Here is a 57,671-nt window from a genome sequence, read left to right as displayed (position 1 = left end):
TGTAGTTGATGAAAACCTCATCGCCGCCAAGATAAAGCTGAAACACGGCGTTCTGGGGAGGATTGAGCAAGGTTTTGTACAGAATATACGCGGCGCAATCCACATTTTTGAGGGCGATTTCCCATTCATTGAACAGCATCTGCAAGGCGTCCAGATAGGCCCGTTCCACCAGCAGTAAGAGAACCCTGGAAGAGCCATCCGGCATGGGCTGGATGGAATAGGTATAATGCATTTCCGAGGGATCGCCCAAAATTTCATTTTCAATTTCAAAAGGAATGACCTGTTTGATTTTCCGTTTGTCGTGAAACGGCATGGTCAGCACCCGGCAAGTGACTTTCTCCATCGGAATGATCAGGGTGACATGGTACTCATGCCATTGGTTGGCTTCCAGAAAAGCCGCCAGCGGAATGGTCATGACCGAATTTTTCATGTCAGGCAGACCATATTCCTGCAAGAGTTCAAAATGATTATTATCCTGTTTGAGGATTTTGACGCCTTCAATACAACTCGGATGAGCGGTCAACGAATAAAAAATATTTTCCATTCAACCTTTTTTGCTTCATTAAGAATAGACAAATACTGGATATCTTTAACTCTTTCTCAGTCGGTAGAGACGTGCGATAGCGCGTCTCTACGGTGCCTTGCAGAAAATATTATTCAAAATCTGATTTCGAATTCGAGTTTTCGCTGAATGATATCGGCCCGTACCAGCAGTGCCTGAATCCGGTCTCCGGATTTCACGACGCGTTTTGTTCTGGAACCACGCAAGCACAAACGGTCCCGATCAAAGATATACGCGTCATCTGTCATGGCTTCAGACGGAATAAACCACTCAAAATTTTCAGGTTCCAGTTCAATGGTGATTCCGCCATTGTCCACAGAATTGACCGTAGCCACAAACGTATCGCCCACCCGTTTGGAGAGGAAAATCACTTTCATGAGGTCAATGCTTTGATGTTCAACGGTTTCAGCCGTGCGCTCCCGTTGAGACAGCAATTCAGCCAAGTCAGCCGAAACAGGTTCGTTTTTCAGCGCTTTTCCCTGTCGTTTGGCTTTCATTTCACGTTTCAGCGCACGATGAACCACCAGGTCAGGATAACGCCGGATCGGTGAGGTGAAGTGACAGTAAAACTCCGCGGCCAAACCATAGTGTCCTTCATTTTTCGGACTGTAAACCGCGAGTGACATACAGCGTAACAACAGAATCTGAAGCTGGTCCTTGTTGGGGAGATCCTTGATCTTGTCAAACAGATCATTGAATTTTCCAGGCTCATCCAGATCAGATAGCGTCACGGAAATATTGTTGTTCCAGAAAATAGCCTGAAGTTTGGAAAGTTTGACTTCATCCGGGGCTTTATGAACCCGGTACAGCGCAGGGAGTTTGTTGTGGATGCAATGCCGTGCGACGGTTTCGTTGGCTTCCAGCATGAATTGCTCAATGAGTTTCATGGCTCCGGTCTGATAATGCTTTCTAATGCCGGTCATGTGGTTGTTGGCATCAAACAGCACGGTATAGTCCGGAAAGGAAAAACCGATAGCACCACGCCGGGTCCGTTTGGCATCCATGATTTGTGAGAGTTCCCGCATTAGAAACAACAAATCGCAGATTTCCTGTTTCTTGATGACACTGTTGCCGCCTTCAAACAGCACATCCACATCTTCATACACCAGACGGGCCTGACTTTTGATGATGCTTTCATAGATTTCATACGACGCGACTTCACCCTCAGGCGTGATCAACATTTCACAAGTCAGAGTGAGACGATTGACCCTGGGTTTGAGACTGCATAAATTGTTGGAAAGTGATTCGGGAAGCATGGGAATGGCATGGGTTGGAAGATAGACGCTGGTTCCTCTCAGCAGGGCTTCCTCATCCACCGGATCATTGGGACGGACATAATTGGCGACATCGGCAATAGCGACATACAACCGGTAATGGCCATCCTCCTGTTTTTGCACAAAAACCGCGTCATCAAAATCTCTGGCGGTGCGTCCGTCAATGGTCACATATCCCAGATTCCGCTGATCCACCCTCGACGATTCAGGATTATGCACCACCCGGTCAGGAAATTTTGCGGCATGCGCTTCGATTTCTTCAGGCATGGTGAAGCGTACCTGATTTTCCGTAAGAATCATCTGGAAGCCTATTTCCTCCAGGGATTCTTCCAGCAGGATTCGTTTGATTTTCCCTTCAAACGGAGCCGATTTTCTACCTTCACTGTCAGGAACATGAATCAGTTCCAGTTCAACCAGTTCTCCTGACGGAATTTCCGGCATGTCATTTTCGGGTTGCACCACCACCGCTTTGAGTCCATGTGCCTGATTCAAGGGAATAGCCAGTGTGGTTTTCTGTCCACGGATGAGTTTGGCGACAATCAGGGACAGTCTCCGTTTGAGAACTTTGACAATCACACCCCGGGTGCGATCACTGCCCCGTTTCTGGAACACCCTGACCTCAACCATGTCGCCGTTCATGGCGCCATTCTGATTTTCTTCTGGAACAAAAATATCTTTTTCTCCGCTCCCGGTATTCACAAACCCGTAACCTCGCGGATTTTTCACAAAGTTGCCCACTCTCGCGTCCGGAGAGGAGGGTTTCTGTGCCGTGGTTTTGGGTGACGCTGTTTTTTCGTGAGTCCTGGCTGTCGTTGTTTTCTTTGAAACAGGATTGGCCAGCATGAAGGCCCCGTTTTCCACTTTGAGATGACCTGAATGAACCAGTTTATAAAGTTCCGCAACCAGTTTGGCTTTCTGGCTTTTCTTGATTCCCAGATGTTTTCTGATCTGCTTGGCAGTCAGGGGGGATGTGGAGCGTTCCAGCATACGCAGTACAGAGCGTGTTTTAATTCCCATAAATCCTTGAATGATAATTCTTGTGAAATGTGTCCGATTCAGTTGGACACAAGGTGTGTCTGTTGTTTATGCGGAAACCCTCATGGATTGTCAATGCGACAATACATATTACCGGCATAAAGAACGTGTCATCACCAAAGCCGGGCACCGGGAATTTTCTTTATTTGTCTGAAGGCGGGAGCATTTGTTTTCATAATGAAATAATTGGAAAATCCTCTGAGATATATTCTTGTCCTTTGGACGTGATTCAGTTAACGGATACTTAGGCATGAAAAGTAAATAAGATCAGAAACTAAGGAGCTCACCAGCCATAAATATATCCTGTCTTATGTCTGTCTCCGTGTCGTTCTCGCGAAGCTGGATAAATTTTTTCCCGGCGTTCGCCTAAACTGGCCAAAGCCTTTAAGGTGCGAAGATTGCAAGATTGGATTTCGGAATTTTGAATAAAAAAACAATTGAAATCAATATCCAATATGGCTGGAGTGCGTTATGTTAAAAAATATGAAAATTGCCAACAAATTATCCCTGATTGTTGCATCATTTGTAATTCCGATTCTGATCCTTCTGTTTTTACTGATTGAAACCCACCAATGGCGGATTGATTTTGCTCAAAAAGAAATCACAGGCGATCTCTATCTTCGACACCTGAGACAACTCCAGGAAAACATCCAGAAATACCATCTGGGTCTTGTCACACAGACTCGGGGGAGCAACCCTCCCGCCGCGATTGAAGACACCCTGGAACGATTGAAAAAGGAAGGTAAAACCCAGTCGGAGATCCTGAACATTGACAACCAGATTCAAGCTCTGACTGCGCAATGGGATTCGCTTAAATCTCAAACCAGCGCAACAACAACTTTAGAACTTTTGCAGACTTTTGCAGCAACCCTCAAGGGAGTCATCACCGTGGTAGGCGATGAATCCAATCTGATTCTCGATCCGGATCTGGACACGTATTACCTCATGGATGCCACACTTCTCAAACTTCCCAAACTTGAGGATCTGATGACTCAGACAATGTTGTTCTCACAACAAATTTTGAGCAATCCACATGCACTATCCATGGATGAAAAAATTCATATCATTGTTTTGCTGGGAAATGTGGAGTCCACATTACAGGAAATGTCTGATGGCTTGCAACTGGCAATCACCCATAACACTGACAAGTATGACAGGACACGATTGATAGCTGATGTTATGCGACAACCCTTGCAAAACACTCATGAAACAACCCGGGAGTTTCTGAAAATAATCCAGGAAAACGTTGTGCAAACGAGTTCCATAAACATCACCTATGATAAGATTCAATCCGCTGGACTGCGGGCCCTTTCTGCTCAATTTGGTTTATGGGACACGGCTATCGTTGAACTGGATGGACTTCTGAATGAGCGTATCAGCGGTTTGAACAGCACAAAATACACTCAATTGGTTGCGGTTGCGCTGGTACTGATGCTTTCACTTTGTTTCTGTGTCGTGATTGTTCGTGCCATCACCCATTCCTTGTTGAATGCACAAAACCTGATGACTGAATTAGCAACCGGCAATCTGGAATTGAAAGTGGAGGTCACATCCACAGATGAGACCGGCAAGGTTTTGTCTGTCATCAATTTTGTGCTGGATAGTTTGAAAAGTATTGTGACTCAAATTCTGATTGCCACCAACAAACTCATAGGCACCTTCAATGAAATGAAAAACCGTTCGGAATCCATGCTGGCTGAAAGTGAGCAGATCCATTCTGACACGTTGCTCATTGTCAAAGAAGCCGGCAACCTCAATCAGGGTGTGAATGCCAATGTGCAGGATTTAAAGAACATTTCAGGGGAAATCTCTTCTTTGGCCGCGGCTATTGAAGAATTGAGTTCCAACCTGAGTACCATTTCTAATAACGCTCAGGACTCCTCCAGCAACATGGCGGGTGTTTCAAAAAATATTGAACAGTTCTCAAACAACATCCAAACCTTGTCGGCATCTGCACAACAAATGTCGGTAGCGCTTTCTTCCATGTCTGACAGTGCCAGAGAAACCAATCAAATTTCATCCGAGGCGAAACAGGATGCGAATGAAATGGTTTCCGTCATGAATGAATTGCATGAAAGTTCAACCCGGATTGGCAAGATTGTGAAATTGATTGACAACATCGCGGGACAAACGAGTATGCTGGCACTCAATGCGACCATTGAGGCCGCAAGTGCCGGGGATGCAGGAAGAGGATTTGCTGTCGTGGCGTCTGAAGTCAAAAATCTCGCTCAGCAAACAGCAACCGCAAACAATGAAATTGCGGAACAAATTAGTCAGGTACAGACCCATATCCGTAAAGCCATGGAAAATACTCAAACAGTCACCGGGGTGATCTCCAGAGTTGTGGAAATAAATCAGAAGGTAGGATCTTCCATTGATGAACAACATCAATCGGCCAATGAAATCGCACAGTCTATTTATTTACTGGCCGATGCCGGAAAAAACGCATCGCTCAATACACATCAAGCAGAAAAAGGACTCAAAGAAATCAGTCGGGCTGTGAGTGAGGCGTTTCTGGCATCCAAAGAAGTTTCCATCAATGTTGCTGAAGGAAATCAGGAACTTCATTCTGTGACTGCACGGAATGTCGCATCTTTAGATCAACTGAAAAATGTGAATCTACATATTGCCAATATCCAGAAATCCGTAGAGAGCATCCATAATGGAAATCAGCACATGTATGATGTGAGCAACCAGATTTCCACACAGGTGGATGCCTTAAAAAATTCTGTTTCGATTTTTCGCCTGAATAACCCCGGTAAGGAAGAATCTTTGGTCATTAACTCCCTATAGCAATAGTTGCGGAACCACTTGCTTACCGATAGGATATTCTTCACTTTATGTTCCGGGGTTGGTCAAATTTTATGCCATAAAACAGAGGGGCGAATCTGTATGTTCGCACTACTCACGAGACACAACAGTCTGCCCCTGAAATATCAAACCAGAATCGGAAAAAAATCAAAGACACGGTTTGGGATACATGACTGAAAATGTGATCAAACCCATCATTTAAAATAGAATGTATTTTATCACTGAAACAGCAACGACAGAACCATGAAACGACTGATCCTCCTTTGCCTTATGGCCGCCTTATACCTGTGTGGTTGCAAATCCTTCCATGAAAAAAATTATGAGGAGTGTCTTTCAAAAATGGAAGATGCCCGGATGATGGCCCGGAAAAAAGAAGCCTACAGTTATTCCCACGATGAATTCAATCAATGCCGACGACCGGCAAGAATCATGGAAGATCCTGACGAACAGGATTGATGGCTCATGAATCAGAATATCAGTGTTTGCGTCATTTCAGACTCACTCAGCCTGCTGATCAAAAACCATGAACAGAAAATCGTCGGCCTGTGCTCCGGCCTGGAGCCTGTTTTGCTGAGCATAAACCTGTGCCACCAGAGCGTTGGACGAGAGGTTCGCGTTTTCGCTGATAAAACCGATGAGGTTGTCCATTCCATCATTTTTGCCTGAATTTTCAAAAACCTCACAGACTCCATCCGTGAACAGAATCAAACGGTCTCCCGGTTCCAACGGAAAAAATTCCTCACTGAAACACGCAATATCGCTGGGGGTGATCCCCAGTGCCAATCCCGGGGTCGGGTCCAGCGGAATTATATCGGCACCGCGCAGCACCAGCGCCGGTTGTTTGCCGGCATGTGTATAGAGCAATTCCTGATTCTGGGCATCATAAATCAAATACAGGCAGACGACAAAACGCTCATGCGGCATAATCGCTTCTGAGAGATTGTTGATATAGTCCATCACCCGTTTGCTGGAGGAAACTGCCCGTGAAAACAATTGAAAGAGATTCAGGGTGTTGACAGCCAGCAGCGATGCCGCGATTCCATGCCCTGACACATCACCGATCACAATGCCATACATATCGCGTTGAACATAAAACACCCCATAAAAATCTCCGCCGAGAATATCCGCGAACTCACATTTCATGGACAGTGGAAAATTGGGGATTGTTTCCAGTCTGGCTGAGAACAGATCATGTTGAAAGGCTTTGGCGTTATCCACATTCTGTTTGAACTCCCGGTTCATGATCTCAAACAATTTGGCCTTTTGAGTGGTTATCTTGAGTCTTTCTGAAAGGATGCGGGACATCCAGTGATAAAATGTTCCATGGAGGTTGTGATTCATGTCTTCATGGATGCTGATCAGATTTGGCGTAGCGATTGAAATTGTTTCCACATCTTCAAACGCTTCCACCGTCGCGCTACATGGTTCGCCGGTGATGACACTCATTTCTCCGAAAATATCGCCTGTTCGTGACATGACATACACAATTTCATCATCCACCTTGATCGCCAGTTTTCCAGAGATCAGGAAATGCACTACTTCATTTATTTCATTTTGTTTAAGAATGATTTGGCCTTTTTGAAAGATTTGGATATGGGCTAATTCAAGGATCTCCAGTATCTGTTCAGCCGAAACATTTTCAAAATAGCGGGATTCGCGTAAAAAATTATAAACACGCTGTTTGACAGGCGACATACGTAAAATCTTTTTTTGAGTTGGAAATTATCAGGTTGATTTTTGTATAGTGAATAGAATCCAAATCTGCAATGAATTTGTCCTGCAATCTTTTTTACTGCATGAAGGATTCAGAAATTTTGACGCATTTACTTTTATGGAAGGAAATATGAGAAAAACCAAAATAATCTGTACGATTGGTCCGGCAACGAATTCTTATGAGATGCTTAAAAAACTGCAACAGTCGGGAATGAATATTGCCAGGGTTAATATGTCTCATGGGGATCATGCCTCCCACAAAATCGTCCTGGATCATATCAAAAAAATCAATCAGGAATCAAAGTTTCCGGTCGCGACATTGCTCGATACAAAAGGACCAGAGATACGCACCGGAGATTTGAAGGAACCAATGACGCTGACCCAGGGAATGCTGGTTGCGGTCAGTGTCGATGACAGTCTGCGTACGGAATATCCCCTGATTTATGTGACGTATCAGGATATGGTCAAGTCCATGAATATTGGAAACACTGTGATTCTTGACAGCGGACTGATCAATCTGAAGGTGTTGGAAAAATATGAAAAACACCTCATTTGCGAAGTCACCGATGGTGGGATCCTCAAAGGCCGGCGGCACGTCAATTTGCCGGGAACCCGGGTGAATCTGCCGTCTGTCACAGACAAGGACAAGGAAGATATCAGGTTTGGTTTGCAAAATGATGTGGATTTTATCGCAATGTCGTTTGTACGCTCCGCTGAAGATATCTGGGAACTCAAGGGATTTTTGGGGGAAGACAGGCACCGGGTCAAGATCATCGCGAAAATTGAGGAGCAGGAAGGGTTGAAGAACGCCTATGAAATTGCTAGAGCCGCTGATGGAATCATGGTCGCTCGAGGAGATCTCGGCATTGAAATTGAAATTGAGGATATCCCCAATGTACAGCGGCAACTGGTTGAAATGTGTGCGAAACTTGGAAAACGGGTAATCATTGCGACTCAGCTTCTGGAGACGATGATTGATAATCCGATTCCGACCCGCGCTGAAGTGACCGATGTGTCCAATGCCATCACCCAGGAAGTCGATGCAGTCATGCTTTCAGGCGAAACCGGGGTGGGAAAATATCCCATCAAGGCACTGGAACAATTAGGGAAAATCGCTAAAAAAACCGAACAACTGCCAGGCATGCACCTTTGGGCCAGTCTGGAAAAACTGGAAGACCGGCATCACATGGCCGCCGCCGCAGTGAAACTGGCAACGGATCTGCAATTGAAAGGCATTGTCGTACTGACCGAGTTTGGTAAAAGCGCGGAGCGTATTATCAATAACAGACCTCGACATTCCAATATTTACGCCTTCACGTATCTTCAAAAAACTTATCGAACGCTGTCTTTGTATTGGGGGGTGGTTCCCTTCCTGACGACCTATTTTGATTCGCCACAGGATGCCTTGTCTAATGCGTTTGAGATACTTAAAAAGTCAGAAGGCTTCAAAGCAGGCGACCGTGTCGTTGTATTTACTGATATTTTTGTAAAAGATCGCACTGTTCACAGCGTTCAACTCTATACACTTGGTTGAGGTTGCCGTGTTCGCTTGATCCTTGAGGTCGGGAAGGTCTTTACCAGAACAAAAACAGGTTTTTTGACCGCATTATCCGTGGCGAAAATGAACTGAACAGGATTCGGCAATACATCATCAATAACCCGTTAAACTGGGAAACCGATGAAAACTACACATAACAAAAATATGAACAGCGGAATTGCCGATTCGCGTTATGTTTACTATCCCATGCTCTCATTTGATTCATGTGACAGCAGGGACTTTCTAATGATTTTGAACGAAGAAACACCATGAAAAATTTTCTGAAAAAAGATGGAATCAGACTCAATCAAAAAATCATGGCCAATGCGGAACATTACCAGACATGGCATGACGCGGCCAGGCAACTGGATAAACTGGAAGGCAATGAGAACTGGAAACATGTTGAGGCCACTGAAGAATATGATTGGCAGTTTATCAAAAATCAGGTGCATGTGATCCGGAATTTACGGGAATCCAGACAGTTTCTGGATTTGATATACCATTTGCGAGGTGCGCTGCATCAAAATATTGGCAATATCTCAAATCCTAAACTTTATACGCACACCCGAACTGGTACCAAATACCTCATTGATGAATATATCACGGAAGTCGTGACGAGTCTGAACGCATTGCTGAATGAAGAAATTGATGGATTTTCTGTTCATGACAAACTGGAATTTTTTGAGGAAACCTCAACCAGTTATGGCCGGGCCGCCCTGCTGTTGAGTGGCGGTGCGGGGTTGGGATTTTTTCATCTGGGTCTGGTCAAAACTTTACTGGAACACAGCCTGCTGCCCCGTGTGATTTCAGGTTCCAGTGCGGGTTCTATCATTGCCTCCATTGTCGGATGCTATTCTGACAAAGGACTTCATTCCACCTTTGATCCGGATAACTATGAAATCAGGATCTGGAAGTGGCTCTCGTTGAAAGATATCTGGCGGGAAAAACATCTCATCAACAGCCAGTTACTTTGGGACACCATCCGGCAATTTGTCGGCGAGAAAACATTTGAAGAGGCCTATGACAAGACCGGTCGAAGCATCAACATCACGATCTCACCGGAAAAGGAAAATCAGATTCCCCGTCTGCTCAACCACCTGACCACGCCACATTTGTATATCTGGAATTCGGTGCTGGCCTCCTGTGCGGTTCCCGGATTATTTCCCCCGGTGCCCTTGACCAGTAAAGACCGCCTCGGGTCGTCAGTGGCCTATATGCCCTCCCAGCTCTGGGTGGATGGTTCCCTCAAGGGAGATCTTCCGATGAGGCGCTTGAGCCGGTTGTATAACGTCAACCGCTTTATCACCAGTCAGGCCAATCCGTATGTGTTGCCCTTCCTGACGGATCGGGCGAAGTGGAACAAATGGGGGAATGATACGATTTCGCTGGTTAATTCCGAGTTGAAGTTGATGGGACGTTATGCGCTGGACTGGGTGGGCTCTCACAGCAAAAGCGGACTCCTGCACATGACGATGGATAATGCCATTTATCTGCTGACCCAAAGTTACTGGGGAGACATCACGATTCATCCCTCTTCTTCCCTGGCAAATTATCGGCGGGCGTTGACCGATCCTTCCAAAGATGACATCCGGGCCATGATTCTTGAAGGGGAACAGGCGACATGGCCCAAACTTTCGATCATGCGCAATCAGACGCTGATTGGTCATACTCTGGATTATTGTGTCCTGAAGGCTAAAAAACTTCAGGACCATCAGAAAAAAGAGCAGGCACAATCCCCGGAATGACTACAGTCGTTTTGCCAGATCCCGCAGGGTTTGCTCATATTCCTGTTTCAACCGGGCACACAACTCTGCGGTGGTTGGTATATCGTGTATGGAACCAACGCCCTGTCCTGCCGACCAGACTTGTTTCCAGGCTTTGGCGCCTTCTTTGGGTACCGTCATTTCCTGACCGAAATCAATGTCTTTTTTGGGTTGCAGGTTTTCAGGGTCAAGACCGGCATTGACGATGCTCTGTCGCAGGAAACTGGCATGAACACCGGAAATCGCGGGTGTGTAAATAATATCCTGCGCTCTGGAATCCACAATCATCTGTTTGTATTCATCAGCAACTCCGCTTTCCTTCGTGTTGATGAATCGGGTCCCCATATAGGCCATATCTGCGCCCATGGCCAAGGCCGACACAATCTGCCCGCCTGTCGAAATACAACCTGAAAGCAGGATCGTTTTGTCAAAAAACTGACGAATTTCTGAAATCAATGCAAAGGGATGAAGGGTTCCCGCATGACCTCCGGCTCCAGCGCATACAGCGATGAGGCCATCCACACCTGCACTCGCGGCTTTATTTGCATGCCTGATGGAAATGATGTCATGAAACACAATTCCGCCATAAGCATGAATGCTATTCACCACCTCCGCAACCGCCCCCAACGATGTGATGATCAAGGGTACCTTGTATTTCGCGCACATGGCGAGATCCGCTTCCAACCGTGGATTGGTTCCGTGAACGATCAGGTTCACACCAAACGGAGCCGCTTTTTTTCCAGATTCCTGCTCATACGTCCGCAATGCCGAAGTGATCTGTTTCAACCATTCTTCAAAACCTTCTGTGGTTCGCTGGTTGAGCGCCGGAAATGTCCCGACCACTCCTGCCTTACAGGTCTCGATCACCAACTCAGGATTAGAAACGAGAAACATTGGTGCCGCAATTGCCGGAATTGAAAGTCTGCCTTGAAAAATCTCAGGGATTGCCATGATTCCTCCATAGGGAAAGAGTTGAGTAATTACTCAGGGCATGATCAAAATTTGTGGCGGAGTGTCAAGATTTTTTGCATCGGTGAAAAAATAGAAATGATTTCTTGTTGTAAACTTTCTGGTGACGGCAACCGATTCAAGCCATCGCACGGTGTCATTCCGTGCTTGACACGGAATCCATCGGCGCACTCCTGGATCCCCGTTTTCACGGGGATGACATCGTGGCAGGCCACAGGATTTCATCACCAAATTATTTACAGCAGGAATGATTTTACATGACATTTCAAAAAAAAGAGATGAGTTGTCTTCGGGCAAGCTTGTTGTTTGAAGTACGCGGAAGTTGTTCGATGAACCGGATCTCCCGGGGGCATTTGTAATGTGCCAGATGTGTTTGACTCCACTGGATTATCTGGTCCGCAGTCGCATGATCCGGATGGCGCAGAACCAGAAATGCCACAATGATAGAAATTCCGGTATCAAGATGAATCTCTGTGACACCAGCATCCGCCACATCCGGGTGCTGTAACAGAACACGTTCAATTTCAAGAGGCGAAACACGGTATCCCATGGGATTCATCAGTTCGTTATTGCGTCCATGGTACCAGATGTAGCCCTCTTCATCCATGACACCCAGATCACCGCCGACAAACCATTCCCCCCGAAACACGGACGATTCTTCTTCGGGCATATTCCAGTAGCCCAGCATCAGACCGGGATCAGACCGATGCACCGCAATCAAACCTTCTTCGCCTGCGGGGAGTGGCGATTCGCCCTTGTCTGCCGGTAATATGACCACAGTTCGTCCTGCCTGGGGTTTTCCCGGACTTCCCGGTTTCACCTCAACATGGGGGCCATTGCTGATATAAGTGGAAATTTCACTCATTCCCAGAGCTTCATACATGGGCACACCTGTGGTTTGGGTCCATTGTTCCAGCAATGCGACAGACAAGGCTTCACCTGCCACCATGACATGCCGGAGATGCGCCAGGTGTTCAGGGCGCAAATGATGGTGCCTGAGTAACTGGCGGTAGATTCCCGGTACTGAAGCGAACAGGGTCACCTGATGTTTTTCCATCAGAGCCGGCCATATTTCAATATTTTTGGCTCCGCCATACAATACCGTGGTGGCTCCTGTGGCCCACGGGTCCATCAAGCCGATGCCCAGGGTGTAACTCCAGTTGAGTTGCCCGGTATGAAGCAAAACGTCCTGTTCAGAAACACCCATCCAGTCCGTTCTGATGGGCTGACGTCCGAGAATACTACGGTGAGCATGCAATACGCCTTTGGGATATCCTGAAGTGCCTGAAGTATAGATGATATAGGCGGGATCTTCGGCCTGCGTTGAAGGTGCCAGAACAGGATCCTGAAAATTAAGGAATTCCCGGAATTGTTCATGAAGGATTTTTGTGCAGGTTCCGGCAATTTTTGCTGGATGAGGCAACTGCGCGGAAACAATCAGCAACGCGGCCTGCGCATTGGTGATCAGATAGTCGACTTCTTCAGCCTGAAGTTGAGTGGAACACGGAACGGGAATCAACCCGGCATAGATGGCACCAAAGAAGGCCAGGGCAAAGTCGGGACTGTTGGGCAGTCGTATGACAACGCGTTCGCCTTTGGAAAGGCCAAGGGATCGGAAGGCACCAGCCACTCGTTGGGTCGTTTGAAAAAACCGGAAAAATGACCAGACTTCTTCCTGTTCCGCATGATGAACAAAAATCAATCCGGATTTTTCAGGAAACCGACGGGCATTGTTGCCAAGAACAAATTCCGTCAGATTGAATGCGGGGTTTGGTCGTATCATGGATCCGACGGGATCAGTCTTCCACAAGTGCTTTTGCTTTGATGGGTTTGATCACTTCACGGGTTGGGCGGATGACATCATTGTTGGCTTCAAGGATTGCCCGGTAAGTGGGTTTATAAAGCATGAATGACCGGGCTGATTCTTCCAGTTCATAAAATTCTTTGGCCCGTTTGGCCGTCATGAGGACTTTTTCAAAGCGGGTGTAATCACGGTCATCTTGTTCAATCAGGTCAATATAATTTTTATCCATAGTAGTTCCTTATCCATTTTTAGAAAACATCAATAACATTTCAGCATCATCAGCAGCTTCGGGAATGTTTTTCATTTCGTCCCATTGTTGCCGGGCCTGTTCACGGTTGCCCATTTTCCAGAAAATCCGGCCCAGGGTTCTCGCACGGAGTTCTTTCCATGTTTCCGCATTCAGGGATTCAGCCATTTTTTGAGCATCGTCCCATTTTTGGAGGTTCTCATACACATGCACCAGACCAATTCTGGCTTTATCTTTCATAAAGGCATCTGCACCCCTATGTTCCAGAACCTGTCTGAAAATTTTTTCAGCTTTTTCGAGTTGTCCTGTCTCAGCCTGCTGTTGCGCAACACGCATGAGTGCGACACTTCCCAGATAACTGCCGGATTGTTCTTTGGCATAATCCTCAAGGACTGCCGCTCCCAGTGCCTGGCTTTCGGCATTCTGCGTATTTTTGCTGATGTCGTATAAATGATCCAGTTGGGAAAGTTGTTGGGAGTGGCGATATTCAAAAAGTCCCCACACGCCCAGAATCAATCCGATAACCATGGTCGCTCCGATCAGGAACAGGTTCCGGTGTTTATACGCATAGTCCACAAACGCAAACAACCGTTTCTGAATTTCATCGGGTTCGCGGAGTTCCTTGATATCAATTCGTTCGTCTTGTGCCATAAAAATCTGTAAGTGTTCAGGATGGATAAAAAAGTGTTGGAAAACAAGCAGATCGTCCACTTGCTATTTAAACGTGCGGATAGTACCAAGCTTGTTTTTTGAACTCAAGTTTTTCTTCTGTTCCACTTACTGTGAAAATATAGGCAATGAGGACAGAGTTCCACTGTGCGAGTCAGAAGGCTCACTATCCAAGGTATAGATGGACCATTATTGAGTGGTTTAGTTCTGCAGTTTTATCTTTGGCAAATAGCCATATTTATCCAAAGCCTTGATCCATCTGGCAGAGTTTCGTTTAACCACGAGTTCCTCGTAATCAATCTGAGGATCTCGGTACGGCTCATGCTTCTTTAACATAACGTAAATGGTTTGAAGCAATTTATGAGCAATGGCGACAATACTACGCTTGTGTCCCCGGCGGATCACAAGTCCCTGGTATCGTCCTTTAAACTGCGATTTGGATTTGATCGCAGCGTTAGCGCATTCACACAATAGGGCACGGATATGCGCATTCCCTTTACGAGTTTTGCCATGTTTGCGTTTTCCCGCGCTTTCGTTGTTTCCCGGAGCCAGACCCGCCCAGGAACAAAGATGTTGTTGGTTGGGGAAAACGCTCATGTCAGTGCCAAGTTCGGCCAGTAACATCGTGGCAGCAATGAGGTCTATTCCAGGAATGGTTTGCAATAATTGACAAAATTCCTGATACGGGACCATCGCCGTGACGAGCTGCTCATCGATTTGCTCGATTCTGGCTTCAAGCCACAGGAGATGGGCCTGAATTTGTTTGAGCAAAAACCGTTGGCGCTCATTGAGAGTCGTTGACAACGATTGTTGAATCATCATCAACTTGGGAAGTAGACTGCCATGCAACAGAACGGCAATCTGATCCGGCTGAATCGTCTCATCGATCAACGATGAAATAATTCTTCGTGCCGAAACGCCATCGATGTCACTGAGCACGATACCTAATTTGATACCACAACTTTCCAGAATTTTGTGCAATCGATTTTTTTCGCTGCTTAAAACGCCGGAAAGTTTTCTACGATAACGCGTCAACAAACGAAGTTGACGAAAATCTTTGGGTGGAATAAAACTGGCTCTGAGCAAACCACAACGGGCAAGCTCCGCTAACCATTCTGAGTCCTGAACATCGGTTTTTCGGCCCGGGACTCGTTTGATATGGTACGCGTTGACGACCCAGGGAATCATTCCCGCGGTTTCCAGAGCCTCATAAACTTGCATCCAGTAAACTCCCGTGGATTCCATCACCACGATTTCTGGATTCAAGCTCGTTAACCATCGCGCCAGTTCTTCCAGATTCCGGGAGAACGTCGCGAATTCTTTGACCGTTTTGTTCACCGTTCCATCAGGTTGTTCTTGAAGCACTGTGGCAACAATGATTTCCCGATGGACATCTAAACCAGCACTACTTTTAGACAGGGGCTGAATCATTTGCTCCTCCTTGTTTGATAAAGTGACTGGCTAACTCATAAAGGAGGCTGAAACAGCGCTTTCCTGGATAACCTGACTCCATGAAACGAATTTCGTTCCCTGACGTCGGTCCTCTTACTGTGCATTCTGTAGCTGACGCTACGAAATAACCGGGGGTGCGAACCAATGAAAGCTACACTCAGCTTAACTTTCAGGATTGAATCGCTAAAGAGTAGAACGAGTGCTTTCAGCCTCAAGAACGATTATATCATTTTCATCACCCGGGGTGAAATTATTATTTTCATGATCGATTAAAGCAGGGAAAACTGTTTGAGGATTTCCGCAACCTGAACATCTTTTTTAGCTAAAGCCCGAAAGGCTTCCAGCAGACTGTGGATTTTCTGACGGTTTTGGGCAAGTTCTTCTTCAACACGGGGAATTTTCTCCAGGGTGGTTTCCAGTTGTTTCACCTTGGTTTCAAAAGGACGTATCATGGTTCGACGATCCCATATGGCAAAACCGATGGTGGCCGCAACAATTCCCGCAAATGCGGTCACAATGGCAATCATGATGTTTGCCAGTTGATCCATGCGTTTATCCATTTGATTGAACATCTGGGTTTGATGATCTTCCATTTCCTGAAACTGCTCTCTTAGGCTTTGAAACTGATTATTCATGCTCTGAAATTTGATGTCCGTATATTCCCGCATCGCTCGCATTTCAGCTTTCAATGAGGCCAAAGATTCGATGATTTCACGATCCGAGATCCGCTCAGCGGTTTCCACCGCGCCAATCGGAGAGGACAGGCCGCATAACAGAATGAAGAACACGACGACACTTTTCATGGCTAAATGTTTCATAGTTTTCCTTTGCTCAATTTGCGTAGAACAGGTTGTCTCCTGTTTTTGTTTATAAATTACATTTTCCAGAAGCACAATCTTGTTTTGTACAAAGACTTGATCATGAAAAAAATCCTGCTTTTTTTCAGTAAGTTCACAAGGGGGTTGGTCACAAGGTAAACCCACTTGAATATTTTTCGAGAGCAAGATGAATTTCATGGCGAACTGTGGAAACTTCCTCGCACTGAATTGCCAATTTTAAAATTGTTTCCACATCGCTATGTTGTATTTCGCCCAAAGCCCAAGCGGCATGTTCGCGAATGAGAGGTTCTTCGTCATAGAGGGCCTGTTTCAGCACAGGAATGGCCACAGGATTTTTCCAGTTTCCAAGCGCAACTGCCACATTGCGCAATAAGCCCCGGCGTTTGGTACGTTTTATGGGACTCTTTCTGAAGGTGTGGCTGAAATCTTCCTGCGACAGTCCCATCAGAGAAATCAGTGAAGGTAGATAATTTTCAGGACGTGGAAAAAAGTCAGGTATGGTTGTGATCTCTGCGGATTTGTTCCACGGACAGACTTCCTGACAGATATCACAGCCAAAGATCCGGTTTCCGATCAGAGGACGCAGTTCCCGGGGAATAGCTTCACGGAGTTCAATGGTCAGATAGGAAATGCAGTGTCGGGCATCCACCACACGATCGGCCACAATCGCCCGGGTGGGACAGGCGTCAATACACCGGGTACAGGTTCCGCAACCGCCTTTGGGCATCGGCAAGGGCTGGCAAAGTTGGAGATTCAACAGCATTTCAGCCAGAAAAATCCATGATCCCTGTTTTCCGCTGATCAGATTACTGTGTTTGCCAAACCAGCCCAGGCCAGCTTTCCACGCATATTCCCGTTCCAGAACCGGCCCTGTGTCTACAAATGCTTTATGACGAAATTCCGTAGCAGTGAGTTGCTCCACAAACTCCCGCAACATTCTCATTTTTTCAAATATAACGTCATGATAATCATTTCCCCACGCATAGCGGCTGATGACCCCCAGGGATGGATCACTCAATTCCTGTTTCGAAGGATCAACGGTGTGATAATTCATTCCCAGGATAATCAGTGACTGCGTTTCCGGCAATACCTCACGTGGATCATGTTTTTTTTCCTGATGCCGATGCAGGTATTCCATGTTGCCAGCATACCCCTGTTCTAACCACCGTGTGTAAACAGCAATCGTTTCACTGGCAGAAACTGGAATCATCCCCACATAATCAAAACCCAGTTCTCTGGTTTTAAGGACAATGCGTTCCAACAATTGCGAATGTTGCGGAGTGTTCAACATGATGACAATTCCCTCTTGACGGAATGATTTGAAATTGTTTAACAATAGGTATGAGTATTCCAAAATGCTGGATTTTTATCCATTTGCCCCATGGTCTTTCCACCCAAAGGCGTTATGCAATTGAATCACACTGATGAGGAAAACCGGATTTTAAGAAAAATTATCAAGGGTATGGAGCTGGTTTATGATGAACTGGGCCAGCACCTTGTTGCGGTAATTCCCGGCGATGGCGTCGGTTCGCTCAAAGAAAATTCCAAAATTCAGGATGCTTCCGAGTATATGAAAAAACTGCTGGCGGTCAATAAAATTGAATTGCTGCTTGATCGTGTGCTTTACATTCATGTGGAATCCCCCTATTGCCGGGTTGTGCTTGATTCCAAAAATAATACGGAAATTGATGTCAGAATCACGTTGGAAACTCTCGAACATTATTTTGGTGAAAAAGCGCTGGTTAAAATCCACCGTTCCTATCTGGTCAATCCCAAAAAAGTGGTGTGCGCGGTTCGACGTGGTGTGCGGGATTATGAAATCTGGCTGAGAAACCGAACTCCGCAGAAAGTTGTATTGCCTCTTGCTCGATCCTATCTTGAAAAAATCCAGCAGAAAGCTCCGAAATGGTTCACCAATTGAGTCACTTTGCTTGAAAGTTTGCTTGCTTCTTCCTATGCTCCCTATGTTTTTGCGTGGTGCAATGCTCTTCCCGATTAACTCATACCCTGAAATGATTTATGCTTGATCTGAATTTTGTGCGAGAAAACAGCAACGCTGTGATAGAAAATTGTCGTTTACGTCATGTTTCTGCCGATGTTTCCGGATTATTGGATGCGGATTCCCAGGCACGAACAGCCAAAGGCAAGCTTGACCAAATTCGTCAGCGTCGGAATGAAATCAGTCAAATCATGAAAGGCAAACTGTCTCCGGAAGAACGTCAACCGCTGGTCGAAGAAGCTAAATCACTGCGGGAACAGGAAAGTGAGAAAGAAAAAGAATATGATGTCTGGGACCAGAAACGGATGGCACTGCTGGCATCCATTCCCAATATGACACATCCTCAATCCCCTCAGGGGCTGACAGATGACGATCATAAGGTTTTACACTATGCCGGCACGCCCCGTCAGTTTGAGTTCAAACCCAAAGACCATCTGGAACTCATGGAAAAACTGGATTTGCTCGACATGGAAGGCGGAGCAAAAGTCAGCGGACAGAAATTTTATTATCTCAAAAATGAAGCCGCGTTGCTGGAAATAGCATTGGTGCAGTTTGCCATGAAATTGCTGAAAAATGAGGGTTTCACCTTGTTCACCACTCCGGATCTGGCACGACGGGATATTTTGACGGGCATCGGTTTTAATCCGAGAGGCGATGAAACCCAGATTTATTCGATTGAAAATTCAGATTTGTGTCTGATTGCCACCGCAGAGATCACTCTCGGCGGATTGATGGCAAACCAGATTTTGAAGGAAGAAAATATGCCACTGCTTTATGCCGGCTTTTCCCACTGTTTCCGGACCGAAGCCGGTGCCGCAGGAAAAGAATCACGAGGTTTGTATCGGGTTCATCAGTTTTCCAAAGTGGAAATGTTCGCGTTCACCCATCCCGATCAGTCTGAAGCCATGCATGAAAAGTTTTTGAGGATTGAAGAGAAAATTTATCAGGAACTTCAGATTCCTTACCGTGTGGTGGATATCTGTACCGGAGATCTGGGCGCTCCCGCATACCGGAAGTTTGATATTGAAGCCTGGATGCCAGGACGTGGAAAATGGGGAGAAGTGACGTCAACGTCCAATTGTACTGATTACCAGTCACGTCGTTTGAACATCCGGTACAAGGACAAGGATACGGGAAAAAACAGGTTCGTCCACATGCTCAACGGCACAGCCATCGCAACCTCTCGAACCCTGATCGGATTGATTGAAAATGGTCAGCAGATGAATGGGGATATTCATCTGCCAAAATGTCTGGGACTGTCAGACATCACCCGTTAAACATCAGAAACCGATTTTGGTTCCGATGGAAATCATGTTGCCGCTGAAATCAGCATTTGAAGTCACCTCAGAAGAGCCTAACGTGTAAGTGGTTTTGGTCTTATACGCAGTGATGGAATGATATCCCACATGCAGATCAACCAGCGGTAAAATATCATATCCCACTGATACAAAATACTGGGTCAGTCCGGTTGGTTCCACAGCCAGAGTGCCTCCGCCAACGCTGGCATCTCCTGTAGTGATCATCCCCAATCCCACACCAGCGGCAATGTTCACAACAGGAATTGGCAAATTGAAATACAAATCAAGAATGGTGAATTGTGAACTGAAATCAACACCATCATTCTGTCCAAAATCCACCGTGTAATATTCTACGCCCAAACCGATCGGAATTACAATGAAGCTGATGCCGGCTTTGATTCCCTGCGGCATTGAGGCATCCACATCTTCACTTGGTGAAAACACCACTGGCATATCCAAGGCCACTGACAAGGTATCCGCATAGCTTGCTTGAGCACCAAGTATGAACATCATCAAACCAATAATTCCTCGAGAAACCATCTTTTTCATATCCATCTCCATAAATAATTAATATTGTTCAATCGCCTGCGGGAAAAGCAGGAATTGCGCCATTCGGCTGATTTAACGCTGATCGCTCGAAAATGGCATAAGGTCCAAAATCACGGACATGCATGATACCGGGATGTTCCCGCAACAGACGAGATGTTTCACGGATTTCCGCAATCACCACAAGTTTTTCACTGGAGGACTGATCCAGAATTTCGGGATTTCCCTCAAATTTGTAATTATGCAGAATGACAATGGGCTGTTCACTGTAATGAATCGCCGCAAAGGAAACAAACCGGTAAAAAACGACTTGTGCCCCTTCGGTCTGCGACTGGCGTACCAGTTCAACCAATGGATTCTGTAAAAATTGTTGATAGGTCGGCACCTGATAGCGCCAGATGCCAATGGAGCAGAACAGCATGCTCAAGGCGGTGAAACCGACAAATTTCCACGGTTGTTTTTTCAAGAGAAACCACCAGCCAGCACCAGCCAAACCCGCAAATCCGGCAACAATGAGGCCCCACTCATCGCCCCATTGAATCGGCCAATCCGGATAACTTTCATGGACAAATTGCCGTAATCCATAGGGCATATACCAGAACCCCGCGGCAAATCCCGCAATCAAAACACCATGAATGATCAGGATAAATTTCGGGACAATCCCGTTTTCATGATGGATGATATGATATAAAGACCAGGCAATGAGCAAAGACAAGGGAACATAAATTGAGGCGGAATAATGCGGGAGTTTCGTGCTAACCAATGAAAAAAGAACCAACACAAAGACACACCAGCTCAGACTGAAAACCAGGAGTGGTCTGGCATGGGTTGGTTGAAGCTGTTCCATCTTGTGCCGGCGGATCTGAAACAGAAACCCTGTCCAGGGAAAAATGCCGAATAACGCCACAATCCAGTGGTAAAAAAACGGGCCAGTGTGCCCTTCCAGAGGTTTTGAAAACAGACCGGACTGAAAGGCAATGAAATTTTTTAGAAATTCAAGGCCATGGACCCACCAGTTGGCCAGATACCAGGAAGACGCGATGCTCAGAGACAGCACACCACAATAAAGAAAATGCCCTATCGAAATGTTTTTAAAGCGCTGCCATGTCTTGTAACCACCAAACGCAACCAGGGGAATCACCCCACCCAACGGACCTTTGGTCAGCACAGCCAGTCCCATGGCAACACTGGCCACAGTCAATAACAGCCAAGGCTTCGTTTTGGTGTGTTCCTGAGTCAGCTTTTTCTGATATTCGAGATCATAGCCATACAAAGAGAATGCGGCGATCGTGATTAAAAAATTAAACGTGTGGTCAATCACCGCGCTTCGAGACAGGATTGCTGGCAGCAGACTGGTCAGATAAACCACGCCCCAAAGCAGGCCAAAGCGCAAAGAAATCAGTTTGGATCCAACAAACACCATCACGGCAAGGGTCATCAACCCTGCGAGGGCAGAAGGAAAACGGGCACCAAATTCATTGACCCCCCAAACCTGATAACTCAGCACCTGCTCCCAGAAATAGAAAGGAGGTTTTTCCGCAAAGGGCTGTCCGTTGATATAAACATTGAGATAATCACCACGCAGTAGCATCTGTTTGCTGGCTTCCGCATAGATATTTTCATCCCAGTCCACCAGTACCGGGGTTCCCAGTCCAAAAAATAAAAAGAAGACCGCGAATCCGAAGAACACGGTCAGCCACAAGGTGTTGTTTTCCTGTTTATTCATGACTCATCACGTTTTTTTGTCAGAATTCATCCTTCCACCATCAACTACATACAACAGGGCCGGCAGGAAAAACAGATCGGCGATCAACGCAAACATGATGATGATGGCAGAAAAAATTCCCATGTAGATAAAGGGCATGAAGGACCCCAGCAACATAACACTGAAACCCGCAGTCAGGATGATGGATGAGAAGATCACGGCTCGTCCGGATTCGATCATCGCAAGATGAATACTGGTTTCGACAGTGCGATTATTTTTTCTGGCCTGAAGATAGCGATTCAACACATGAATTGTATCATCCACCGCGATTCCCATGGTCATCGCGCCAACAATCATGGTTCCCATGTCAAGAGAAATGCCCAAAAGCTCCATAAGGCCGCCCGCCATCAAAATGGGTAGAATGCTGGGCACCAACGCCAGAAAACCATATTTGACAGAACGAAACAGCACAAAAAACATCAATCCAATCATGGTCAACGCCAATCCGAAGGATCGAACCATTCCCTGCTGGGTATAAACATCCTGAGCATTGAACAACATCAGTGTTCCTGTCAATTCCGCAGGAAGTTCAGGGTAATTTTGCTGGAGGTAGTCCTGAATGTCTTTGACCAGCGTATGCGTTTTAAGGGCTGTCATATTTTTGATTCTGAGACTCAGACGCAAATACCGATCATCAGAAGTTCTCATATCCATAAGGTTTTCTTCCGGCCCGGTGTTTTCATACAGCAATAGATATTGAGCAATCAGTTCCCTTGTTTCAGGAATAGTATAAAACGTGGGATCGTCATTGTGCATGGCCTGATTCATTTTACGGATATAATTGATCATGGAATTGGCTTTTCCCGTTCCATCGAGTCCTTCAAGATATTCCTGCATGTGCAGCACTTTATTGAGAAAATCAGGATTTTTAACGGCCCCTTCTTCCCCTGAATCAATCATGAATTCAATAGTGCTCCCGCCTTGATACACCTGATCAAAATACTCAATGTCTGAGCGTAATTTGGTATTTTTCTTAAAATAATTCACATAATTGGTATCAACATCCAGTTGACTGACCAGCCCTAAACCAGCCACAAGTCCGATTCCTCCGACAGCAATGAGCCATTTATAATTCTGATGAGTGAAATGCGCGAGTTGGTGGGTGAACCGGGCAATGATCCCTTCCGAAACAATTTTCTGTGTCGCGACAGGCAATGGCTTGATAAAACTGAGAATCGCCGGAAGTGTGACGACTGAAAGCAAAAACGCAAGCATCGTTCCACTGGCCCCTAGAACACCAAGTTCCCGAATCGGTGCAAGCTTGGTGACAGACAACGCAATGAAGCCGGCAGCAGTGGTGAAAGATGTGTAAAAGCAGGGCAACCACAAAACTTCAATAGATTTTTTTGCGGCTTGTCGGGGGTCGAGTCCTTCATTGCGAAAATGATAAAATTCTACAATGATATGAATCGAATCTCCAATACCCACAATGGTCAGAATCCCCGGAAGAGCCGTGTTGACAGTATTGAACGGCCAGTGGAGAAATCCTTGCAGGCCAATGGTTAGAACCAGACTGCCCGCGATGATCATTATCGGCATCAGGATTCCGGTAACAGTGCGGAATGAAATAAACAACAAACACAGAATGATACTGTACATGAGCGGATTGATCAGCATCTGATCCTGGATCGTGACATTCAGAAAACGCTCCGCAAGCAATGGTCCGCCAAAAATCCGGATATTGAATCCCAGCTTTTCAAAGTTTTCTTTTGCCAGAAACGCATTCAATTCATTGATCAGCTTGATTTGATGATCGGCTTTACCCCGAACATATTGCGTTCTGGCAAAAACGACGGTGTGTCTGAAATCTTTGCTGATCAAGGCACCGTGCACCAGTTCTTCTTCGTTCATGATGGAAACCAGATGATCCATGGAATCCTGGTCATAGGAAAGTTGTCCCATGTCTTCGATCAGATCTATCGTGGAAAGAACATCGTCTTCCGATTTGATATATTGATATTTAGTGAGAGATGAAACCTTGGTCACGACTTCATGATTTTCCAGAAATTCCGTAATTTTGGCAATGGTTTTCAAGGTGTCTTCATTAAACACATTTTTGTCCTGTGGACGGCTTTCAAGACCAATCAGCAGGTATTCACTATCGCCGAACCGGTCCAGAAATTTATCAAAGGTGACCAGATTGATATCTCCTTTGAGAAAAAACATTTCATTGGAATTGTCAAAATACAGATTTTTCATCGGAAGAATCGAAGCGATTAGTAGCACTACGGACAGTGCCAGAACCACCCAACGGTAATCCACCACAATTTCTCCCCATTTTTTAATAAAATTTTTCATCATAGAATCTCCGGATGATAGTTGGAAAGCACCCAAAACCGGGCCTCGAATAATAGTTGCATCAGATAGCAGGACAATCTGCTGTTCGCAAGCCACTTCAAGGATTAAGAATTATTCAAAATCCTGAGCCACAACAGATACCTGAACAGTCGAAATGTTGATTTTTGTCACAGGGATTGCTCATGCGCCCAGATATTCAAACGCAAAGAAGGTCATGTCATCTTTCACGGTCTGGGGGCGTATTGGCGTGAGGAGGCCTGATAATTTATTGACCATAATGCTGATATCCAGATGTCTGAGATTCCATAAAAAATCCGTCACACCTTGAATACCCAGTTCTTTTTTCTGGTGTTGATATTCAGTGATGCCATCCGTAAAAATGAATACTTTGTCCCGTGGATTCAAACGATAGGCAACCTGTTCATACCTCCCGATTTCTTCATTTTTAAAAATCCCTAACGCGACACCACTGTCATCCAGAATAACAGGTTCATTCCCATTTTCAGGAAAAACAAGCAACGGAGGATGCCCTGCATTACACATTACCAGAGATCCATCCGCATTGATTTTAAGATAGATCCCTGTCACAAACATCCCACCCGGAATGCTTTTTTTCAGTAAATGATTGAGTTGCCACATAACATTGGCGGGACTTGTTGATGCTGGAATTGAGCTTAATCCGGCTTTAAGCATCATGGTCAATAAGGCGGCAGTGATACCATGCCCAGTCGCATCACCAAGGAATATATGCAAACTGCCATCCGTCACCTGCTGATTATAAAAATCGCCTGAAACCTGACTGTAAGGGCGAAAAAACATGGCGGATTTGTAGTGAGGAGGCAGAGGGTCTGAACGCATGAGATGACTTTGCATCTCACCCGCCATTTCCAGTTCTTCATGTAGTTTCTGGGTAATGAATTCCTGTTCCTCAATCAAGCGTTGCTGACTTCGAACAAAGGAAAGTGTGTTGAGGGCCGATTGCAATCGTGCCTTAAGAACAACCGGACTAAATGGTTTATTGATAAAATCGGCGGCACCTGAATTCAGGCATTCTTCCAGTACTTCCTCACGAGTATCTCTGGTGAGCATGACCACCGGAATGGTTCGGTAGGAGACTGAGTGTTTGAGTTGCTTCAGAAGTTCAATACCACTCATTTCAGGCATGTGAACATCCAGCAGAACCAGATCAACATTATTCTGTTTCAGCATCTCCATAAGACGATCAGGCTGTGTAATCCCCAGCGGGATATACCCATAACTCCGTATCATCTGTTCTGTTTGAGTCACCACGGACTCATCATCATCCAAAATCAGAATTCTGGCCACAGAAAATTTTCCTTAAAGAATAGACGGATAACCATATCCGGAAATATCTGTATCCATAGCACTTCTCAATTTTTTAACCCGTTTCCACAATTCATCACAGGTTTGGCGGAAAATTTCATTATTCTTTCGATTGCCATAGACAAACTCGGACAGAATTCGCTCTTCTTCATCATTCAGAAAAGGAAAATCACCATCATCGACATCCAGAATTCGTTTGATAATCATACTCATGTATCCCCAGTCATGTTGATTGAGTTGAGATCTTTGCATGTAGGGTTGAAGGGTATCCAGGTAATCCATGAGGCGTGCAATGGTCTGCGGTGAAATCTGCTCCAGTCGCTTTGTACTGTTTTTAAGCTGAAAATACAACAACGCCATAATACCGATCACACTCACGGGAACCGCGATAAAGACCAGGGTCGTAATCATACACACTCCTGCTAAAAATGAATCATAATGACTTCTGGATACTCTATATCAAACCCGTCGATGCCAATGCAACCAGAAATTTGCATGAGATCACATTATCATCAACTATAGTATTCCAGACAAGGACTCAACGGTTAATAAGACCCGAAACTCAATCCAGCAATCTTCGCGCCTAAAGGCTTTGGTCGATTCAGGCAAAAGCCAGAAAAGAATTTACCCGGCTCCGGTCATACCCGCGGCGGATATGCGATTGGATTCGTTGTCGATTCCCTCTGAGTAACTCACGAAAGATTGGCGATTGTAGTCGATTCGTTATGCAGGAATTCATAGGGTCTAAAAACCCGCTAGAATTGTATTTATGGGAGTGGGCCCAGTAGGGGTTGAACCTACGACCCGCCGATTATGAGTCGGCTGCTCTAACCAACTGAGCTATAGGCCCACCATATTGAAGAAGCGGCATGTTTTAAGGCGACTTGAGTAATGTAACAAGTTTTTTTTAAAAACCATTGATGAGGAATAAGGGATGCTTCGATACAGATCGGGGATAAATTTTAGAGGTAGAGGATCCATTTGGTCTATATCTTGATAATCATCCATTCAGACATGGTTTTACATAACCTTGTCATTTTGTTCGACAGGAAAATCCTGGTTCAAAGAGTGTTCAATCTTTCTGACATCTATTGAACATGATAAGGATTGAAACCTGATTTTAGTATAACTCATGGTTGAAGAACGGCTCTGATTTGGTACGAAGGGTTTTTATCTTCGCATATCAATCAGGAATTGGTATCAATTTGAAATTGATATCCCGTGTTTACCGTGTTATGGAGAAGACTATCAGGATTTGTAATCCGGAAAGACACCGTTCTTTCTTTACCATTCTATCAAAAGGGTGACATGGAAAAAGTCAGGCTATCTAAAGTTATTGTTTTGTGGAGCACCGTGATTGTAATTTTTGCGGCAGTCATTATTTTTATGCTGGTACAAATGTCTCCCCATCGGGAAGATGAGATGTCCGCAGATATTGAAGCAGCGTTCCCTCCGGAACCAGTGAGTGTGTCTCAGACTGTTACTGAAGCACACTCACAGTCTGCTGATTCCACTCAGGAAAATGTGACTGAATCTGCTTCTGACACACCGATGAGTATGAAAGAGTCAACTGACCGGGAATCTCAAAATGCGGTTGTTCAAATCCTGGGTGGAGAAAAACCTGAGTTGGCATCTCTTGTTGAAAAAGGAGATAAATTCTGGAAGATCATTGACCCGGCCAAAGATACCAACATGAATGCATGGCAAACCATTTTGATTCAGAATCAGTCTAAAATTGACTATACCATCCGCTCCGGAAAAGGAAATAAAGACTGGCATCTGATTTGGGATGGCAAAAAACTCAAAGTTCAATTTGCTTCTGAAAAATCAGATTCCAAGGATATTCTCTCTCGTAAAAAACGTGGGAAATATGCCGTTCAGATTGCCTCCATTGAAGAAGAACGATTTCTGACTGCCATTCAGGTGATGAGAAAACTCTTGATGGATGGATACTATGCCTATATTTTCCGGACAGAAACCCCTCACCGTGGTAAACATTGGTACCGTGTACGTGTCGGGTTTTTCACAACGGAAGAAGAAGCTCAATTAATGGGTCAGGAAATCTATTATCGCTACAAAGATGAAAAACTGTTCCCTAACACGTATTGGGCTGTCAGACCATCTGCCAAAGAATTATCCCGTGATATTATTGATTTAAGAACACCCATGAACAAACCATGGATGATTGAAATGCCTCAGTATCTGGTCAGAGAAAACGCCATCGGTGGTTTGACTACTATTGATAGCGAAAATTACTTTGTCTACATTTCGCAACGGCAGGATGCTGAAACAGGTCAGTTGACCTTTAGAACACGAGTCGGATTTTTTGAAACAGAAGAACAGGCCAGAAAAAATCTTAAAACGATTGAAAAGAAAAATCCCATGTTTGCAGACGCAAAGATCATTCAACTATAATTCATGAGGGAATGCCTTATTGCAGGCATTCCCCAAGGGATCCCTCACCGCATGTTTTGCCATTGATCCAGATCGCTTTACTGAGATTTGCACCCTTGAGGTTCACACCTTCCAGATTCACACCTTCCAGATTGGCTCCTTGCAAGTCAGCACCCTCAAGATCCACGCCCTCAAGATGATTTGCGTTCATCACAGACTCGCGGGTTGTGCCAACCATGGTTGTTGGCGATTGCGTTGAACGATTAGAAATAGCCAGTTCAGCGCCTTTCAGGTTTGCGTATTGAAGATTGGCATTTTTCAACCGGGCACCCGCCAGATTGGCACCGCCTAAATCAGATCCTGTTAAAATGGCATTTTCCATATCCGCTTTATAAAAATTAACCCCCTGAAGATCTGCCCCTGCCAGATTGGTTTCAATCAGGTTGGCATTTGTCAGTTTAGAGCGAGACAGATTAACGCCCTGCATAAAAGCGCCCTGTAAATTTGCGCCGGTAAGATCTGAGCGTTTCAGAAAAATTCCGGCCAAATCCAATCCACTCAAATTTACATTTTGCAGATTGCACTCCTCACATCTGCGAGATTTTTTTAGAATTTCAAGGTTTTCTGCTGGTTTAGGTGCACATCCCACAAGCACTAAGATCAGGGATAAATTGATGAGGATAAAATAATGTATTCGCATGGCTGATTATTCAATGTTAGAAGTTGGAGTAGTGTGAAAAGTCCCAAACAGCATTCAATGGCATGGAGACGACTGTGCACGAGTTCATTGATTTGAAATTTATGTCCTTAAGGAAATTCAGACTCAACCCATATTTTATAGCATTAACAAAATATTTTTTGGATGTCACATGGTTTTTCACACAACTCTATCATTGACACACTGAACGTAAAGATGCTGGTGCATGCGAACATAGATTATAAACGCAATTACCAATCGCTTGTAGTTCCTGGTCGGGCATCAATGCTGAATTGTTTTGTTGTAATTGGTGATAACATTGTATCAATTGCAATTCGATGTCCTCTGTTTTGTTTGTATTCTTTAGACAAGCTTGATGATTGTATGGAACATGACTCCAAACTTGTTTCAAAATCAACCGCATCAATTCCTGATGCTCTTTCAATTGGTTGAGATACTTATAAGAAGGCTGTCTGGGGTCACATATCACGGTTTGTGATGAGACGACTCGAGATCGCGTCCAGTCTATTGAGTGAATCATAAGAGCAAGTATCAGGCATAAAAAAATACCCAGTGATATAAGAATCAACTTCAACGAAAACCGGGATTTTTTTTGTCCTGCGTCTTCAAAAGACACCTGAAACAGTTGAACCTTGCCCTCCTGTGATTCCTGATTCAGTCCGGGAGTCTTTTTGAAATCAAGGACCATGCCAACAAGTTTGATATCCTTGACGACTGGCTGTTTCATTTTTTGGGTCAAAGGAGAGATTTGTGCGACATCCTTTGCATATTTGTGAATAATTTTCAGAACGTTTTTGTGATGTTGCCAGGTGTTCCGGTCAATTCCGGGAGCTTGCAGGGCACTGAAATCACTTTGGGAGAAAATCTTGGCTTTCTGAGTATTGGGAGTTCCCTGATCACACACGCCGATAGGACGCCACTGTGAATATTTCAAAGAAGAGGATTCCTGATTTGTCATCAGGTATAACGTGGCAGAAAGTAGGGAAGATGGCTGGGGTGGAAGGGATCGAACCTTCGAATGACGGGATCAAAACCCGTTGCCTTACCGCTTGGCGACACCCCAAAAAAGGTCAGAAATTAAGGAGCGATGTCTACAGAAAATTATTTGGAGATGCAAGGTTTTTTATTCAGATTTTCTGGTGTGAACCTTATAAATCGCGCTTTTGAAGGCTGCGGACAAATCATCTTCTTTAGCTGTTACCTTGTTTGCGGCATGAGTTGTGAGGGCACTGTTGGGATTCAACCAGAAAGTGGTTTTTACTTTTTCATCTGTCAGATCAATGTTGTGATCTTTTAAAAATTTGGCCACAACCTGATGGAATGCTTTGACTTTGAAGGTATGCTGATAGTTACCGTTCAGTTGATTGGCCATGATTTTTAAATCCTTGATATCAAATTCATCCAGATACCAGTTTGTCAAATTATCCCGATAAAGAATGGATAGTCGCCCAAATCGCATGAAATGCAGTAGAAAAAACACTTCGAGGTAATGTTTGGGAACACTGACAGAATCCATGTAATGGTATGTCCGGTAATAAAAGAACTCCGTGATTTTATCAGCAAGACGGGCAACGTTATCCGGGCGCACATAAGCCAGACGCTGGTCAGTGGGATCTCCATACTTCATGTTTGAGGAATCAAATTCAAGCACCGTTTTCTGTTCTTTCAGCGATCCTTTGTTCACATAACCATAATATGAATTAAGAATCGTGTCTGCCAGACCATACGTGAAACTTTTATTCACGATCAAATCGACCTCATCCGGCAAATGATCCAGAACCCCAAACGTATCAAATCGTTTCCCCAGCTTACTTTCTGTCTGCAATGAACGGAAAGTCCACATTTTCGTATTGGGGTTGAACCCGGCCTGAAGGCGCAAACGTGGAACCTTCAAGTGATGCAGGATACTCTTTCTGACCATGTTGGGCGGTGGTTCAAAGTTTTTCTGATAATAATGATACCAGATTTCAAACTCTTTCTGGTTGCTGTCATCAGGCAGACCATGCCTGTTCTGAATGTCCAATACCCGCTCAATACAGGATTCAAACAAATATCGCATTTCATTTTCATATTCAATAACAGCCTTGGTTTCTCCCATGTTGACATGTTCCAGAAATTTGCGTTGGGGAGATCCCTCAGGAAAGGCGCGTCGTAGAAAATCAATTAGAAATTGTTCACGATAAGTTTCAAATTTTCGTGTGTCTCCGGGCTTGATAAAAACTTCGGAAACTTTGACATGCAGGCCAAAACAAATATCAATGATTTTAGAAATCCGTTTGCGATCATCTTCCTTCAGGTACTGCAATTCACCAAAAGCGATTTTCAAGGCCTTGTATTTCAACCACCAGGGGTCCTTGATCAGCAATTTATGCGTTTGCTCCATTTCCACCAGTTCCCAGGGACACAATCCAAATTCTGTTTGACGGATTGTTTTTACGTCATCGGGTGGGTTTTCAATAAACTGATCCAGAACCGTAGGATTTTTAATCATTTCAATAATCATGATTAAAAATTTTGGTTCGTGCAGCATTTCAATTCTGAATAAATTCAACAGGGCTTTGGCAAGATTTCCGGAAGAAGCTTTGAAGGCTTCCCAGTAGATTGCTCCGCCATGACTCAGGATGTACTGTAAAGGCAACCTGGGAGTGGCCCCCAGATTCGCAAGTCTGCGGGATGCCTGACTGTATAAGGAAACAACATTAAATCTGATGTAGTCCATGGTTCTATCATAAAATTCCGAGGAATCATTCATGACCTTGGGTAGCACAAAATGGGAGGGTACCATCGGTGTGAACTGAATTCCCGGCATCAGGACATCATAGGACAAAATATGCTCGTAAGCGGAACCTGATGCTTCTTTGGATTCGAGTGTGGTTCCGTGATAGCCCTTCCTGAACAGTTCATTGTCACAGACAAACAGGTAAATTTCCGCATGAGGATATTTCTTTTGAATGTAATCCTGGACAGTCAATGCCTTTTTTTTCAGTAATTCCTGTTTTGCCTGCAAAAATTTTTCACCTTTTTCCCGACGGTTGCTCCGTTTGATGAGTTCCATCATTTCATGGAGCAACAATTGCCGAATTTTCGGACCATTGGGCGTCATCAGATCTTTGCGGTAATCAGCGGTTTTGGCTAACAAATATTGATACAACTGTGGAAAATTCTTTTTGACCTGTTCTTTGGCCATTCGCTGAAGTTCCTGTTGCACCTTGGGGTTTTTCAGTTGTTCCGCGGGAACTTTCTTTTTGACCCGGATGAGTTGCATCCAGTATTGAATTTCTCTTTTCAGGGCTTCTGTAAGTTTGTCATCATCCCAGTTCGAGGGATCAATCAGGAAAGGCTCCATTTCATACTGCACCTGCATGTCCAGATCAGATGATATGGGTTTATGACCGACAGTCCCGACTGAGCCTAACGATGAAATGCTGACAAATGGACAGAAATCCTTGACATCCGAAGCACTGGGGCGTGTCCCGAATTCTTTCTGAATAAATTCAAAAAATTCCGCTCTGAATACTTCAGGAAGTTCTTCAATCCCCTCAACGCCATGAGGGGCACCTTCGAGATATAAATTAGCTGAGGCCTCATACTCATGTTCTCTGGTGATACCATAGACATGCTCTACTTCAACCCCGGTAAATTTCACCTCAGAATATTTGGGATCATTCACATGCAGGAAAAAAAGGACTTCAAACAAGGCTTTTTTCATATCAACCGTGAATGATTCAAACGCCAGTTTTAGACGTGCGTTATTGAACTCCTGAAAAAAAGCCATACCATCCTCAAGGCTTTTTCTCAGCAGATCTTCACGTTCTTTTTGCATTTGAATCCCTTTTGTGAACAGGGATGGCAAGCCCCGTTCCAGCGACTCCTGCTCATCGTCAGCAACAGGAGCTTTGACAGGAGCTGCCTTTACAGGTTTTTTCGCAAAAAGATTTCCTAAAGCCATGGTGAATCCTCTTATGTGTTATCGAAGTGCTTTCGCAATATTTTCATACACTTTGTCTGGAGATAACATTCCATCCACTTGTGTCAGACAACCGCACTTCGTGTAATACTCAACCAGAGGCGCTGTTTGACGGTGATATGTCGCCAGTCGGTCGCGAACCGTGTTTTCATTGTCATCTGACCGTTGAATCAGATCATCCCCTGTAACATCGTCCTTACCCGCAACCTTGGGAGGATTGAAGTCAATATGATAACTTCTGCCACTGGCCGTGTGTACCAACCGTCCTGAAATGCGGCGAACAACGGTCTCATCATCAACTTCGAGAGATACAACCTGATCGATTTTTTGTCCGTTGGCTTTCAGCATTTCGTCCAGCTTTTCAGCCTGGGCAACATTTCGGGGAAAACCATCCAGTAAATACCCGGCTTGACAGTCTGGTTGCTTGATCCGTTCACGAATAATACCAACCACGATTTCATCAGAAACCAGAAGTCCTGATTCCATGGCGGCTTTCGCCTGTTTTCCGATTTCAGATCCTGAGGCGACCGCGGCTCTCAGCATGTCTCCTGTTGACAACTGGACAATATGAAATTCCTTCATGATATTCTGCGCCTGAGTGCCTTTTCCAGATCCCGGGGGCCCTAGCAATATTATTCTCATGGTATCCTCGTTCGTTGAATGATTGAAAAGAGGGAGTGAGGGATTCTCCTCACTGCGTTATGGAAAAATCAAAAGTATCACCCGTTTCAACAGATTCGGCAATATTGATGCCTGAGGTGATCTCTTTGAACACTTGTTGACCGATACTTCGCTGCTCTTCCAGAATTTCTTTTAAAAACTGGGATCGTGTGAGCAAGTTTGTCAGAACACAGCGTAACACGACAATTTCGTGAGCATAACCTGCTGATTCCAACCTTGTTCTTGAAACAAAGCTCTGTCCGGCTTCTCGCTGCCGTTTTTGAAGTTCCACATTGAGATCATTCAGTTTATTGTTGAGCACCAACAGGCTTTTTTGATCCTTCCGTTTAAGACTGTCCTTAATCTGTTCTCTCCACTGGATTGGCACATAACGATATGTCAGAATACAGATTTCTGGCTCACTGGTCCTTTCAAAATCAGGGGACTCATCAATCAAGTGTTTCATCAAGTCAGTGAGTCTTAGTGATTTTTTCAGCAATACATTGTAGCCATCCTGTCCCAGAATTTTAAGCGAAAACCACAGTTTCAGCGCATTGAATCGTCTGGAACCTTCCAAAGAAGTTCGACCGAGATCGACCGAACCTTTTCGAATAATATAATTTGCGTTGTGTCGTAATGTATTGAGTGACTGTTTGTTTTTAAACAATACAGCACCATGTGCAAGAGGTAGATAAAATAATTTATGTCCATCTATCACCACAGAGTCTGCCATCTCAATTCCACTAAGCCGGTTTTTGAGATCATTGGACAACAGTAATGCACCGCCCCATGCCGCATCTACATGAAACCATATGTTTTCTCTTTGAGCAATGGCTCCCATTTCTTTCAGTGGATCAATATTTCCTGTTTCTGTAGTGCCCGCAATACCGATCAAAGCCAGGATGGCGATGTTCTGTTCCCGAAGTTCCTTAATTTTCTGTTCAAGAAGATCAAGCCGGATGTGATTGTGGGAATCCACTGGAATGGTAATCACTGACGCTTCGCCGAAGCCTAAAATTCCGATGCTTTTTTTCAGAGAATAATGGACGCGTTGAGAAGCCAGCACCACAACGCCTTTATAACCTGATTGCTGAATTATTTCATACACACCCTTTTCCCTGATTCCCGGAAATTTGATTTCACGAGCGACCGCCAAACCTGTCAGATTCCCCATCGTTCCACCATTGGTAATGTTACCCAACGCAATGGTATGCAGTTGAATGGTCTCCTCATAAAATTTATCAGGAAAAGAATAAATCATATGATGCAGCCATCCCAGGGTTTGCCGTTCCACATAGGATGACGCCAGTGCGGTTTCAATTTTGACCTGGTTCTGGTTAATGGACGTGATCAAAATATCCACCACCACTGAAAACCAGGGAATAGCGGTTGTCATATGCCCGATATAGCGGGGATTGTTGACTCTGACAGAATTTTCCAGAATGGTTTTGCGGCATTCCTCAAACACCTGCTCAATTTCAGAACCGAGGGACGGGATATGAATATCACGAAATACATTTGCCAGCTCCGGCAATGAAATATCCGCATGAATTTTTTTCTGTTCCGGATTTTTCAACCATTCCAGTGCCAGTTCCATGGCAAGGTGCCCCCATTTACGAAAGATCTCATCATCTCCGGGTCCCACAAAAAACTTGTGCCGGAGATGATCAATCTCTTCCTGGGTGGGAAACTGACTTTCTGTCAGTGGTGGAATGGTGTGATTCATAATTTATCCGTAAAATTGATAGACCGCTTATGGTTGTGAGGGAAATTTCCAGGAAGAACTGGTTGTGTCAATAGTGGTATGACGATAAGGCTTTCCTCCTTTATTGTATGTTGCCACACATTGCCCCGTTCCATACAGTTTGTATTTATAAATCACGAGTCCATCCAGTCCCACAGGACCTCGCGCATGAGTCTTGCTGGTGCTGATGCCGACTTCCGCACCAAAACCATAACGAAAGCCATCCGCAAATCGCGTTGACGCATTCCAGAAGACACTGGACGAATCGACTGTATTCATAAATTTTTCAGCATTTTCAGCATTTTCAGTCACAATACAGTCCGTGTGTTTTGACCCATACAGATTGATATGATCAATCGCCTCCTGTAAAGATCCTACCGTTTTGACGGACAGAATCAGATCGGTATATTCCGTTTGCCAATCCTCTGTTGTCGCTTTCACACATGGTTTTAATTCCTGAAGGTTGAGTCGGTTCATGGTCGCTTCACACAATCTCAATTCGACATTAGCCTCCTGCAATTTTTGTAAAATTGATGCGAGAGTTGCAGATGAAAAACCGGTGTGTACCAACAACGTTTCCATTGCGTTACAAACCGCCGGATATTCAGTTTTCGCATCAATCACCAGTGATGTGCTTTTTTGTGGTTCAGCATATTCATCGAGGAACACGTGGCAAATGCCATCCGCATGTGCCAACACTGGAACTCTTGAATGCGCCTGAATATGTTGCACCAATGAATTGCTCCCCCTCGGAATAATCAGATCAATCCACTCACTGAGTTGAACGAGTTCAGCGATTTCTTCACGTGTTTGCACCAGATTCACTGCCCCTTCAGGAATATACTCAAAGCGCTTCAGCACCTGTTGAATCAGATCATATAAAATCCGGTTGGAATATCTTGCTTCTGTACCGCCCTTGAGGATGGCGGCATTGCCTGATTTGAGGGTCAAGGCAGTGATCTGCATCATGACTTCAGGTCTTGATTCAAAAATAATCAATATCACACCGATGGGATACGTCACACGATACAGTTCAAGTCCGTCATCCAGCATCGTAGCCATCTGGATCTTGCCCAAGGGATCCGAAAGTTTGGCGACACTTTCCATGTTTTGCGCCATCTGTTCGACTTTTTTGGGTGTCAGAATCAATCGTTGATACGAACTCTGGGATAGTTTGCCCTCGTGAACCATGGTTTGGGCGTGCTCCAGATCTTTTTGATTTTCGCTGATAATATCCGCAGTATGCTGTCTCAACTGTTCGGCGATAGCAAGAAGCACCTGGTTTCTTTGCTGATCTGAAAGTATGCCCAGCAGGGTTGAGGCCTGCCGTGCGGTTTGAGTCTGCTTGATTAATGTAGTACTTATTTCAGACACGAAGCCCCCTTGAACACAAGTAGTTATAATGACCGGATCGTTTGGAGAATAATTAATTCAAGGAAAGACGCAACATTTTTTCCAGCCTTCCACACTCAGTAAATCCAAGGAACGAGCGCTGAAAAACCCGTTTTTTTAAAGTTCTGTAAAAACACGTTGATAAACAACAAAAAACTGATTTGAAAAGATTTTTTTATTCAACATTTTTTGTTCATCTGTTTCTCCATGAAGGAGTTTGATCTGCCATTGAGAATTATATTCCTGTCGATTCCAGATCCAATTGTTCATCACGCCCTTGACAGCAAACGGTGTGCTCTGAAATCCTGCCAGATTCACTTTCCATTGACTGGTCATGTCCCAGATCAATACGCCTGTCATCTGAAAGCGTTCCAGATCCCGTTTCTGATCCAGCGGGGCTTCATAATTTTCAAACATCAGAATATGCGTGTCTTCAGGAACCCCGAACAAATGACGATATGAAACAATCCCCATGAGAAATAACTTGGAAAACAGTCGTTCGATGGAGGTGGAGGATGCCACATAAGGCACACGGACTGTATCAAAAATCAGATAATCAGAATGAAGACGATTGAGGTGATAAAAGTTTTTTCGGTCAAACAACCCTGCTTCAAATTTCCAGACATAACTGCCAAAGGTGGTGTCTGTCTCCAGCGTAGCAAAATTGCTGATGGATTCTTTTTCATAAAAAGTTTCCACAAAATGAGTTAGGGCGTTTTTGCCCACCAAAAATTGATCATCTTCCTGTGCGTTACGGATATATTCCCATGAAATGTCATTGTCCGTGTCAAACCAGTGAAAAAATGAAATACGCGTGTCCCAGTGACCAAGCCATTCATATTGCAGTCCAAAATAATCCCGGATGAACGATTTGCTGTCCGGACGCTCACCCCGCTCACGCTTTTGCGAATCGTCCCGGAAATCAGTATATTCCATACCCGGCGTTTTTTGCTGGAGCGGATCCAGATAAACGGTGAAGGACCGTTTATGCTTGTACCAATTGTAACGTATTGCGGTCAGGGATTTTTTTCCTGAATCAGGATCCAGCGTGTTCAGGATATTGAAGTTGGTTGGATTCAGATTATCAATGACACTGTCGAAATCGACCTTGCCCAAACGAAAGACCTGAGAACCCGCACGAATCTGATGTTCATCAAATTGATAATTGAAATAAATTTCCCTCAAAGCCGATTGGTTATCGACATATTGTTGGTTATGGGTGTCATAATTCTGAGCGAATGTTACATTGATCCGGACATAGTTATAAAAATTTGCTGACGTTCGGATACGGATTGTTTGCTGATAGGATGTGATCAGACGGAGTTCCTTGATGATAAAATCCTGGTTTTCAATAGAAATCAGACCATGCGTTTCTGTAAACCCGCCCAATACACGGTATTTGTGACTGAATGAAAATCTTGGCGTATATTCCGTTGGTGTTCCAGCCAGACCCGTATCTTTGGAAACCGATGGACTTTGATTCTTGTCCTCCGGCAAATCAGGTTTGGGTAATAATGGTGGCGTATTGCTTGCGGGTTGTTTGGTGAAGGGGTCTTCCTCAAAACCAGGGGATGGCTCACTTTTTTCAGGTGACGTGGCAAACGGATCTTCTTCCAACCCGAGAGATGGATCCGTTGGAGAATTGGATTTGGACGATTCAAACGGATCCTGATCAAAAAACTCTACAGAATTTTCTGAGATTTCTGGTGACTTCTGGGCTTGTGCAGACATATAACTGAACAGTGTGATTCCTGTTATCCAGATCAATATTTTTCTGCAAAAAAAATGAGACATGGTTCAAAAACTGTTAAAATTTGGGATAAGGCCATCCTCCCTTCGTGTTTACGATGAAGGACTCATGATATTTTTGCTTTTTAGGACAGATTTTGTCAATTTTAAGATAACGATTCAGAAGTAAATATTTTACGAGATGATGAACCTTGGGGTTTAACATGTCACGATAGGGAGGTATAAAGCTATGGATATCAGGGAAACCATTGATATTCTACGTCAGCATGACATTTTTCTGTTTTTTCTACAGGAAGAGCGTTTTTTGGATTTAGCCATTGCATCACATCGGGACACTCTGGCTGTCAACGGAATGCTGGACGATTCTGCCGTTCAACACGTCATTCATCAATTGTTTCAATTCAAAGACCAACTGCCTGGCGGGATGTATTTCCCAATCCCCATGGCACGTGAACTGAGACATTCGGGTGCTTTCGATCCACAAAAAATCATGTCCTGGTATTATGAATTTATTTTTGTGGATCGAAATCAGCAATGGAGCCTGAAAAACCAACGCATTGAAGGCAAGGTTTTTGAACAGTTTGTTTCCAATTTGAACTACGAACCGGAAATTGGGCGTTACTATGTCGAATACTATGTCGAGTCTCGTTGGGATAAATGCTACCTTCAATGTGAAAGAACCCCGATGCGTGGACTTCAGATTCAATTTTTAAAAAATGAATTGCCCCTCATTGCCTTGAATAATGGACGTCAGGACACCATGCTGAGGGATGGGGTATGGTTGGATGCCGATGAGTCCTGTCTGGTACAAACCACCTCTCATGGTGAAATTTTACTGGCCGATATGCCCAGGTTTTTACTGCTGGATCGGTTGAATGAAGAAGGAACTCATCTTGTCATTGATTCTGTGATGATTCCCGTATTATTCCGGGACTATCCAGAAACAAACACGCCCTGAATGGAGGCAAACCGAATTATGGCTTTTGAAAAAAACGGGCTGGTACTGCCCGAAAATATTAGAGATTTATGGGAGAAAATTCAGCAGGAAATGGCAAACCATACGGATTTACTGGATGATGAATCTCAGCAGAAACTCCATCAGATTACCCAGCGGTATGGTTCGGTCCTGGCCAATATGGTTCAACTCAATGACATCAAACGTGAGGATGAACTCAAAAAACAGAACGCCAGAGTCGAACTGCTGAAAAATGTGCCCTTATTCAAAGAACTGGCACCCATTGATTTGTTGGGGCTTGCGCAAAAAATGCAGGAACGCCTCGTGAAACCGGGGATGAATCTGCTCACACAGGATCAAACAGCGGATGCTGTGTATTATCTGGAAGAAGGCAACGTGGAAATTTATGTCAACAATGAACTGGTCGCTGTGAGGGGACGCAATGAATGCTTTGGCGAAATGTCCTGTTTGCGCGGCGAATTCAAGGCCTCCGCAACTGTCAGAACCCTCACCTTCAGCAGAGTGTTGAGGATTGAACGAAAATTTTTCATGGAGGTCGTCAATAAAACCCCCCGTTTATGGAAGCTCCTGTTCAGAGAATCATCAGAACGCCTGCAGATGATCACCCGCCGCCTCAGTGAAGTGCTTCAGCACACCCCTCAGGGCCTGGTCAAAGTGGACAGGGATGGAAACATCACCAATGAGTTTTCGACACAATTCATGAAATATTTCAACGTGAGCCGTATCGCTGGACAGCCGTTTCATGAATTGATGTTTCAAAATGATCTCACTGCCAAACAAGACTGGGTACAGGTTTATCCCCTGCTCTATGAAGACACCCTGATGGATTTCAAACAAATCGCGGAATTGTTCCCGCATCAGACCACCCTGATTAACGCTCAACAGGAAACACAGACTCTGGTTTTGTCCTATTACCCCTGCTTTAGCCCGGCAGGTGATATCCTCGCGGTTGATATCGGACTGGAGGATATCACGGAAAAACTGGCCTTGTCCCGAAAAAGTGAACATCTCGAAACAGAGCGCCGGGTTATGCAAAAAATATATGATAATCCTGATGCGTATATCAATGTCTTACAGTTGATGGATGAATCGCTGTATCAGTTGAGCCTATTTGAGAAATATATGGACAGTGGCAATCAGCCTGCTTCAGAGTTCATGACTCAACTGGTTCGTGATATTCATAGTCTCAAAGGCAGTTGCGGCATGTTTGAACTCACTGAAATCAAGGATCTTGCCCATCATCTGGAAGATTATCTGAAAGATGTCCGGCAACAGAAAAGCAACACTGATAAATATTTTCATATGAGACAGGAACTGGCAAAACACATGAATTCCGCTCACATGTTACTGGACAGCATGAGTGATGATTTGAAAGCAAGGTTGACAGGTATTGTGCTCTCTCCTGAACGCTTCCAAATGCTGAAACAGGCGGCAGAAACAGAAAACCTTGAACAGCTACGTCAACTGGTGAATCAACTGGAAACTCTGCCCTTGCGAGCCATGATCAAGGGGTGGAATGATGAAATTCGCAGATTGAGTGAAACTTTGGGGAAAAAAGTGAAATTCCTGGCGACTGGTGACAACATTCTGGTTTCAAAGCAGATTTTTGAAGCCCTGAGCGCTCCGCTGGTCCATGTGATCCGCAATTCTGTGGACCATGGAATTGAACTGCCTGAAGACCGATTGCGGCAAGACAAGGAGGAGACAGGGCTGATTCAGTTTTACGCTTTCACAGAAAACAATCAGTTGATGATTCATCTCTCTGATGATGGACAGGGACTGAATTATGAGAACATCCTGAAAAAAGCGAAACAGCAGAACATCGTGGATCAGGCACAGATTGAATCATTGAGCGCCAAGGGAGAACTCTGGAAAATTCTGATGCTTCCGGAGTTCAGCACAGCGGAGGAAGTCACCGATCTCTCAGGACGGGGAATTGGTATGAATGCGGTGCAGGTTGCCGTAGAAGAACTGGGTGGCTCTCTGGAGATTGAAAGTGAACAGGGGCAGGGCATGACGCTGAAAATCACGATTCCCGAATTTGTCTGAAGGAATAACGAACAGGAGACGCCGATAATTTTACATTGAAATGCAACGATTTAGCCGTTGCCTGAATATGCAGGGAAGTCAACTGTGACTGCACCTGTTGCCAGGTTTCATAAGTCCTGATCATTTGCTCGAGATGCTGTTGTCTCAATTCCACAAGATCGTTCATATCATGAACCAAGGTGTTGAGAAAACGAATGTCATGCTCTTCATGTTCTTGGAGGAACCTCAGAAAAAACGGCATCATAAATTCATCCTGCTCCAGCAATTCAACAAACTCTGGCATCTGATCAATCAGTTCATGCCACGTTCCATCATTGGGCAGATCCAGATACAATGAAATATCAACACCCGTTTCAAAACGATGGTGTTTTCCGCAAGGCAGGCAAATGAAATTGGTCAGTATATGGAGTTTTTTAACAGACTGGGACATTCAGGGACGAACCATTATTTTTTGTTGATATTTATGAATGATTTTTTGAATTGACTCAATGGTGAGAGGCTTGTTGAGATAATCATTCATTCCGGCTTCAATACACTGACGCTCATGCTCAACCATTGCGTGAGCAGTCATGGCCACAATATATGGTTTCGGATTTTCAGGATCCCGTTGTCGAATCTGTCGAGTCGCTTCCAATCCGTCCATTTCAGGCATCTGAATATCCATCAACACCAGATCATAGTTGGTGCCTGAAACAGCCTCAAGCGCTTCTTTTCCATTGCCGGCAAACTCCGCGCTATATCCTGCCAGTGTGATAAAATGATGAATCAACGTCTGATTATCCGGATTGTCTTCCACCACAAGAATCCGCATGGTCTCAGTAACCATATCCTCATTATTGGCTTCCGGCTCAACCGTTGATTCAGTTATTTTGGAGATCAACACCGTTTCCGGAATCTTGACCTGGATACAGAAAAAGAAAATGGACCCCTTCCCCTGTTCGCTTTCCACCCATATTTTTCCATCCATGGCTTCCGCCAGTCGTTTGGAAATGGCCAACCCCAGACCTGTTCCACTGTACTGCCTGGTCAGCGATGAATCTACCTGAGTGAAGGGATTGAACAATAAACTGATTTTATCTTCAGGAATCCCGATGCCGGAATCACTGACTGAAAACTGGAGTTCCACCCTGTCCTGTTGCTGTTGTTGCACAATAATGGCAACCGCGATTTCTCCCGTGTTGGTGAACTTGACAGCGTTGCCCACCAGATTGAGTAGCAACTGGCGAACCCTGGTCTGATCGGCTGTGATGTAGCGGGGAACGTGGGCCCCGAACCGGTACACAATCGGAATATTTTTTTTATCAGCCTGGGCTTTGAGCATATGCAGTGTCGCACTGACACATTCATGCAGATCAAACACGGTTTCATGCAACTCTATTCCAGAATCCAGTTTCGAGAGATCTAGAATGGCATTGATGATTTCGAGCAGATGATTTCCACTTTGCTCAATGGTCTTTAAAAATTCTTTTTGCTCAGGAGTGGTATGGCTTCTGGAGAGCAATTCCACAGTGCCCAGCACCACATTCATCGGTGTCCGGATTTCATGGCTCATATTTGCCAGAAACTGGGATTTGAGTTGATTGGCTTTTTCGGCATATTCCCGGGCTATTTTCATTTCTTCTTCATACCGGATCCGATCCGTGATGTCCCGATTCACCGCGCACACTACCTGCTGGTGATTCCAGCGAAATGGAATGAGAGATATTTCTACCGGAAACCGAACCCCGTTTTTTTTCAGATGCCAGCGCAAGGGCACAAACCGTCCCGTTTCTGTGGCGGCATTTTCCAGCGCAATCTTTGTCTCTTCAGGTTCAGCACTGATTTGGAGAATATTTAGATTAAGTAATTCTTCTCTGGAATACTCATAAAGCCGGACTGAGGCCTCATTGGCATCCATGATATTCAGTCCATCAATGTCAATCAACAGGATCGCATCGTGATTTTCAGAAAACAGCGAACGATACTTGGCTTCGCTCATCTGAAGATCTTTATAAATTTCTGAAATACGCATTGTGCGGGCATGTACTTCGCGTTTCAACTGGCGATTGAACAGCAACAGAACAATCAATGTCCCCACAATTGCGGTGAGCAATGCCATCAAGACCGAGTGATCTGACATCATTCCTTTTTCATAAATTGAAGCAAAAATTGGTTTGAGTTAGTGGTTCAGTCCAGCGGCCTCAGAGAGTCGAGCCTTGAGTTCTTCATAATTCCGGGTGACTGGATACTGAGGATATTCCCTGGTGATTTTTTCAGTGGGTTGAAAAAAGATCCCGGCATGAGCTTCTTCCAGCATACTGAGGTCATTATAGGAATCCCCCGAGGCAACAACCTGATAATTGAGGCCTTTCAACGCTTTAACCGCATGACGTTTCTGGTCTTTCTGGCGCAGTTGGTAATTGATGATTTTCAGATTGTCATCAAGAATCAGCGAATGACAGAAAATAGTAGGATACCCCAGTTTTGCCAGCAACGGCGCGACAAATTCCCTGAAGGTATCTGATAAAATGATCACTTCTGTCCGTTGACGTAACCAGGTCAGAAAATCCAGTGCGCCTTCAAGAGGATCCATTGTTTTGACCACTTCATGAATGTCTTTCAGTGTGAGATTGTGTTCATCGAGAACTTTAAGCCGTAAACGCATCAGTTCATCATAATCGACGATATCACGTGTTGTCAGTTTGAGTTGCTCAATCCCGGTGCGCCGGGCAAGTCCAACCCAGATTTCAGGAATCAGAACGCCTTCAAAATCAAGGCAGGTAACAGTTTGCAAAGCTTGAGTTGGTTTCATAACATTCCTTGTATTATAGCTGTAATCATACCCGGTTCAGCAGACTGGGCATTGCAAGTCTGGAGCCTGATAAAAAACTTGTGTTGATGAAGATGAATTAGGTATCGTCCGCCAATGATTATTGGTGGTTTTCATGTTTATGGACAATGAGAGGATCGATCATGAACAACCCACAGGAGCTATTACAAAATTTTTATAAACTGCTGTCAAAACTGCATCAGATCCGGGGGCAATCCAGTGGCAAAACCCTCACGCAGGATCTTGTCCGGGTTTTCATGTTTGGTTTACCGGAAATTTATCCGCTCGTCTCTGTACGGGTTTATTTCAATAACTGGCACTATGAGCATTTCCCTAAAAAAAGAATCACTCTTCCGTCACTCGCAGTGGATTCCAATCAACTCGCACGTCATGTCTTTCAACAAAAACAGCCCTTCCTCTATCACAAAGAAAACTCCAACACCACTTATTTCAAAGAACTGGACAGTTATTTAAAACAGGGAATTGTCCAGATTCAAATGATCCCTCTCGTCGATGTCAACCAGATGCCTCTTGGCTTTGTGGAAGTCGCTTCGGATGTGATCGAAATTTCTGATTTTTCCAAAGATCTTCTGCACCAGCTTGTCCACCAACTCGAAGTTTTTCTTGAAACAAGCCTGGGGTCCGTGCGGCGTCAGGACAATATGGCCCGACAGTCTTCACCCGAACTTCTGGGACGGTTGAAACAATATGAAGATGAAATCCGGCAACTTTCTGAACGCCTTCAGGAGAGTGTAAAATATGCCCAGGAACGTGAGGGCGTTTTTTATTCACTGATTCATTATTTCCGGGACAGTGTCAGAATGATTGATGCCTGGAATCATTTGAAATCCATGGCAACTGAGGGATCCTTGAATCAATATGATTTTCAGCGCCATACGGATTTTTATCTGGAACAGACCTTCCGCTTTTCAGAATTACTGCTCCACATTCACAAATTGCAACGAGGCACATTGAAACCACAACTGGAGGAACTCCTCCTTCAGCAATGCGTCCATGACGGCATTGCCGGTTTCACAACCCGGCACCCCGAAGCCCCCTTGAACCTGAAAGTTGCACTCCCCCGACATCCTGTAGCCGTACTGGCCGATTCCCTGCTCTTTGAAACAGCCATCACTTATGTGCTGGAGCATTTATTCACGCTGGTCGCAACACAGGACATCAATGTAGTATTTGCTGTTGAAGGTGATGTTGAAAACAACCACATTTTTCTGCGTATCGGTTTTGACCTGGACCCACTCATTCAGCAGATTCATGCGGATCCCCTCGACTTTGATACCTTCATGAGACAGCCCCTGGATAATTACGGATTATCCATGCTTTACATGCCTTTTGTGCATCTGGCCCTTCAGGTTCAGGATGGTCAATGTCAGGTCAATCAAAATTCTACTGAACAGATGTGTGTGACCATCAGCATCCCCCGTGGAAAAACCCCCATCAATCCGACTCCTGCTCTGGATGGATCATCCCATGATAGCTGATTCATGGGTTTATGACCTGCTCAGCATGGTTGCGGCCTGGGGAACCTCCCTGCTTTCAGGCGTGGTCGGTATGGGCGGTGGACTCACTCTGATCGCGATCATGCTCATGTACATGGATTACTGGATTGTTCTCCCGGTGCATGGCGTGGTCCAGTTGGCCAGTAATTCTTCCAGATCCCTCTTTTTATTCCGCTCCATCCACTGGCGATATGTCGCTGAATATTGCGTTGGACTGATTCCTTTGGGCGCGTTGGGACTGTTGATGATTGGCAAAACCAATGTGGTTTATATCAAATTGTTCATTGGGGGATTCATTCTGTTTGTAGTTTATTTTCCCTTCCGCCGGTTTGTCTGGCGACATCCCCAAAGAGAATTTGTGTTGGCAGGTGGTTTGTGTGGATTTTTTTCCATGATCGCAGGCGGTGCCGGTCCATTGCTGGCGCCTTTTTTTCTGGAAAAACCACTTTCCAGAGAATCTGTGGTTTCCACCCAGGCGGCTTGCCAGTTAGTCACACACTTGATGAAAATTGTGGCGTTTGGTGTGATCTGGCAATTCCCGTTTCAGGAATATGGCACACTGATCATCGGTATGATTTTGGCGGTAATCCTCGGCACGTACATGGGAAAACGCATTCTGGTCCGGAATCTGTCAGAACAGCGTTTCCGGCTGATTTACAAAATTGTCTTAACACTCCTTGCGCTCAAATTTTTGTGTTGGGATAGACTGCGCCCTTTGCTTCAACCATATTTTTGAGCATAATAGCTGACTGTCATCGCTTCAGGCACATACACCAAGAAGAATTCACCTTGGCAACACACGGACCAGAGTCGTGGCATTATGCGCTCCAATGCTAAAATCCATCTGGTCGGTATCATTTTGAGAACTGAATCCCGGAAAATCCATCTTGCTCTCTCAGGCTGATATTGTCATAATTCCCGGAGATTAGATGGTACTGTTCCTTTTATTCCTGATTTGACACATGACACATTGGCATCGCCTGTTCGGACTGGTTTTGTGGGATTATTTTCTCGATTCGCCCTATGAGGTAGAACTCGAAAAGGATTTATCGCTCAAGCGTCAGTTGCTGGATGTGGTAATCCTGCACAAGTGCGGAGAGGGGGATCTTAAAGAATTACCAGATGGACTGGAAAATCTGAAAATTCACAATTTGCTCACTTACAAATCCATGAGGGAACCTCTGGATGACTGGTCGCTCCACGAATTGATCGGGCACTATGTGAATTACCGCAAACAGGTCAGTCCTTCGCTGGACACACTGCTTCCGGAAGAAGATTTCCAGTTGTATGGTGTTTGCACCCGCTTTCCGCAGAAACTGGTAACTCAAAATGAACTGGTCTCAATAAGAAATGGGGTTTATGACTTAAATTGGGGTTCACGCTTGATTCGAGTGATTGTGTTGTCCGAAATGGAAAACGCGGAACAGAACGCAATTTGGAATTTATTCAGCGCCAACGCTGAAAGAGTCCGCTATGGCGCGGATCATTATCAGATGCACTCATCGAACATCAGCACGATCATCAACCGTTTATTTGAAACCTATAATCTGGAGGGAATCATGCCCTACACCATCGAGGATTTTCAAAAAGAATATGTCCTGGATCATCTTAGCCTCCTGTCTCCTGAAGATCGTCTCAGGGGATTGCCTCCTGAAGACAGGCTCAAAGGATTGCCTCCTGAAGAACGGCTCAAGGGATTGCCTCCTGAAGACAGGCTCAGAGGTCTTTCGCTGGAGGAACTCAAGGCATGGCTCAAAAAACTGGAATCTCAGAAAAAGTGAGGTTTTTCTGCTGTTTGATATTCAAAAAAAGAATCAGAGAAAAGGGAAAATGAAAACGACTCCAGGGGACGATTTCCCCTGAGATAATGAAGTTTACCCCTGTAATTGATCGAGGCACTCTTCCAGACGGTCAGAGAACATGCACACCATGTTGAAATAAAATTTTGATGCCAGTTTGCGATGGGTCTTTTCCAACCGATCCAGACCTTTGAGACTCATGAACATGACCTCCGCTTCTTCCAGAACAGAAGCACTGTGAGACCTTATGTAATCTTTAAGAATAATGGATACCGCACCGATCACATCGCCTTCAAAAATGGTGGCAATGGTGTAATCCTGGCCTTTTTCCTTCACATGGATATTGAATTTTCCGTTCATGACGATCAGCATGTAATCGCCAAAATCACCTTCAGAGTAAACACGCATTCCCTGAGGAATATGTTTGATTTCAAAAGTGTGCCGAAGCCAGCGAATTTCCCTCGGAGTCATTTGTTGAAAGATGCTTTCAAAGGCGGGTTTGTGTTCAATCACCTTTCTGTCCTGAATCATCTGGTTCAATCGGTCAATCTGAGCCTGTTCTTCAGCACTGACATTGTGATCGGCATAAATCGCCTTGTTGAGCGCCTTGCGTTCTTCCGGTGAAATTTCACCGTCGGCGATGATGGCGTTCACCAGATCTTCCAGCGATTCTTCTTCCACCAGTTCCCCCGAATCAATCAAGGCGTTGAGACGATCCAACTGAGTCTGTTCTTCCGGTGTCACCTTGCCATCGGCATAAACAATGGTTTCAATTTCCTGTTTTTCCTGAGGACTCATAGAGCCATCCGCGACAATTCTGTCCACGATCTCTGTTAGAAAAGTAACATACGCTTCAGGATCGCCCTCAAACTCTCCAAGCATCTGGGCATATTTAAAAGCAACCTGCCGCTCCGCATTCTGGATCGGTCTGGCCAGGGTGGTCGCAAAGTTTTTAAAGAGACGGGTCGCTACGTCGGGATAACGTCCCATCAGTTTTTTCAGAATATCATCATTGAGTACCAACACCTGTGTGTTTTCAAGCGCCACCGCTGAGGTAGTCCGTTTAGACTTGCGGAACAGTCCACGCACGCCAAGAGTTTCACCGGGAATATGTTCTGAAACGATTTTCTGTGTGCCATGAAATTCTGCTTCCCGATACAACTGAATTTTGCCCTTGATGATGACATAGGCTTCATACCCGGAATCCTTCTCCCTGAACAGCAGTTTTCCCGGTTCCAAATCAATGGTGTAGGCTGACAGCGTGGCCAGTTTGATTTCCTTGAGTGACATGCCCTGAAAAATTTCCAGAGTTTTCAGAAATGCTTCATCGAGTTGCATTCCCACATAGTCCCAGGCCGTGATGATTTTGGTTTTTGTGGTGATCGCCGGTGTAAAATTCATGTCCGCCATCCAGCAGACCAGCAAGGTGAAGCAGACCAAAGCGCCGAAGAGAACCTGTGTCTCCATTTCTGACATCATAAACACACCAAACCCCAGACAGAGCGAAACGGTCGTGTAAGTGGCTGGACGCCCCACCTGTCTCAGTGTGAACAGGGATGCTTCGCGTTCGTTACGCATTTTTTTCACGTTTTCATTGAAATGCGCCAAATAATGAATGGTATCATCCACCCCTATTCCAAGGGCGATCGCGGCAATGACAGAGATGGTCACACCCAGCGGAATTGAGAGCCAGCCCAGAACTCCGAAAAATACCAGAATGGGCACAATGTTGGGATACAATGCCAGCACGCCCATTTTAACAGACATGAACATGGCTGACAGAATGACAAAAATGATGGTCAACGCCAGAAGCATACTGCTGACCTGACTGCGGGCGATGTTGTCCGCTGATTCACTGGCCAGAACACCGCCACCCGTGTAACGGATGGTGAACCCCGGAAACATTTCAGGCAATATTTTTTCAAGATGTGACCGTAATTGCAGAAACGCAGTGGAACCACTGGTTTGCAGACGGACTGTCAACTGTAGCAACTCATTATTGTCACTGATAAATTTGGGTCCCTTGTTGGCTCTGAGTTGTTCGATAAATCGTTCAACACCGCGATCGGTCAGTTCATCTAAATTCGGATAACGTAACTTGAGGTACTCGGTCAAGGTGTAGACTTTATCAATCCGCAAACCCTCGATTTTTAGAATGGGGCTTTCCGGATCAGGCTCCATGAGCATGTGTTTGAGTACATCCAGTTTTCGCATCATAGCCGCTGTTCTTAATTGATGTGGATCCGCGTCATTCTGGAACACCAGTCTCAGACTGTTGGTTCCGGCAAGTTGATCTTCGATCAGTTTGAGATCCTGCATGATGGGTGTGTCCGCGGGAAAGGCTCCACCTTCGCTGTTCACTTCAATCCAGGTAACGCCCACCAATCCCAATGCGCCGATTCCAATCCACATGGAGAGCAGGTGCTTGGGGTAATTTCCAACCAGATTGGCCATGAAATTCAGCATATCATCCAGTTTTCCGGGTTTCAGCTCTCGTTCCTTGTAAACTGGAATGTTCATCAACGACAGCATGGCTGGTACCAATGTCAACGACAGCGCAATAATGATGGTCACTCCGATACAGGCATACAAGCCCATGCTTTTGATAGCGGGAATTGGACTGGCAATCAATGCCGCAAATCCAGCCACTGTTGTTAAGGCGGTGACAAACAACGGAACTGTCACATGAGCCACCGTATGATCCAGCAGAGATCGGCGGTCCGTGTTGTGTCCAGCTTTGATTTCCTGATAAAATTGGTTCACTGTAAAAATAACATAGGCACTGCCCACGCAGATCAACAGTGGTGGTAGAACCATGGTCACCGGATTCAGATTTTCACCAACAATGGAAAAAATACCAAATGTCCAGGTCATGCCCAGGGCGATCACAGCCAACGGAATCAAAACGCCCCGGGCTGAACGGAATGACAAGGCCAGACTGCCGACCATCAGCAGTAAACTCAGGGGCAGGATCCGCACAATGTCTCCCGCCAGCACTTTGGAGGCCTGATATTGTTGACGCGATTGCCCGGCATAGGCCAGCCGGTAGCCTTTGGCCTGATATTCCGCCAGCAGGTTTTCCATGGCAATTTGTACTTGTTTGGCTTCAGGGGGAATCTCATTGCCAAATTGAACCAGCATGGAGGCCGTTTTGAAATCAGAAGAAATGAGATCTTTAAGAATCAGGGAATTGCCTTTGAGTGCCTCATAGGCCTGTCTGGCCCGGCGATCCATTTCCTGTTTGAAATCATCCGGATTTTGGAAGAGTCCCGGCACACATTTCACCTTGGGTTGTTCAACCTCGACAACAGCGCTGTCAACAGTGGACGACATGCTTTCATCAAGCAGGACGGGAGACTCTTCCAGAAAATCTGTCGTGACCGGAGGTTCAATCATCGAATCGCCAAGCATGACAGGAGACGCTTCCAGAAAATCTGTCGTGACCGGGGATTCAGTGATCGCATCGCCAAGCAGAACGGGAGACGCTTCCAGAAAATCAGTGGTGGCGGAACCATTGCTGTCAGCCGGAACAGAATCCGGTTTTCCTGCGCATTGCTGATTCATCCGGTAGCGTTCCAGAATATTGACGCAGAGCGATGCTTCTTCGTAATACAAATAGGATTTTCCTGCGCAGGTGCCTTCCAGTTGAGGGGTGTTGGTCAAACTCACCACACTCATGACTCCCGGAACTTCTTTAGGAATACGCTGGGTAAGCTGCTCCATGTCTTCAAAAAATTCCACATTGAATCCGGTTTCAGGGTGAGGTTGCATGGCCACAATCATCATTTCCTCGTTGCCAAACACATCCCGCATCTGTTTGAAAAATTCATAGGAATCAGAATCCCGGCTGATATAATTATCGAGTGAACTATCAATCACCAGATCTCCATCCACGTTGATCAGATGGCTTTCGGCCTTGATGGCAAACAAAATCGTAATGACCAGAATCACCCCAATGACCGGGAAAGGATAATCTTTGAGTTTCTGCAAAAATTTGATGATCATAATCCTCTCCTCAATAGCTGCGTTAGGTAAGTTAGAAACAGGTCCGCTTGCAAGAGCCTGTTTCTGATCTGTATAAACATAACGAGATTATCCTGATTATTTCAAGGCCTAACCTGAAAACGCAACATTGAACTGTAGAAATGTGAATTGTGTTGTTTTTAGAAGAGGGTTGCATTGTGATTCTGGAAGATTATTGATAAATGGAAATGAAAACATATCTTTTGTTCGAATTTCAGTTTTTTTAAAATTTTGTTGACTACTGGAGCGGCATGAAAGTTGTGGTATTTAAGGAGAAAGGCAGTCTGGATGTATTGAAGATCGAGGATCACGCACTTCCGGATCCAGCGGGAACGGATGTTCGTGTTAAAATCACATCCATTGGACTCAACCGGGCTGACAGCCTGTTTCGACAGGGACTTTATTTTTTTCAGCCTGCATTTCCAAGTCGCGTTGGCTATGAGGGCGCCGGAATTGTCGATGCTGTTGGCTCAAAAGTCACATTCTTAAAACCTGGAGATCGTGTCGCAATTTTACCATCGTCCTTCAATGCGAGTCATCAGGGATGTTGTGCCGAATACGGGATTTACCCTGAATCTCATTTGTTGCCCACCCCCTCCAGTATTGATGATGAGATTGCTGGAGGAATCTGGATGCAATATATCACAGCCTGGGATGCGCTGATTGAAGATGCCCGGATCCAGAAAGGTGATTGTGTTGTGATTCCAGCCGCCTCAAGCTCTGTCGGAGTTGCCGCAATACAAATTGTGAATATGCATGGTGGCGTTTCAATTGCTACCACAACCAGTCCGGCAAAAATGGAAGCTCTTTCCAGGCTCGGAGCCCAGCATGTGATAAATATCAAAGATGGCAATTATGTAGAGCGGGTGAAGGCCATTTCGCAGGGAAAAGGTGCCCGAATTATTTTTGATCCTGTTGCCGGCCCGACTGTTAAAGATCATATCGCGGCAGCGGCAACTCATGGAATAATATTTATTTATGGTCTGCTTGACCGTCGGCCGATGGATATTCATGCCGGTGTTCTGATGAAAAAACAATTGACCCTTAAAGGCTATACCTTGATGCCGTTGTTTCAGGATCTGGAGAAGTTGCGAAAAGTTGTGCAATCCATCGCCACAGGCCTGGAACAAGGACTTCTGGTTCCAATCATTGCCAAAAAATTCAAACTGGAATCATTCAGGGATGCGTTTGAATACCTGGAGTCCAACGAACAAATCGGCAAAATCATTATCAATCCCTAAAAACACTCCAATCCAGTCATACCAGAAGGACGGCTTATGATGATCAAACTTGAATGGGTAAACAGTCTCCTGTCTCAGGAAAAACTGGATGATCCGGAAGACGCGCGAAAGGCTCGAATGCTGATGACATTCACCCTTATATTTGCGGCGATAGCACCGGTTTATTCCATGATCTGTTTTTTATTCAAAAATCAATTTGGTGGCACAGTGTTGCTTTTGGGTGCTGTTCTGGCAATTTTGTCGCCTGTTGTGATGCGAGTTTTGGGATCAACAGAAGCCTCAATCCATCTATATGCGTTTGTACTAAGTTGCACGTTATTGGGGGTGGCATTTTCCATGGGTGGTGTTGAACACAATGCCATTGGCTGGCTAAGTGTGACACCTCTGGCTGTGATTCTGCTGGATAATTATAAATCAGGCGTGATCTGGGGGATCATCACAGCTATTGCCATTCTTTTTTTATATTTTTTAGAAATTTCGGGAATTTTGAATTTTTCACAGCTACGTTCGGTCGATGTTTCTTCAGCATATTACACGCTATTTCAGAGTACAGGTGCCTCCGGATTGCCGTTGGTTGTAACCTTGCTGGCCATTTTGTTCCGGCAGGAAAAAGAATTGGCGCTCAGAGAACTGAATCAGTCCGGTGTTCATCTCGAAAATGAAAAAATGAAAAGTGAAGCTCAGCTCATTGAAACCCAACTCAAACAAAAAGCGTTGCAGAAAGATATCAACCAATTATTGGAGGTTCTGCGTCAGGTGGGGGAAGGGAATCTGGAAACAGAGATTCCTACCTTTGAAGATTTGCTGATGGAACAACTGGCAACAGGAATCCGTATCATGGAGCAGGAACTGAAAATCGCTCATGAACGAGACTTGTCTGTGCATCAGAAAGAGAAGGAACAATCACTCAAATGGATGAATGATATTAACCTGTTGCTTAAAACATTTGAAGAAGTTGAAAATGGGAATCTGGATATAAGGGCGCCTGAACTATCAGACTCTCTGTTGTCACGTTTATCATTGGGCGTGAACCAGATGATTACAGGACAGCAATGGAGTCGGACTGAAGAAGAAAAGCATAAATTCGCGCTGTTGCAAACGAACGCTCTGGTTGAAAACGCTCCCGTCAGCATGGTGCTCATGAATCCTGATGGTAAAATCAGCTATATGAACCCTGAAGCATCCAAAATGTGTTGCCAGGATCATTTTGATCCGAAGAATGATAAAGAACAGCCTTTTGCGGAGTTGTTTGACAATGAAACACTGCTCTCTCATTTGCTTGATCCCATAAAATTACCTTATCAATGTGAAGTCTCGCTGAGACAGGATTGGATTCTGTTGCAGGCAACAGCGGTTTATGATGATCAAAATAATTTCCTGGGAACCGCCATTGCGTTACAGACCATTACTCTTGAACGCCAGCGAAAAGAACGGGACCGGCGACTTCAGGAACAGGTTCGCGACATTTCTCAGCGTCTGGGGGATGCCAGCAAGGATTTGCTGGGTATGAGCGAACAATTGGCACAGGGTTCTTCCAAAACATTTCTTGAAACGCAACAGGTGATGCTGGAAGCCAAAGACATTCAATCCAGCATCCAGTTTATCGCTTTTTCCGTGGAACAAATGGCAGAGTCCCTGAAATCCAGTGAAACCCTGGTGATTAGAAGCAATAACATTTCCGGGGAAGCTGTCGAATCTTCTCAACAAGCATCTAAAATCATCGGCAATCTTGGAAAAAACTCTCTTGCCATTGGTAAAATCATTCAATTGATTCACAAAATCGCGCAACAAACCAATATTCTGGCGCTCAACGCGACGATTCAGGCAACACGGGCCGGAGAGGTTGGAAAGGGATTCGGAGTGGTTGCCCGTGAGGTGAAGGCACTGGCCTCACAAACAGCAGAAGCGACCAAGGAAATTTCAACGCAAATCAAAACCATCCAGAAAGACACAGATTCTGCCATCGAATCCATTCAGCATGTCAGTTCGTTGATTGAACAGATGAATGCTATTGCCGGAGAAATCTATACAGCGATTGTTTCCCAAAATTATGCCAACGATGAAATCAGTAAACGGATGGAGGAGGCTTCCCGTGGAACAAAAACAATCAATGTTCATCTGGATGAAGTCGCTCAAACCGCAGGCGACGCACAGGCCAGCTCGCAAAAAGGAACAATGGCCGTGTCTGTGGTTGACCGGATGGTGATGAATCTGAACAGGATTGTGACGGAGATTCATTGATAAATTTGTTAGCGATAATTTTTGCCATTGCGTCCCCCGCGATATTTTTGCTATGAATCCCTCAGACCAATTGGTTTGTTGATTCATTTTTAATGAAGGGGACGTATGCGTGGAAGACAATCACTGGTGCTGGGTAAACTTCAGGCCTCTGAAACGTTCCTGACCGTCAATCAGGAAATGACCGTCACGTTTTCCCTTGAAATTCAGGGATCTCCCGCCAAAGTGGAATTATGGGAAGTGGATCAGCGGAAAACCCCCATCCGTTTTCTCACGGAACTGGTCCCGGATCAGACCGACCCCACCCGCCCCATTTTTCAGGGACAGGTTCCTTTCAAGGAACAGGAAACCCGGTTCATCACGTTCCAGGTGTTGGCTCACACTCCGGGTGGAGCCATCTGGCCCGGCCAGACATTGACGCTGGCGGTGGCGGAACCGGATAGACAAACTTATGAAATCGCCACTGAAACCATTTCCCGACAACAAGGCGGAACCATCGCGTTCGCTGATGGCACCCGCTTGGACATCTCGCCGGAAAGCCTGCCGGAAGACACCGAAATCACCCGATCCACAATGGCGACAATTCCGTCATGATTTTTCGACCCGATGGTCTGAAAACCACCCGAAACATGACCCTCACCATGCCGGTGTTTCCTCACATGCGGCGTTGTGTCAAGGGGGACATCTACGCGTATCGCCTGTATCCCGGAGAAGAACCACAGGACTTCTCCCTTGAGGATCTGGCACCCGGTGCCGCGTCGGCAGGTGAAACCACCCTGATGGTGTCCTGCTCTGATTTACAGAAAATGGACACCATGGAAGTAAAATTCAATCATTTCACGATGCAGTTCGGCAAACCACAGCCGCCGATTTATGTGTCTGATGAGCCCATCCAGATGCCGCTACCCGCTGACGAACTGGTGGTCAAACCCGGAATGCCCATCCGTGTGGAAATCAATCCCACCATTCTCAATCCCCTAACAGGAATCGGGGTTCTGAATTATCGGCTGAACCATCAGGAACTGCTCCAGGCCCTGGGCAACCATCAGGATGAGTTTTTAACCCTGCGTCATAACCTCAGGCAAGGGACTCCGCCGGAATTCAGGGATGGCGTGTTCACCTGGACTCCGGATTCTACCCAGACAGGACATTTCTTTTTTGAGTTCGCTGTCAAGGTCAATCAGGAGGTTTATCAACGCCAGAAATCCGTCTACCTCACGGTGCATGTGGAAGGGGACCAGGCGGTGCTGATTGATGATTTCGAGTCTGGAGACCTGAGCCGTTGGACACCCGGACGGGATATGGGCGGGTATGATCCTTCCCTGAGTGTCACGACCCGATATCAAAATCAAATTCCGTCCCATGGACAGCACATGGCCGCCCTGGAACTGATCAAGGAATCACTCGCCTACGGCAACACCACTACCCCGGTTTCACAAACACTGACAGTGCCTCAATATACTCAAACCATGAATCTGGAGTATCATATTCTGATGAAAACAGGACACATGTATTCCTCCAGCAAAAAAGATCTGTCTCCCAGAGACACTTTGCGCCTTGAAATTTCCTCCGGTTCACCGGAATCAACCCTCATTCAGGAAGTGGATTTACCACGGCTCACCTGGTCCTCTGGTTCTCCCTTTCCACCTCAAGGCTATACTTACGCGGTGGAGGGCATGACCAGTCCGACGGATTGGGTGCATGGTTCCTGGCTGTCATTGCCTGTCAATGTATCATCTTTGGCGGGAAAACAGGTTAAAATTACTCTGGTCCTGTATCAGAAAGAACCGCCACCATTGGGATTTCGCAAACTGCATTCAGTAGTGTTGCTGGACAACATCCGCTGGGAAGGAAAAACATCGTCCACTGATCCGGTGGCGGTCAGCGTCAAGCAAACCTCTGTGGGCGGACCGAATTCCTATCAATTGACAGGCTATGCCGATCCGTCCCTGCAAAACATCCAGCGTATGGAATTCCGGATTGAGAACAAAACCACCGGAACTGCGGAAGTCATCACTCAGGACCAGATGATCGATCCGGAGCAGGGCCTTCATCTCAAGCTGGTTCCGCCCTCTGCCGCCAGCGGCAAACAACTGAAAGCCTCCACCTTGCGGTCTCTGGACGCGGGTGAGGTCTGGGTGACGCTGTGCATGGTGGCTGGCACGGCAACAGGCAACAGGCAATACTGCCACACGCTGAAAATCCTGCTGGAAGCCACGGACATCCTCAATCACTTCCTCTGCCGGGAGGTTGAGCATAGCGATCATCCCGGTATTTTCCCCTACGAATGGCTGATTCATGATTTTTTCTGGGGAGAACCGGAACAGAAAGACCTCATCGATTTCATCTACCGGAATATGGAGGAATTCCCCATTTCCCCCCACATCCAGCACACCCCGCTCGGAAGGCTCAATGTCTGGTGGACCTATGTCCAGGACTCTCAGGGAAATCAACGAAAGTGCGCTTTGGC

42 protein-coding genes and 2 tRNA genes (1 of these 44 running past the window's edge) are annotated in these 57,671 nt (G+C 45.4%); 16 read left to right on the top strand and 28 right to left on the bottom strand.

The features are described from left to right. Both HQM11_03255 and rnr read right to left on the bottom strand, forming a co-directional pair. A protein-coding gene (locus tag HQM11_03255) for a hypothetical protein (protein ID MBF0350017.1) crosses the window boundary here: on the bottom strand, positions 1-544 show its 5' portion. Its footprint begins 1,160 nt before the window's first position; the window shows 544 of its 1,704 coding nt (coding positions 1-544); it begins with the start codon at positions 542-544; the stop codon falls past the left edge of the window. 113 nt (positions 545-657) lie between these two features. Next, positions 658-2,853 (bottom strand): ribonuclease R, encoded by a 2,196-nt coding sequence (gene rnr, locus HQM11_03250; GenBank protein MBF0350016.1) that lies wholly within the window; start codon positions 2,851-2,853, stop codon positions 658-660. Positions 2,854-3,342: 489 nt separating this feature from the next. On the opposite strand from rnr, the gene HQM11_03245 reads away from it, so the two are divergent. Continuing rightward, complete coding sequence (locus HQM11_03245) at positions 3,343-5,664, top strand: hypothetical protein (GenBank protein ID MBF0350015.1); 2,322 nt, start codon at positions 3,343-3,345, stop codon at positions 5,662-5,664. Positions 5,665-5,925: 261 nt separating this feature from the next. Then, positions 5,926-6,138 carry a hypothetical protein gene (locus HQM11_03240; GenBank protein ID MBF0350014.1) on the top strand — a complete coding sequence of 71 codons (213 nt, stop codon included), beginning with the start codon at positions 5,926-5,928 and terminating at the stop codon, positions 6,136-6,138. A 42-nt stretch (positions 6,139-6,180) separates the two neighbouring features. Here HQM11_03240 and HQM11_03235 read toward each other — a convergent pair whose 3' ends face one another. Then, a complete protein-coding gene (locus HQM11_03235; protein ID MBF0350013.1) occupies positions 6,181-7,377 on the bottom strand; it encodes a SpoIIE family protein phosphatase in 1,197 nt (398 codons plus the stop codon). Positions 7,378-7,525: 148 nt separating this feature from the next. Here HQM11_03235 and pyk point away from each other — a divergent pair, with 148 nt between their 5' ends. Together pyk and HQM11_03225 are read left to right on the top strand one after the other, a co-directional pair. Further along, positions 7,526-8,929 carry a pyruvate kinase gene (pyk, locus tag HQM11_03230; GenBank protein MBF0350012.1) on the top strand — a complete coding sequence of 468 codons (1,404 nt, stop codon included), beginning with the start codon at positions 7,526-7,528 and terminating at the stop codon, positions 8,927-8,929. 272 nt (positions 8,930-9,201) lie between these two features. Next, positions 9,202-10,677, top strand: coding sequence for a DUF3336 domain-containing protein (locus tag HQM11_03225; protein ID MBF0350011.1), 1,476 nt, complete (start codon positions 9,202-9,204; stop codon positions 10,675-10,677). Here HQM11_03225 and HQM11_03220 read toward each other — a convergent pair whose 3' ends face one another. The 7 genes from HQM11_03220 to queG all read right to left on the bottom strand — a co-directional run bounded on the left by HQM11_03220 (position 10,678) and on the right by queG (position 17,966). Continuing rightward, positions 10,678-11,646, bottom strand: a complete 969-nt coding sequence (locus HQM11_03220) for a nitronate monooxygenase (GenBank protein ID MBF0350010.1) — start codon at positions 11,644-11,646, stop codon at positions 10,678-10,680. Positions 11,647-11,929: 283 nt separating this feature from the next. After that, complete coding sequence (locus HQM11_03215) at positions 11,930-13,447, bottom strand: acyl--CoA ligase (GenBank protein ID MBF0350009.1); 1,518 nt, start codon at positions 13,445-13,447, stop codon at positions 11,930-11,932. 13 nt (positions 13,448-13,460) lie between these two features. Continuing rightward, positions 13,461-13,697, bottom strand: coding sequence for a DNA-directed RNA polymerase subunit omega (locus tag HQM11_03210; GenBank protein MBF0350008.1), 237 nt, complete (start codon positions 13,695-13,697; stop codon positions 13,461-13,463). Between the two features lie 9 nt (positions 13,698-13,706). Next, a complete protein-coding gene (locus tag HQM11_03205; GenBank protein MBF0350007.1) occupies positions 13,707-14,366 on the bottom strand; it encodes a tetratricopeptide repeat protein in 660 nt (219 codons plus the stop codon). 219 nt (positions 14,367-14,585) lie between these two features. Continuing rightward, on the bottom strand, positions 14,586-15,815 hold the full coding sequence (locus HQM11_03200; protein MBF0350006.1) for an IS110 family transposase: 1,230 nt from the start codon (positions 15,813-15,815) through the stop codon (positions 14,586-14,588). Positions 15,816-16,105: 290 nt separating this feature from the next. Further along, on the bottom strand, positions 16,106-16,654 hold the full coding sequence (locus tag HQM11_03195) for a hypothetical protein (protein ID MBF0350005.1): 549 nt from the start codon (positions 16,652-16,654) through the stop codon (positions 16,106-16,108). A gap of 148 nt (positions 16,655-16,802) precedes the next feature. Continuing rightward, the gene (queG, locus tag HQM11_03190; GenBank protein MBF0350004.1) at positions 16,803-17,966 is read right to left on the bottom strand and encodes a tRNA epoxyqueuosine(34) reductase QueG; all 1,164 of its coding nucleotides are present in this window, start codon (positions 17,964-17,966) and stop codon (positions 16,803-16,805) included. Between the two features lie 114 nt (positions 17,967-18,080). Between queG and HQM11_03185 the strand changes: the two genes are divergently transcribed. Beyond that, positions 18,081-18,596: a LytTR family transcriptional regulator gene (locus tag HQM11_03185; GenBank protein MBF0350003.1), complete on the top strand. Its 516-nt coding sequence runs from the start codon at positions 18,081-18,083 to the stop codon at positions 18,594-18,596. A 98-nt stretch (positions 18,597-18,694) separates the two neighbouring features. Continuing rightward, positions 18,695-19,951: a serine--tRNA ligase gene (gene serS / locus HQM11_03180; GenBank protein ID MBF0350002.1), complete on the top strand. Its 1,257-nt coding sequence runs from the start codon at positions 18,695-18,697 to the stop codon at positions 19,949-19,951. 3 nt (positions 19,952-19,954) lie between these two features. Here serS and HQM11_03175 read toward each other — a convergent pair whose 3' ends face one another. The 6 genes from HQM11_03175 to HQM11_03150 form a co-directional block, all read right to left on the bottom strand. Further along, positions 19,955-20,521, bottom strand: coding sequence for a hypothetical protein (locus HQM11_03175; GenBank protein ID MBF0350001.1), 567 nt, complete (start codon positions 20,519-20,521; stop codon positions 19,955-19,957). 28 nt (positions 20,522-20,549) lie between these two features. After that, positions 20,550-22,244: a glycosyltransferase family 39 protein gene (locus tag HQM11_03170; protein MBF0350000.1), complete on the bottom strand. Its 1,695-nt coding sequence runs from the start codon at positions 22,242-22,244 to the stop codon at positions 20,550-20,552. 6 nt (positions 22,245-22,250) lie between these two features. After that, the gene (locus HQM11_03165; GenBank protein MBF0349999.1) at positions 22,251-24,584 is read right to left on the bottom strand and encodes an MMPL family transporter; all 2,334 of its coding nucleotides are present in this window, start codon (positions 24,582-24,584) and stop codon (positions 22,251-22,253) included. Positions 24,585-24,761: 177 nt separating this feature from the next. Further along, on the bottom strand, positions 24,762-25,907 hold the full coding sequence (locus tag HQM11_03160) for a fused response regulator/phosphatase (GenBank protein MBF0349998.1): 1,146 nt from the start codon (positions 25,905-25,907) through the stop codon (positions 24,762-24,764). A 12-nt stretch (positions 25,908-25,919) separates the two neighbouring features. Beyond that, on the bottom strand, positions 25,920-26,336 hold the full coding sequence (locus HQM11_03155; protein ID MBF0349997.1) for a hypothetical protein: 417 nt from the start codon (positions 26,334-26,336) through the stop codon (positions 25,920-25,922). A 365-nt stretch (positions 26,337-26,701) separates the two neighbouring features. Next, positions 26,702-26,775 (bottom strand) — tRNA-Ile (locus HQM11_03150). Between the two features lie 458 nt (positions 26,776-27,233). Here HQM11_03150 and HQM11_03145 point away from each other — a divergent pair. Continuing rightward, positions 27,234-28,340, top strand: a complete 1,107-nt coding sequence (locus HQM11_03145; GenBank protein MBF0349996.1) for an SPOR domain-containing protein — start codon at positions 27,234-27,236, stop codon at positions 28,338-28,340. A 16-nt stretch (positions 28,341-28,356) separates the two neighbouring features. On the opposite strand, the gene HQM11_03140 is transcribed toward HQM11_03145, so the two are convergent. From HQM11_03140 to HQM11_03105, 8 genes are all read right to left on the bottom strand, one after another. Next, positions 28,357-28,881, bottom strand: a complete 525-nt coding sequence (locus HQM11_03140) for a pentapeptide repeat-containing protein (GenBank protein MBF0349995.1) — start codon at positions 28,879-28,881, stop codon at positions 28,357-28,359. A gap of 328 nt (positions 28,882-29,209) precedes the next feature. Continuing rightward, positions 29,210-29,971 carry a hypothetical protein gene (locus tag HQM11_03135; protein ID MBF0349994.1) on the bottom strand — a complete coding sequence of 254 codons (762 nt, stop codon included), beginning with the start codon at positions 29,969-29,971 and terminating at the stop codon, positions 29,210-29,212. A 54-nt stretch (positions 29,972-30,025) separates the two neighbouring features. Further along, positions 30,026-30,100, bottom strand: a tRNA-Gln gene (locus HQM11_03130). Positions 30,101-30,160: 60 nt separating this feature from the next. Next, entirely contained in the window at positions 30,161-32,986 is a 2,826-nt protein-coding gene (locus tag HQM11_03125; GenBank protein ID MBF0349993.1) for a hypothetical protein, read from the bottom strand. A gap of 18 nt (positions 32,987-33,004) precedes the next feature. Beyond that, positions 33,005-33,646, bottom strand: a complete 642-nt coding sequence (gene adk / locus HQM11_03120) for an adenylate kinase (GenBank protein ID MBF0349992.1) — start codon at positions 33,644-33,646, stop codon at positions 33,005-33,007. A gap of 49 nt (positions 33,647-33,695) precedes the next feature. Beyond that, a complete protein-coding gene (locus tag HQM11_03115) occupies positions 33,696-35,390 on the bottom strand; it encodes an aminotransferase class V-fold PLP-dependent enzyme (protein MBF0349991.1) in 1,695 nt (564 codons plus the stop codon). Between the two features lie 27 nt (positions 35,391-35,417). Next, entirely contained in the window at positions 35,418-36,773 is a 1,356-nt protein-coding gene (locus tag HQM11_03110; GenBank protein MBF0349990.1) for a glutamate-5-semialdehyde dehydrogenase, read from the bottom strand. Between the two features lie 144 nt (positions 36,774-36,917). Further along, entirely contained in the window at positions 36,918-38,531 is a 1,614-nt protein-coding gene (locus HQM11_03105; GenBank protein ID MBF0349989.1) for a hypothetical protein, read from the bottom strand. 247 nt (positions 38,532-38,778) lie between these two features. Between HQM11_03105 and HQM11_03100 the strand changes: the two genes are divergently transcribed. Further along, the gene (locus tag HQM11_03100; GenBank protein MBF0349988.1) at positions 38,779-39,507 is read left to right on the top strand and encodes a hypothetical protein; all 729 of its coding nucleotides are present in this window, start codon (positions 38,779-38,781) and stop codon (positions 39,505-39,507) included. 18 nt (positions 39,508-39,525) lie between these two features. Further along, positions 39,526-41,574 (top strand): cyclic nucleotide-binding domain-containing protein, encoded by a 2,049-nt coding sequence (locus HQM11_03095; GenBank protein MBF0349987.1) that lies wholly within the window; start codon positions 39,526-39,528, stop codon positions 41,572-41,574. Here the strand turns inward: HQM11_03095 and HQM11_03090 are convergent. The 3 genes from HQM11_03090 to thrH are packed head-to-tail and all read right to left on the bottom strand — an operon-like array spanning position 41,552 to position 44,365. Beyond that, a complete protein-coding gene (locus HQM11_03090; GenBank protein ID MBF0349986.1) occupies positions 41,552-42,004 on the bottom strand; it encodes a hypothetical protein in 453 nt (150 codons plus the stop codon). The genes HQM11_03095 and HQM11_03090 overlap by 23 nt on opposite strands. Continuing rightward, positions 42,005-43,696, bottom strand: a complete 1,692-nt coding sequence (locus tag HQM11_03085; GenBank protein MBF0349985.1) for a response regulator — start codon at positions 43,694-43,696, stop codon at positions 42,005-42,007. Positions 43,697-43,732: 36 nt separating this feature from the next. Beyond that, complete coding sequence (thrH, locus tag HQM11_03080) at positions 43,733-44,365, bottom strand: bifunctional phosphoserine phosphatase/homoserine phosphotransferase ThrH (GenBank protein MBF0349984.1); 633 nt, start codon at positions 44,363-44,365, stop codon at positions 43,733-43,735. A gap of 161 nt (positions 44,366-44,526) precedes the next feature. Between thrH and HQM11_03075 the strand changes: the two genes are divergently transcribed. From HQM11_03075 to HQM11_03065, 3 genes are all read left to right on the top strand, one after another. Then, the gene (locus HQM11_03075) at positions 44,527-45,882 is read left to right on the top strand and encodes a hypothetical protein (protein ID MBF0349983.1); all 1,356 of its coding nucleotides are present in this window, start codon (positions 44,527-44,529) and stop codon (positions 45,880-45,882) included. Continuing rightward, a complete protein-coding gene (locus HQM11_03070; protein MBF0349982.1) occupies positions 45,872-46,636 on the top strand; it encodes a sulfite exporter TauE/SafE family protein in 765 nt (254 codons plus the stop codon). Before HQM11_03075 ends, HQM11_03070 begins: the two co-directional genes overlap by 11 nt. A 226-nt stretch (positions 46,637-46,862) precedes the next feature. After that, positions 46,863-47,681: a hypothetical protein gene (locus tag HQM11_03065; GenBank protein ID MBF0349981.1), complete on the top strand. Its 819-nt coding sequence runs from the start codon at positions 46,863-46,865 to the stop codon at positions 47,679-47,681. Positions 47,682-47,774: 93 nt separating this feature from the next. Here the strand turns inward: HQM11_03065 and HQM11_03060 are convergent, their stop codons facing one another. Continuing rightward, positions 47,775-51,704, bottom strand: a complete 3,930-nt coding sequence (locus HQM11_03060) for an MMPL family transporter (GenBank protein MBF0349980.1) — start codon at positions 51,702-51,704, stop codon at positions 47,775-47,777. Positions 51,705-51,973: 269 nt separating this feature from the next. Here HQM11_03060 and HQM11_03055 point away from each other — a divergent pair, with 269 nt between their 5' ends. From HQM11_03055 to HQM11_03040, 4 genes are all read left to right on the top strand, one after another. After that, on the top strand, positions 51,974-52,963 hold the full coding sequence (locus tag HQM11_03055; protein ID MBF0349979.1) for a zinc-dependent alcohol dehydrogenase family protein: 990 nt from the start codon (positions 51,974-51,976) through the stop codon (positions 52,961-52,963). A 36-nt stretch (positions 52,964-52,999) separates the two neighbouring features. Beyond that, positions 53,000-55,204 carry a hypothetical protein gene (locus HQM11_03050; GenBank protein ID MBF0349978.1) on the top strand — a complete coding sequence of 735 codons (2,205 nt, stop codon included), beginning with the start codon at positions 53,000-53,002 and terminating at the stop codon, positions 55,202-55,204. 105 nt (positions 55,205-55,309) lie between these two features. Then, positions 55,310-55,795 carry a hypothetical protein gene (locus HQM11_03045; protein MBF0349977.1) on the top strand — a complete coding sequence of 162 codons (486 nt, stop codon included), beginning with the start codon at positions 55,310-55,312 and terminating at the stop codon, positions 55,793-55,795. Then, the coding region (locus HQM11_03040; protein ID MBF0349976.1) for a hypothetical protein at positions 55,792-57,671 on the top strand (1,880 nt) is incomplete at its 3' end. The genes HQM11_03045 and HQM11_03040, both read left to right, overlap by 4 nt.

The organism is SAR324 cluster bacterium, assembly GCA_015232315.1.
In the GTDB taxonomy this organism is placed as follows: Bacteria; SAR324; SAR324; order SAR324; family NAC60-12; genus JADFZZ01.
This window is presented reverse-complemented; position numbering and strand designations above follow the sequence as displayed.

Coding starts and splice junctions, on each gene's coding strand:
- rnr (MBF0350016.1), bottom strand. CDS start 2,853: ATGGGAATTAAAACACGCTCTGTACTGCGTATGCTGGAACGCTCCACA.
- HQM11_03245 (MBF0350015.1), top strand. CDS start 3,343: ATGTTAAAAAATATGAAAATTGCCAACAAATTATCCCTGATTGTTGCA.
- HQM11_03240 (MBF0350014.1), top strand. CDS start 5,926: ATGAAACGACTGATCCTCCTTTGCCTTATGGCCGCCTTATACCTGTGT.
- HQM11_03235 (MBF0350013.1), bottom strand. CDS start 7,377: ATGTCGCCTGTCAAACAGCGTGTTTATAATTTTTTACGCGAATCCCGC.
- pyk (MBF0350012.1), top strand. CDS start 7,526: ATGAGAAAAACCAAAATAATCTGTACGATTGGTCCGGCAACGAATTCT.
- HQM11_03225 (MBF0350011.1), top strand. CDS start 9,202: ATGAAAAATTTTCTGAAAAAAGATGGAATCAGACTCAATCAAAAAATC.
- HQM11_03220 (MBF0350010.1), bottom strand. CDS start 11,646: ATGGCAATCCCTGAGATTTTTCAAGGCAGACTTTCAATTCCGGCAATT.
- HQM11_03215 (MBF0350009.1), bottom strand. CDS start 13,447: ATGATACGACCAAACCCCGCATTCAATCTGACGGAATTTGTTCTTGGC.
- HQM11_03210 (MBF0350008.1), bottom strand. CDS start 13,697: ATGGATAAAAATTATATTGACCTGATTGAACAAGATGACCGTGATTAC.
- HQM11_03205 (MBF0350007.1), bottom strand. CDS start 14,366: ATGGCACAAGACGAACGAATTGATATCAAGGAACTCCGCGAACCCGAT.
- HQM11_03200 (MBF0350006.1), bottom strand. CDS start 15,815: ATGATTCAGCCCCTGTCTAAAAGTAGTGCTGGTTTAGATGTCCATCGG.
- HQM11_03195 (MBF0350005.1), bottom strand. CDS start 16,654: ATGAAACATTTAGCCATGAAAAGTGTCGTCGTGTTCTTCATTCTGTTA.
- queG (MBF0350004.1), bottom strand. CDS start 17,966: ATGTTGAACACTCCGCAACATTCGCAATTGTTGGAACGCATTGTCCTT.
- HQM11_03185 (MBF0350003.1), top strand. CDS start 18,081: ATGCAATTGAATCACACTGATGAGGAAAACCGGATTTTAAGAAAAATT.
- serS (MBF0350002.1), top strand. CDS start 18,695: ATGCTTGATCTGAATTTTGTGCGAGAAAACAGCAACGCTGTGATAGAA.
- HQM11_03175 (MBF0350001.1), bottom strand. CDS start 20,521: ATGAAAAAGATGGTTTCTCGAGGAATTATTGGTTTGATGATGTTCATA.
- HQM11_03170 (MBF0350000.1), bottom strand. CDS start 22,244: ATGAATAAACAGGAAAACAACACCTTGTGGCTGACCGTGTTCTTCGGA.
- HQM11_03165 (MBF0349999.1), bottom strand. CDS start 24,584: ATGATGAAAAATTTTATTAAAAAATGGGGAGAAATTGTGGTGGATTAC.
- HQM11_03155 (MBF0349997.1), bottom strand. CDS start 26,336: ATGATTACGACCCTGGTCTTTATCGCGGTTCCCGTGAGTGTGATCGGT.
- HQM11_03145 (MBF0349996.1), top strand. CDS start 27,234: ATGGAAAAAGTCAGGCTATCTAAAGTTATTGTTTTGTGGAGCACCGTG.
- HQM11_03125 (MBF0349993.1), bottom strand. CDS start 32,986: ATGGCTTTAGGAAATCTTTTTGCGAAAAAACCTGTAAAGGCAGCTCCT.
- adk (MBF0349992.1), bottom strand. CDS start 33,646: ATGAGAATAATATTGCTAGGGCCCCCGGGATCTGGAAAAGGCACTCAG.
- HQM11_03115 (MBF0349991.1), bottom strand. CDS start 35,390: ATGAATCACACCATTCCACCACTGACAGAAAGTCAGTTTCCCACCCAG.
- HQM11_03105 (MBF0349989.1), bottom strand. CDS start 38,531: ATGTCTGCACAAGCCCAGAAGTCACCAGAAATCTCAGAAAATTCTGTA.
- HQM11_03100 (MBF0349988.1), top strand. CDS start 38,779: ATGGATATCAGGGAAACCATTGATATTCTACGTCAGCATGACATTTTT.
- HQM11_03095 (MBF0349987.1), top strand. CDS start 39,526: ATGGCTTTTGAAAAAAACGGGCTGGTACTGCCCGAAAATATTAGAGAT.
- HQM11_03090 (MBF0349986.1), bottom strand. CDS start 42,004: ATGTCCCAGTCTGTTAAAAAACTCCATATACTGACCAATTTCATTTGC.
- HQM11_03085 (MBF0349985.1), bottom strand. CDS start 43,696: ATGATGTCAGATCACTCGGTCTTGATGGCATTGCTCACCGCAATTGTG.
- thrH (MBF0349984.1), bottom strand. CDS start 44,365: ATGAAACCAACTCAAGCTTTGCAAACTGTTACCTGCCTTGATTTTGAA.
- HQM11_03075 (MBF0349983.1), top strand. CDS start 44,527: ATGAACAACCCACAGGAGCTATTACAAAATTTTTATAAACTGCTGTCA.
- HQM11_03070 (MBF0349982.1), top strand. CDS start 45,872: ATGATAGCTGATTCATGGGTTTATGACCTGCTCAGCATGGTTGCGGCC.
- HQM11_03065 (MBF0349981.1), top strand. CDS start 46,863: ATGACACATTGGCATCGCCTGTTCGGACTGGTTTTGTGGGATTATTTT.
- HQM11_03060 (MBF0349980.1), bottom strand. CDS start 51,704: ATGATCATCAAATTTTTGCAGAAACTCAAAGATTATCCTTTCCCGGTC.
- HQM11_03055 (MBF0349979.1), top strand. CDS start 51,974: ATGAAAGTTGTGGTATTTAAGGAGAAAGGCAGTCTGGATGTATTGAAG.
- HQM11_03050 (MBF0349978.1), top strand. CDS start 53,000: ATGATGATCAAACTTGAATGGGTAAACAGTCTCCTGTCTCAGGAAAAA.
- HQM11_03045 (MBF0349977.1), top strand. CDS start 55,310: ATGCGTGGAAGACAATCACTGGTGCTGGGTAAACTTCAGGCCTCTGAA.